Origin of the sequence: Lacrimispora algidixylanolytica (assembly GCF_003609635.1) — a bacterium.
Classification (GTDB): Bacteria; Bacillota; Clostridia; order Lachnospirales; family Lachnospiraceae; genus Lacrimispora; species Lacrimispora algidixylanolytica.
In genome coordinates, this window is sequence record NZ_MCIA01000010.1 from 55303 (window position 1) to 112973 (window position 57671).

The following is a 57671-nucleotide window of genomic DNA, read 5'->3' on the forward strand; positions in this document are numbered from 1 at the left end:
CAATATTTTTACCATAGGAGGTTGTAAGTCTTAGAGAGTAAAGTAAACCAATGGAATTGGCGTTTTCATAAGTACCTTCGATAGGTGAGGTATGTTCTAAATCTACTTCTCCTTTGTCATCTGGCTGAAATATAGCGTAAGAGGAAAATAATTCGCCGGAGCACCAAGGTAATTCCATATGAAAGGTTATTTTTAGATGGCTTAGGGGGCTTAGTTCAGAAATTTTAATATGTATTTTTTCATCTACAAAAGCTTCCTGGTTTTTGATTTCAATCTTCATGTTATTTTCCTTGTATAATGAGTACAAATGGTTTTATCACTATACGTTTCCTTTCTAGAATATGTTCTACATGAACTTAAATAGGCACAGCATATTAGTTGCATTATTTCCGAAAAATTAAAAAACAAATTAGGCAATATATTGACATAAATATCATACAACCACACACCCGTATTGTCAATATATTGTCTAATATTTGAATTGACTTTATGTATAAAAGAGATTGAGGTAGATGTCAATCCATTTAGGAGTATACTTATTACATACAAATGTGGATTGATCAAAAATATAAAAAACATATTGGTAAGAGAGTTGTAAAGCATGCAAAACCATGGAGGTAAGTTGATGCCATTAGAAGAAATGAGTAAATTTTTTGAAAATCGCTTAGAGGGGTATGAGGAGCATATGATTTCCAATGTAATAGGTTACAAAGAAGCATGTGTAAAATTGCCGACTTTAATTTCTAGTCGTTGTGAGCGATTATTGGATCTTGGTTGTGGAACTGGTTTAGAGTTAGAGAATGTATTTAAAGCTTTTTCACATATTCAAGTGACAGGCATTGATCTAACTCAGTCCATGCTGGATAAATTACAGGATAAATACAAAGGTAAATCCCTTCAACTAATTTGTGGAAGCTACTTTGATGTTGAACTGGCAACTGAATCATTTGATTGTGCAATTTCCTTTCAAACCATGCACCATTTCTCTCATGAAGCTAAGATAGGGTTGTATAAAAAAATATGTAATTCTCTAAAGCCTAAGGGTATGTATATTGAGTGCGATTATATGGTGGAAACACAGGAAGAAGAGGATTATTTTTATCGGGAGTACTATCGTTTTATGAAAGACATGGCTGTTTCTAACGAAGAATTTTATCATTACGACACTCCTTGTACCTTGGGCAATCAGATAAAGATGTTAAAGGAGGCAGGTTTTATAAAAGTTGATAAGGTTTTTAAGATGGACCATACTGTCATGATTATTGCTGTTAAATTGGCACCTTTTCTATGATTAATGCAATTAACATGTTTGTATATTTCTTTGGCATCAATGGCCTCCCGCAGAAAATTAAGAGCGGTGACATGGATCTGTATCTTACAAAGCCAGGAAGCCCTTTACTTCGAATGACATTTGAACGAATAAATCCTGGTTCACTTCCTCTTGTGGGTATGAGTGTTTTGATCATTGTTTATGGAGTACATGTGCTGGATGCCCCTATCTTAGGGGGAGCCATAGCAAGCTATATTTTCTGGTTGATATTAATGACCATATTATTTTATGAGATGGAAGTAATCATACGGTCGGTTTGCTTTTTCGTCCTATCCAATGCAAATATAACCAGGATTGAGGAGGCCGGGTTGGAATTGTGTATGAAGATCCCGGGGATTGTCTTTTACGGGGGATATAAATTGCTCTTTTGTTGCATCTTGCCATATGGTATTATGGCTACAATACCAGTTCAATCGCTAATTGGAGAGTTAAGTGTATTGGGAGCTGTATATGGGATTTTTATTACCGCCTTTTTTACAGTTGTTACAAGGGTTGTTTGGAAATGCGGAATTCGGTGTTATAATAGTGCTAGTTCATAAGGGAGAGTGTCTGTTTGACCATTGGAACTTTGATTTTTATGCGGAGAATCCACAGATAAAATCACCTTCTAAAAAATATAGGGATTTGCCAGTTGAAAAAAGGTTGAGATCAGTAAATGTTTTATTTTCCTTTTTGAACCTGGTAGCGGAAAAGAACTATGTTGGAGTTGATTTTTACGATGGAAGTATGATGTATGATTTTGATACTGATACCACGACTATTTGCGACATCGACTTTTTTCGGGAGAAAACAACGATAAATGATATGGGAGAAAATTATTGGGGAAGCAAAAGGTTAAAGGCGCCAGAAGAATACATACTTAATGAGACGATTGATGAGAGGACGAATGTATTTACCTTGGGGGCTATGATATTTCATATTTTCGGAAGTTTTACGGAAGAGGAAATAAAGATACGGTATAAGTGTCGTTGCTTTTTGCCGTGTTCTATCGAACAGTGGGAGTTGGATGAGAAAGCGTATGAGGTATTGCTAAAAGCAGTTGCACTAAAACCAGAGGAACGATATCAGACAGTGAAAGAATTTCAGGAAAAATGGGAGCTTCTTTATAGATAAAACAGATAGGAACTTCTAGATTTTCCTAGCCAATAAATAGTTTTTGTTAACCTTCAAACTGATGTGATAAAACGGCTCAGTTTGGAGGTTATATTTTTAAATAAAAGGGTTAAGTCTCCCCAAAAGACGATCCGAAAATTATTTCGTAAACTTAATGAGGAGCATTACTTGACAACTTTAAAAACAGATTTATAATGAAAGTATAGGCATAAACAATTGGGACAATGACTTGCCCCATGATTAACTACATAGTTTTCAACCGCATGCTGCTTACTTATGGTGTGAAGTATCATTTTCCGTCTTAATGGACAGGCAATCTTTTAAAAACCTGCTCATAAACATAGGGCACCCTCCTCTCTTTCGTCTGACATTCTTATGCCCTTAAAGTTTCTATCTCGTTTATTTTAACCAATCCACATATTCCGTTTCCAACGAAAAATAAAGGTATTACGATTGAGGCTAGTTTGTACTAGTATCTATGATTAGACTTTGCGCCAACGAACCTCAATGTGGAATAAGTTATCTAAAATACAATGAAGAAAGGGGTAAAGAGATGAAAAAGATTGCAAGAAAGGTTTTAAGTGGGGGACTGCTGCTGTTACTGTTATTATTTGTCTTTGTTAATCCGAATCCGGTGAAGGCCTACGGGCCTTCCACCATGTATACAACGCCGGCAGGAGCGCCAGCACCGGGAGTTTTGTATGCCAGGGCCATGCAGACAAGCAGTGGAAAGATGTATGCAACGTTTGAACAATACACCACCGGAGCATCTGCGTTTCCTATTTTTGAAAGCACCAACAACGGTGAGACTTGGGCAAAGGTTGGTGATGTAAAGGATACTCATAAGGGAGTGGGTATGAGATGGGAACCCCAATTATATGAGTTGCCCCAGGCAATCGGCAATATGCCTGCCGGAACCCTCCTTTGTGCTGGGCTTGTACTGCCTTATGACCGTTCCTTCTGCGAAATAGACTTATATAAGAGCAACGATGCGGGAAGAAACTGGACCTATGTAAGTACAATTGCAGAAGGCAAGAAAGCGAATCCTGGAGATGATCCAGTTTGGGAGCCATTTTTAATGGTTGCTAATAACAAGCTTATCTGCTACTACTCAGACGAACGGGATACGGCCCACAGTCAAAAATTAGCGCATCAGACAACAACAGACGGCATTAACTGGAGCAGTGTGGTGAATGACGTTGCACTAACAGCCACAGGACAGAGGCCAGGAATGGCATCAGTGGCCAAAATGCCGAATGGAAATTACATAATGACATACGAAATTATTGGTAATCCTGGGGGTGCATACTATAAAATCTCATCAAATCCAGAAAGCTGGAATCCAACCGATGCAGGAACTTGCTTTGACCCATCGGGAAGTGGACCATATTGTGTTAATTTAAATGGAACCATTATTTTAAGCAGTGGAGGTAATAGCAAGCTGTATACAAACACCAATAATGGGGTTGGAGCTTGGTCGCAGATCAATAGCATTGTTGGAGCATGTTATTCCAGATGTATTGTTCCACTCAGCAACGGACGTTTGTTTGTAATTGGAGCAGGCTGGAATGGTTCTGGATTAAATAGTGTTACCTATGGCGATATGCCTGTTTCCACGACAATAGATACTTTTGTTGCACTTACAAACCGGGCAACTGGGTTATGCATGGATGGATACGGCTCTACCACAAATGGCTCCGACTGCAAACAGTATGCCAAAAATAACAGCAATAATCAGCAATGGGTCCTTGAGCAGTCCGGCAGTTATTATATGATCAGAAACGGTGCCACAGGATTATACTTAGATGGTATGGCCCGTACCGCTAACGGCTCTGTCTGTGGTCAATGGAGTAGCAGCGGAAGTAACAATCAGAAGTGGGTCCGGGAAGCATCAGGTGACTACTTCAAGTTTAAAAATGTTGCAACGGGATTATATCTGGATGGCACGGGTTCAACGACCAATGGGGCTAATTTATACCAGTGGTCAGGCAGTACAAGTAATAATCAACAGTGGTCCATCGCAACCCCTTGATTGCCAGATAAGAAGTTATGATTTTACATAAGTAAATGTATTTATAAAAGGGGAATTCTGAATTTTGGCAAGTAAAGAGTTTCTTATAAATATGTTTCAATCATAGAATCTAAGAGATGATAGGATTAATTATACCTATCGTCTCTTTTTTGTAATGGTCCGTCCCCTGATCTCACCATAACAAAGACTCCTTGTTCCTTAGGAAAGGTCTGTGTTTTATGAGAGATACCCCATTTTATTTGACAAACAAGGACCGTGGAAATATAATAGTGTACAATTACCTGACAGTCATACCATAGAATAGCTTTATATCCATGCAGTTCAGGCACAAATCATGGATTCGGAAGGGAGCAAAACATGAATCATTTAGGAACTGTTGTGTTAGAAACCGAACGTCTTATCTTACGCCCGTTTCGTTTAACGGATGCAGAGGATATGTACAGGAACTGGGCAAGCGATGTTCAAGTGACGAAATTCCTGGGTTGGCCTATTCACGAATCACCAGAAGCATCAAAGACTGTGATTCAAGGTTGGATCGATCGATACGAAGATCCAAGGAGTTATGACTGGTGCATTGAGTATAAGGAAAATCATCAGGCCATTGGCAGCATTGGAGTGGTTTTCTGGAGTGAAAAAATAGATTCCGTTGAAATTGGATACTGTATGTCACAGGAGTATTGGTTTAAAGGAATTATGGCAGAAGCGTTAAAGGAGCTCGTACGCTTTTTCTTTGAGGGCGTAGGCTGTAACCGCATTGAAGCCAGGCATGATCCAAAGAATCCAAATTCCGGTAAGGTCATGAAAAAGGCTGGTTTGCGGTACGAAGGCACCCTCATTGAGGCAGGCAAGAATAACTTGGGAATTTGTGATCTTACTATATATGGAATTACGAGAAAGATGTACGAAGAAAGTCGCATCACCAGATAGGTACATCTAATAAAGAAACTACATATTACAAGAGTTCAGTTGAAATACAACTAGAAACGAAAGGGAATGATCCATGAAGAACCCGCTGAATTATCAGGTGACGGAATACGACTGCGGCCCCACCACATTGTTTAATGCAATGAGCTTTCTTTTTAAACGAGAAGAAGTGCCGCCCGATATTATGAAACACATTATGCTGTTCTGCCTTGATGCTTATAATATAAAAGGTGAGTTTGGGAAAAATGGGACTTCCCGCATGGCCATGATGTTTCTAAGTGACTGGTTCAACCAGTTTGGTAAGGTGAAGAAGTTTCCCATATACAGCGAATATTTAACGGGGAAAGAGGTGTATGTGGGAGAGAACAGCCGGATTATGTACGCTCTTCAGCAGGGGGGTGTTGTGGTAGCTCGGGTTATGTATGGATGCTGGCATTATGTGCTGATTACGGGAGCAGATCAAAAGCAGGTTTATTTATTTGATCCCTATTTTAGAAAGAAGCCATTTCATAAGCCGGAGATTAAGCTCATTGACGATATGCCATGCAGCAGAAATCGAAGTGTTTCCTGGGATATGTTAAACAGTACAGGAAAGGGATTTTATGCCCTGGGCCCCTTGGAGATAAGAGAAGCCACCATATTATTTAACCGAGATACCCAGAAAAAGGCGGCGGATACCATAGAATATTTTATTTAAAGATGCAATGGAAAAAGGAGTTTTGCAGGTCCTATTATAAGGGATTGCAAGGCTCCTTATTTTTGTTTACTATGACCCTGAATATTAGGTATAATAAAGATATTGTTATTTTTAAAATAGTTTGTAACGAACCGGTGGATTTGGGCACTTATTAACGGAAAGGATGAGTGACATGGATTCAATGGATGAAATATATCGCAGGCATTCCAAGATGATATACTATTTTTTGTTATCAAAAGTGAATGACCCAGATCTTGCGGAAGAATTAACTCAGGAGACCTTCTACCAGGCTTTAAAAAGCTTTCATACCTTTGAAGGAAGAAGCAGTGTGTCTACCTGGCTGTGCGGAATCTCAGGCCATGTATACCAAACATGGTGCAGAAAACAGAAATTTACGGTTGAACTAGACTCGGCGGCAGAAGTGGCCCAGGATACGCCATTGGAGAAAACCGTTTTTCTGGAATGGGATAGTAAGGAGATATTAAAGCACCTGCATTCTTTAAAGGATCCCATGAGAGAAGTAATGTATCTAAGGCTCATAGGGAATCTCTCTTTTTTGGACATTGGAGAGATTATGGAGAAAAGTGAAAACTGGGCAAGAGTTAACTTTTACCGTGGGAAAGAGAAAATAATTGAGGAGGTAAGAAAAAATGAGAAATGAGATACCTTGTGAAGTCATAGAAGATTTGCTTCCATTGTATGTAGATAATTTGACTCAGAGTGGAACCAATCAAATCATAAAAGAACATTTAAAAGAATGCGAGAGCTGTCTTATAAAGTATGAAAATATGACAGGCCAGATGGGGAAAGAAGAGCTTAAAGAGGAAGCTCCACAAGCAGAAATAGATTATTTGAAAAAAATCAAGCGTAAAAACCAGAATAAAATTGTCCTTGCTACCCTATCTACGATTTTAATAGGAGCTGCTATCATACTTGCAAAGGTCTTTCTAATTGGATCTCCGATTGGGGATTACCAGACAATAGCGGAGGCAGCAGGTGGAAAACTAAGGATAACAGGGGAAATTAGCGACACAAGCAAGGCCTTTCGCCGTTATGAAATCAAAGACGGAGCGCTGGTGATTTATGGGACCCGTTCTTCGTTCCTAAACCATAGGAGACAATTTACACTGGAGTATGAATTAAACCAGGGTGACATTTTGGTCAATGGAGATCTGGTGAAAGCCGATGGAACCATTATAACAGAAAAGGCCCAAAACCTTTATAAACATAAAAATCCATACGTTGGCGGAATGCCAGGCAATGCAACCTTGGCAGGTATTCTGGAAATATATCCAAACCTGGGAAGCTTCACAAATGAGCTTCAGACATCATATGAGCCATATGGCTGGACGTTGCGTTTTGAACATGAGGTGCTTCCTTCCAACCAGATGAAATTTGACTCCATGATGGAATCCTATGCAACAGTCTTATTGGCATTAATCGACAACTGCGGTGGAATCACCTGGACGTATCAAAGCGGAGATGAGAGCGTAAGTAGAACCTTTACTTTGCATAACGCAAATGAAAGGGTTGAACAGGATGTGAAAACATTTTCAGTCAGTCCCGAAAGAGTCCAAGAGCTTTTAAATTTATTAAATATTAAGTAGGTCAGAGGCATTTATCAACCTCTCAGAAACTGTTTTTTCTTGAAAGAGTAGAGATGAATGGTATAGCATGGATGGAAAAAAGGTATTATAATGATGTTGTGCTATCAATGTCTGAATTCATACGAGGTACAATAGGAAAAAGAAAAACAGCATACATGCGGGAGGTATTTGATGCAGACATTTAAGGAGTTGTATGAAAGTACGGTTAAATCAGTATTGGATGGGGAATCAGCCACACCAGAGGCAGGAGATTACGATCCCTATCACCTGGATTGTCTGTTAAATCCAGAGAAAAATCCCATTGTAATAAGAACTGGGAAATGTACCTGTTCCAAGAAAGAAAAATGTGACTGCCTGGAGCGTTGTCCTTTTGGAGCTTTGAGCATGGGAAAAGATGGAGTTGAAGTGGACCCAGAGTTATGTTTGGGGTGCGATAATTGCATCGAAGGGTGTGCCAAGGAAAAGCTTACTGCTAGTACAGATATCATTCCAGCTCTAAAAGCGGTCAGAGGCGCAAAAGGACTTGTTTATGCCATGATCGCACCGGCATTTTTAGGCCAGTTTACAAAGGACGTGACTCCTGGTAAACTACGAAATGCCTTGAAAGAAGTAGGATTTGATGGAATGCTTGAAGTTGCTTTGTTCGCAGATATTTTGACCTTAAAAGAAGCATTGGAGTTTGACAAAAATATTATTAACGATGGAGATTTTCAATTAACAAGCTGCTGTTGTCCTATGTGGATTGGCATGATTCGTAAGGTATATCATCAGTTGCTTCCTCATGTGCCTGGTTCTGTATCTCCTATGGTAGCTTGTGCCAAGGTTGTGAAAGCGCTTCACCCAGATGCCATGACCATATTTATAGGTCCTTGCCTTGCAAAGAAGGCAGAAGCAAGAGAAAAGGACCTGGTGGGAATTGTTGATTACGTACTTACGTTCCAGGAAATAAAAAATATATTTGATGCTCTGGGAATTGATCCTGCTTCTATGGAAGAAAGCGAAAAAGATCATTCCTCAAAAGCGGGAAGAATTTACGCCAGAAAAGGTGGAGTTAGTGAAGCGGTAGAGCTTACCGTAAAGGCCATCGATCCTCATAAGAAAACAAAGATAGTAACCAAAAAGGCTGACGGAGTTCCAGCCTGCAAAAAAATGATACAAGATATTATGGATGGAAATATCGAAGCTAATTTCTATGAAGGAATGGGCTGCGTCGGTGGCTGCGTCGGTGGTCCAAGGGCAATCCTTGACGTGGAACACGGCACAGAGCTGGTGAATGATTATGGAAATAATGCCACCTATCAGCACCCGGCGGAAAATCCTTATGTGATCGAGCTTTTACACCGATTGAATTTGGATACTATAGAAAGTCTACTGGAAGAGACCGATTTGTTCAGCCGTAATATTACCTGATTATAAAGTTTGAGACAATAAGGTGCCGTAAAATAGCTGATAGATAGCTGCTTTGCGGCACCTTATTTCTTTTCCCATACAGCGTCCAGCTTCTAGATGTTTTATTCCAAGATATTGTTATAAGGACTTATTTGTTCCTTAGCTTTTTCCAGACAGTTTGTAGCCCGGTTATTTTCTTATAGAAATCGTTCCATGTGATATGAGCAGACTATAGAATGTCTTTCTCCATATGATAAAAAATTTGAAAGCCAGCTCTTTTTGTAAAGAGTGACAGATTTTCTTCCTTCACGACCCGGAACCCCATCCGTTCATAAAGCTTTTTCGCCAATGGATTTGTATCCACCACCTCTAAGATAACTTTCTTTTTGCCTGAAAATTTGGCATATTCAAAAGTCTTATTCAAAAGACTTGACCCAATACCAAGACCTCTTGCCTGTTCTGAAACCACCAAAGGATCGATGTGAATCACATCTGGATCAGTCTCGCCGTGGATCAACCGCATAACAAAGTAAGCCAAATATCTCCAAAGAGAAGAAAATCCGGAAAAGGCTGACCGTAAGGATTGGAAGGAGATTGGTGCGTAATACCCGGTTCCTTTTTCCAGTCCAATAAATCCCAATACCCGGTCTCCGCTTAATGCATAAAAACCGCTTTTAAATCTTATGCTTCTGCTAAGTACTTTAACGGCACGCTTTTCATCCTTTGTAAAGACCCATAGCGAATGAAACTTCTTTGGAAATGCCTTAAAAAACAACCTGGCGGTTTCCTTCTTTTGTCTTGGAGTTAAACTGTTTGTAATCGTAAGCGAATTAATGTCCATAGGAATCTCCTTTTTTATTTACATTTAAAAAACCATTTAAAATAGTATCAGTTAGAATTCCGGCAGCATCATTTTTTGCCATATTTCCCGAATGGATCTCTTGCCAAGCCACGAATAGAAGGTTATAGATGGTAGTCAGCATCCACTTCTCCGGAAGAGAATCCTTTAAAAGACCTTGCTTCTTCCAACCCCTGATGGAATCCATAAGGACTTTTTTTAGTGCGGCTTCCCGAAAGGCCACTTCAGGATTTTCATCCACAGAAGCTGCATAAGCCAGAAAATAAATCTTATCTCCAAGAGGAATCAACTTCTGAAATAATTCCATAAAGGAACGGTTAATATCATTTTCATAGAAGGTGATTTCTTCCATGGAAGACTCCACCAATTCAAGGGCGTGAAATGCAATTTCCTCAAGGAGCGCTTCTTTTGAAGAAAAATACCTGTGGAGTGTGGCAATTCCAATCTTTGCGTAGTCTGCGATTTCTTGTAAGGTAGAAGTTGGTTTTAAAGACAATTGTTCCGTGGCAGCTTCTAAAATAACACTGTGTTTGTTGCTCTTACCTTGATTTTGCATGTTAGGTCCTTTGATATTATTATAGTTTAAGTGATAGATAAATGTATCATTAAGTATATAATGATACCAAGTGCATGGGATTGTCAAGTGGTAAATCAAAGTTTATAAAATAATAATATCTACATCAATAGGTTCCGTTCTAGGAAGTTCCATTGTTTTGTAACTTGCATTTCCTCTTGTAAAAATGTAAAATAATAAGGTATGCATGGACAAGATCTGAGATCCAAGGAAAGGAAATGGGTATGACAACAGGCAGAATGAATCAGCTGGTGATAATGGTGAACTTATGCAGCAGCGTAGTGGAAGGAATTGAACACCTCATGTCCAACCAGGAAAATAAGCGTTTGAAGGAGGATACTGTCTCCGGATTAATGACTCTGGTGGGAAACCTAAAGGAGATGAAGGCAGATAAATCCGTGACCCATGAGACCAGATGGATGGCAGAGATTATAAAAAACTGGCTGTTTGTCTATGACCAGGAATTCAAGGACAGACTGTACCGGTGGTATTTTACAACATTGAAAGAAATACGGAACTTAATGGCAGAGGAATTAGAAACTTGTCCAATCTGTTCAGGTAAAGGGGTTCCCCATTACAGTGCCGTACTCTATATGGAAACAGGAGAGCAGGAAGAAACTGTTTCAAAGCCGGTACGAATCTTTATGAAATGTGAAGAGTGCGGAAATTATTATCTTGCAAAAGATGAGAGGAATTTTTTAAAGGAATATAAAGAACATAGTAGGACGAAGGCAGGGTGTGAAAGACTTCTTAAGGATGTCAGTAGTTTTGCCCCAGAAGGCTCTTTGTTGTTTATTGGAGATAAAAAGAGTCAATTATACAAAGAGGCAGAAAAGACAGGATATACCTTAAAGGCAATTACCCTAGAAGAATCTGAGGGTCATAAGGGATATGAGAAATATTCCGTTGTAATCCTGGATCATATTCCAAAGACAAGGGATGTGAGAACCGTCTTAACCCGAGCGGCGGAGAGACTGACGGATGATGGAGTCTTGTGGTTTGACGGGCCAGATTTTGAAAAAACGCTTGCTAGTCTAGAGAAAAAAGGAACTCCTATCTGGAGACGAGAGGCTTCGGAAGTTTGCTTTACGGAAGAAGGAGTGGATATTTTAGCACAATCTTGTGGGCTATCTATTAAATCCTATCGTCGTGTGGGAACGGCCTGGGGGCGTATAGAAGTCATTGCCAAAAAATTAGTCTGAAAGAAGGAATGAGATTTGGGTCATCTGACAACCCGGGATGCTTATTTAAATCTAAGCGACCGAATTAACTGGTTTACACAAGGGGCGCCAGAGTCAGAGACGCTTTATAAAATTCTTCAGGTTTTGTACACGGAAAAGGAAGCCAAATGGGTATCCCTTCTTCCGGTACGTCCATTTACGGCGAAAAAAGCCGCTAAAATCTGGGGAACGACAGAATACCGTGCAGAAAAGTATCTGGTGCATTTATGCGAGAAAGCATTATTAGTGGATTCCTGGCACGATGGAGTACACAAGTTTGTAATGCCACCGCCTATGGCCGGATTCATTGAATTCGCACTGATGAGAACCAGAGGAGACATTGATCAGAAATACTTAAGCCAGCTTTACTATCAATACATGCATGTAGAAGAAGACTTTATCAAAGACCTGTTCTTTGCCACGGAGACAAAGCTTGGACGAGTCTATGTTCAGGAGCCGGTGCTTACCAATGAAAAGACGAACCATATCCTGGATTATGAAAAGGCCACACATATAATCGAAGAGGCTGAGTACATCGGTCTTGGACTTTGTTATTGTCGTCATAAGATGTCCCATGCCGATCACCCCTGTGAAATCGATGCTCCCTGGGATGTATGTCTGACCTTTGACAACGTGGCAAGATCGCTATCGGAACATGGAGACTATACAAAGCTGGTTTCAAAGGCAGAAGCATTAGACGCATTAGAACGTTCTTATGAAAGCAATCTAGTCCAGATCGGGGAAAATGTAAGGGAGCGTCCGGCGTTTATGTGCAATTGCTGCGGCTGTTGCTGTGAAGCATTACAGGCGGCCAGGAGATTTAGTCCGATGCAGCCTGTGGCAACTACTAACTATATCCCTCATATTTCAGCGGAAGGTTGCGTGGGCTGCGGAAAATGTGCCAAAGTATGCCCAGTCCTTGCCATATCTATGGAAGAAAAGGAAGACGGGAAAAAGCGGGCAGTTCTGGATTCGGAGATTTGCCTCGGCTGTGGAGTTTGTGCCAGAAACTGCAACTTTAAGAGTATTGAGATGATGAGAAGGCCAAAGCATATTATTACACCGGTTAACAGTACCCACCGTTTTGTGCTCCAGGCCATTGAAAAGGGAACATTGCAAAATCTGGTATTTGACAATCAGGCATTTGCAAATCACAGGGCAATGGCTGCCTTGTTTGCGGCGATTTTAAAGCTTCCACCTTTGAAGCAGGCACTGGCAAGCAAACAGTTGAAATCCATTTATCTGGATCGGTTATTATCCCATTCGAATAAAAAGCCTTCAAAAGATTAATTAAAAGAAAAAGGAAGCGATAACGTGTTTGATAAAATAACGGAAAATGATATCGGGAAAATGAAGGAAGAAATACGCAACAGAAAGCTGGTGGTCCGTAAGGAAGCTCTAGAGGCGGTAAAAGAGGCAAGAGCCCATGGTGATCTGAGCGAAAACTTTGAATACCATGCGGCTAAAAAGGACAAGAACTTAAATGAGAGCCGAATTCGCTATTTAGAGGGCATGATTAAGACAGCTCAGATCATCACCGAGGATTCTAAGGAAGATGAAATCGGCCTTTACAATACGGTGGATCTATATTTTGAAGACGATGATGAAGTAGAAACTTATAAACTAGTTACCACGGTCCGGGGAAACTCCATAAAAGGGCTGATCAGTTCGGAATCGCCTCTTGGTAGGGCTGTTATGGGCCACAAGGTAGGTGACAGGGTTTTTGTTAAGATCAGTGACAAAGCTGGATATTATGTGGTTGTAAAACGACTAGATAATACGAAAGACGATGGCAGCGATCAGTTAAGAAGCTATTAGCAGCCCAGAGGATACTATCATGATGAAAGATATGACAAAAGGAAACATCCCCAAACAGCTAATCGGGTTTTCCATTCCTCTGGTTCTTGGCAATTTATTTCAGCTCACCTATAATGCAGTGGACTCTATTGTAGTGGGGAAATTTGCAGGTGAAAAAGCTCTGGCAGCAGTGGGAACTGGTAATCCAGTGATGAACATAATGATACTTGGCATTACAGGTATCTGCATCGGAGCTTCCGTTTTAATGAGTGAGTTCTACGGATCAGGAAAATATGACAGGTTAAAGAAAGAGGTTTCCACCATCCTTTTATTTGGCACCTATTTTTCCCTGGCAGTAGCCATTTTGGGGGCTATATTTAGCGGTAGCATCCTTGGGCTTTTGCAGGTGCCAGAAGAGATTATGAAGGATGCAGTCATCTATCTAAGAGTTATATTTCTTGGAATGCCCTTTACCTTTTTTTACAATGCCGTGGCATCAGCTTTAAGGAGTGTTGGAGATTCCAAAACTCCGGTCCGCTTTTTGGCGTTTGCCTCTGTCTTAAATGCAGTACTTGATCTGCTGCTAGTAGGTGTATTTGGCATGAGTGTTTTTGGCGCCGCCCTTTCTACGATTATTGCAGAGGCAGCTTCTGCTGTCCTTTGTATCTGGCATGTTTACCGTAAGGTGCCACTTTTACGGCTTGGCAAACAGGATTTTCGTTTGGACCGAGACTTATTAGGGCTTACGTTGCGACATGGTTCCATTACAGCCTTGCAACAGTCCTGCCAACCCATAGGAAAGCTTTTGATTCAGGGAATGATTAACCCTTTGGGAGTCAGCACCATTGCTGCATTTAATGCGGTAAACCGGGTGGATGATTTCGCATTTACCCCAGAGCAGAGCATTGCCAGTGGAATGATGACCTTTATCGCTCAAAACCGGGGAGCCGGGAATAAGGAGCGAGTAAAGAAAGGGTTCCGTTATGGACTTTTCACCCAGTTTGGTTACTGGGTGATCATTTGTGTTGTGATCTTATTATGTAAAGAGCCTGTCATGAGGCTTTTTGTATCTGAGGGTGACACAGGTTTGGTACCTTTGGGCAGCAAGTATCTGGGGCTGATGGCATTTTTTTATCTGATGCCTGCATTTACAAACGGTCTGCAGGGATTTTTCCGTGGTATGGGAGATATGTCCATTACCCTTATTTCCACGCTGATTCAGATTTCAGTCAGGGTGGTGTTTGTATCCTTACTGGTTCCAGTTATGGGACTGACAGGCGTTGCATTCGCTTGTCTGGCTGGTTGGAGTTGTATGTTACTTGTTGAGGTTCCTTATTATTACTGGTACAAGAAAAGAAGCAAATTACTACAGGAGAAAACAGATGATTAGAAACATTGTATTTGATATGGGAAGAGTGCTTGTTGATTATGAAGGAGATAAAGTCTGCAAACTTTATATCGAAGACGAGGCAGAGCGGAGAGCGGTAACAGCCACGGTTTTTGATTCCCAGGAATGGCTGCTTTTGGATATGGGCCTCCTGTCGGAAGAAGAAGCCCTAAAGAGAATGCAGGCTCGTTTACAAACGGATCACGCCAAAGAGATGGCGGCTCTGTGTTTTCATCAATGGCACGAAGTCAATATGAAGCCAAATGAGGAGATGGGTAATGTTGTAAGGGATCTTAAGAACCAGGGCTATGGAATCTATCTTTGTTCCAATGCTTCTGTTAGGCTTCTCACCTGCTATCAGATGATTCCCGGTATTGAACATTTTGACGGAATTTTGTTTTCCGCAGAGGTGAAATGTATAAAGCCTCAAAAGGAAATGTATGAACACTTCTTTGAGCGGTTCGATTTAAATCCAGAAGAATGCTTCTTTATCGATGACCTACCAATGAACATAGAGGGAGCCAAAGCCTGCAAAATGGACGGATATTGTTTTGCAGACGGAGATATTGGTCGCTTGATGGAAGTTTTGTCCCAGCTAAATGCGTAGCAGGGGCCCAGGTAAAGCTAAGGAGAAATACATATTATGTACCGGATTCAGATAAACCATATGGATTTGGATCAGATCGCAAGGTCTGGTCAATGCTTCCGCTTTGAGAGAAAAGAGGGGCCTTTAGACATCTTTTCCATAGCTGCAGCTGGGAATTATGTAGAAGCAGTAAAAGAAGAAGACAGCTTTTTGTTTTCCTGCGAGGAAGAGGAATTTCACCGTTTTTGGGCTGGATATTTTGATCTGGAAGCCGATTACGGAGGCTATAAAAGCCATGTTGATTCTGAAGATGCCTACTTAAAGGAAGCGGTAAAATGGGGCTGGGGCGTGCGGATCTTAAAACAGGATCTTTGGGAAATCCTCATCACCTTTTTAATCTCTCAAAATAATAACATTACCCGTATCCGAAACAGCGTGAAAAAGCTTTGCTCCCAGTTTGGAGAAGAAAAACAGGGAAAGGGTCTTACTCTATTGGCTGATGGTAGTTTTATGGAAGAGGAACGTATTTATCATACATTCCCCTCCCCCCAAGCCTTAAAAGCGGCTGGTTCTATCGGGCTATCTAGTATGTCCCTTGGTTACCGGGATAAATATATCTTATCCGTAGCGGAATTTGCCAGTGAGCCAGAAGGAAATGCATGGCTGATGGAACTTTTAGAGGCGGATTATAATAAAGCTCATGAGATGCTTTTAAAACAGTATGGCATTGGGAAAAAGGTAGCGGATTGTGTCTGTCTCTTTGGTCTCCATCATGTGGGAGCATTTCCAATCGATACTCATGTAAAGCAGATTTTAGAGAGCCATTATCCTCAGGGGTTCCCCTTGGAGCGGTATCACGGGTATGCAGGAATCCTGCAACAGTATATGTTCTATTATAAATTAAATCATGTGCAGACAAAAGAGTCTGTTCCATCCCTATAAATGCCTGGGCGGCTGTTGCTGCCTGGGCATTTCTGCGTCTTTTGTCGAAATAGTTCATACTTTTTACACACAATCAACAAAACTATATCACACATTTTTCACAATTCCCTTTTAATCTAAAGAAGAGCGCAAAAAGCGAGATAGAACAGGAGGAGAAAGAGTTGATTGAAGTCAGAAACCTGGTTAAGGATTACGGCGGACATCTGGCAGTAGACCATCTAAACTTTACGATTTATGATGGTCAGATCTATGGCTTCTTAGGGCCAAATGGAGCTGGAAAATCCACCACAATGAATATTATGACAGGATACATAGGTGCGACTGAAGGGGATGTGTTAATCAATGGTCACAACATACTAGAAGAACCTGAGGAAGCGAAAAAGTGCATCGGTTACCTTCCAGAACTTCCGCCATTGTATGTGGATATGACCGTAGAGGAACAGCTCATATTTGCTGCAGAATTAAAAAAGATTCCGAAAAAAGAAAGAACACAAGCAGTCTTGGAGGTCATGGAACTTGCTAAGCTTACAGACGTGAAAGGTCGTTTGATTCGAAACTTATCAAAGGGCTATCGGCAAAGAGTGGGGCTTGCCCAGGCAGTAATCGGATTTCCGCCTGTCATCGTATTAGACGAACCCACCGTAGGACTTGATCCCAAACAGATCATAGAAATCCGGGATACCATTAAGGAACTGGGAAAGAACCATACCGTAATTTTAAGCTCCCATATCTTATCCGAGGTCAGTGCGGTATGCGACCATATCATGATCATTGACAAAGGGAAACTGATTGCCAGTGACACTCCAGAGAATTTAGAGCGTCAGATGGCAGTGGCTTCTGGTATGGAACTTCTTATTAAGGCGTCCAGAGAAGAGGTTGAAGCCACGTTGAAAGCCATTTCCCAGGTAGATACGATCGCTGTCTTAGAAAGTGGTGAGGAAGGAATCTGTAAGGCATTAGTAAGTTTTCGAAGTGGTGAGGACGAGGAGGAAGAAGATATACGGGAGCGTATCTTCTTTGCTTTTGCAGATAAGAGATTGCCTATCTTGTCCATGCAGTCTCAAAAGGCTTCTTTGGAGGATGTGTTCCTTGAACTTACAAAAGATGGGGAACCAGCCAGTGTGAAGGATCTTGATGAGCCAGAGGATATCCAGGAAAACATATCAAAGAAGGATGATGCAATTGGGAGTCATACAGATGCGGAACAAGAAGAAGGAGAGGGGGATCAATCAGAATGAGTGCGATCTATCGAAGAGAACTTAAATCCCATTTCCAGTCCATGACGGGATATGTGTTCATAGCCTTTATGGTGCTGTTTATCGGAATTTATTTTATGGCTTATAACATGATGAGCGGCTATCCGTATTTTTCCTATACTCTTTCTGGTATGGTTACCATCATTATGATTGGGATTCCGGTACTTACCATGAGAAGTTTTGCAGATGACAGGAAGACGAAGACGGATCAGCTCCTTTTGACCGCCCCTGTGTCTGTTACCAAGGTGGTTTTAGGAAAATACTTTTCCATGGTCACTGTATTTCTGGTACCAGTCCTTCTTACCAGTGTGTGCCCCCTTATCATTCAGATGAACGGCACGGCACACCTAAAGGCAGATTATGCCTCTATGCTGGCATTCTTTCTTCTTGGCTGTGTTTACATTGCCATTGGTATGTTACTCTCATCTTTGACGGAAAGCCAGATCATTGCGGCTGTCGGGACTTTTGGAGTCATATTACTTCTGTTGTTATGGCCAAATCTGGTGGGATTTTTACCGTCCAGTGCATCCGCATCTGCCATAGGCTTTTTGATTCTATGGACTCTATATGTTAGTATTGTGTACCGTATCACCAGCCATAATCTTCTGGGGATTGGTTTAGAGGCAGCAGGGGTACTTGCGATTGTAGGAATTTTTTTTCTAAAAAGAAATCTTCTTGACCGGGCGCTAGTCAATCTTTTGGAGAAAGTATCCATCACCCAGGTATTCCAAAATTTTGCCAGTCATTACATCTTTGACGCAGGCGGTCTGATTTCTTATATCAGTATTATATTTGTGCTGATATTTTTGACCGTACAGTCCATAGAAAAACGCAGGTGGAGTTAGGAGGATGGAAATGACCAGAAAATTTAAAAAAGGCGGATATACGGCAATTCTTTCCGTCATTGTAATCGCAGCCGTAGTCGTATTGAATATGATTATTGGCCGCCTTCCGGAAAAAGTGCGACAGTGGGACATGAGCAGCAGTCAGATCTATACCCTAGGAAAGACCACAAATGATCTGGTTAAGGGCCTTGATAAGGACGTGACCATTTATGTAGTGGGCGATCCTTCTGCTGTGGATAAAAGGATCACCAGCTTTGTAAAACGCTACGAGGATTTATCCTCTCACGTTAAGGTGGAGACCTTGGATTCCGTTCTTCACCCAGATCAGGTAAGTAAATTAAAGGCAACGGATGACTCTTTATTTGTTAGCTGTGAAGCTAACAACAAAACAGAAGCAGTTCCATTTAGTAGCATTATAAAAATGGATCAAGCTTCCTATTATAGTTCCGGTCAGATAAAGGAAACGGAATTTGACGGAGAAGGTCAGCTTACCAGTGCCATTTCCCATGTGACCAATGATGTGGAAAAAAAGATCTATGTAACGGAAGGTCATAAAGAGGCTACATTTGGAGCAACGGTTTCCGATATGCTGAAGAAATCAAACTTGACGGTAGCTCCTTTAAACCTGCTCACAGGAGGCAGCATTCCAAAAGACTGTGAACTTCTTCTTATGAATGCCCCAGAATCGGATTTGGCCGCTGATGAAAAGAAGATGGTCTCTGATTATTTAAGTGGTGGCGGAAATGTAATGATTCTTGCAGGATATTCAGAAACGGATCGCCCAAATCTAAACGAGATTATCAATGAATTTGGTCTTAATCTGGAAAACGGACTTGCCGCTGATACCAAGAACTTTTATCAGAATAACCCTTATTACATCTTCCCTACCTTTCCTGCTGGAAATGAGCTGACACAGGGAACGGACGCAAAAAGTGCTTCTTTGGTTCTCCAGTCTGGCGCTATGACTCAGTTAACTACGTTGCCTCAGGGCGTGGAAGTCACTCCATTTATGGAAACAAGTGAGGGTGGTATGTTGGTAACGGCTGATAAGCAGACAAAAGGTACGTATCTTTTGGGAGCAGTTGCAAAGAAAACAATGGATTCTGGCGCTTCACGTTTGACAGTCCTTACCACACCATCTTTGATTGATGAGGGCGTAAATACCAGTTTTACTAATTTAAATAACATGAATATTTTCATGAATGCAGTGACTGCAAACTACCCGGATGTCACGAATGTTTCAATCCCTTCCAAGAGCCTTGATGTGGGATATAACACGGTTACCAAAGGTGGCTTATGGGGCGTAATATTTGTCTTAGTAATTCCAGCGTTGACCCTTGGTACTGGCCTAGTTATCTGGCTAAAGCGCAGACGACTGTAAGAGGAGGGGTAAAATGAAGAAGAAAAAAGGTATGATCTACAGTGCCTGTACCCTTATCCTTCTCTGCGCCCTTTATGTAGGGGTAAATTTCTATCTAACTGGTACGGAAAAAAAGGAGAACGAGAAAAAGGAAGCAGATAAAACTTACATGACAGATCTCTCTGATATCCAGGCAGTGTCTTATGATAACAATGGGCAGGAATTATCCTTTACAAAAAAGGACGGAGTCTGGAAATACGACAGCGATGACCGTTTCCCGGTGAAGCAGGTTCAATTAGAGGCTATGGCTTCTACGGCTTCAAAGCTGGAAGCGCTTAGAAAGCTGGAGGGAGCAGATGCCTTAAGTGCCTATGGCCTGGATAAACCCATTCGAAAAGTTGAAGTAACCGCAGGTGATGGAAAAAGATCCGTGATTCTTATTGGAAATGGAACAGAGGATGGGAATTATTATGCGGTTATTCAGGGAGAAAATACGCCTTATTTGATTAGCTCCTCCCTTTTTAGTGAGACAGAAGGTGGACTTAATGAAGTTATGGCATTAGAAGAATTTCCTGCAATTCAAGGGACCGATATCAAGACCATCACCATTACACAAAATGGTACCACCAGTCATTACTTGAAAAAGGTGACTGATAAGGCTGATAAAAGTGATAAGGACGAAACCATTGAATGGTATAAGGACTCTGTTGATTCTGAAAGCAACAAGTTAAAGGAAAATTCCCCCTTAAATGTTCTGGCTGATTCCATAAGCGGTTTGAAGGTGAAGAGCTGTGCCGATTATAAGGCAGAGGAGAGCCAGCTTGGTAGCTATGGGCTGGAGAAACCTTTGGCGGAGATCAATTATACTTATGAAAAGAATGGGAAGGAAGAGACATTTCATCTGTCCATAGGATCGCTCAATCAGGACTCTACTGCTTATTATACAAGGACGGAAGGTTCTTCTTATATTAATGAGATTGATAAGGCTTCCGTGGATAAGTGTTTGAATGTGGATAAGCAGGTGTAGTTGTTTTTATAGATGAAATTATGGGACGGTTATGCAATTGATGCTATGAGATATGATATTGTTAGAAGATGTAGTGGAGTATGTTTTTGAATTGTAAATCATATGTTGCAGATAACTTTATATCTCGGTCATCTAAGAGGAGTAGTGCGAATCATAAGTGAATGTAAAATCACTAAGAGATTCGCACTCTTTTTATTTTATAGGAAAGTTCTACGAACTCCCCTATAAAATAAAAAGCACTCCGTGCAGGATGCACATGACGCTTAAGAGGAAGATGTCACTAAAGTGACAGCGCGTCAGCGCCAGAGTCTGACAAGTCAGACTCTTTCTTGTTTAAAAATATTCAAATGAAAACGAGTGATATAATTATTTGTTTGTTTAGAGGACATTCTATATTATAATAGTAACAAGTTTTTTGGAGATACTTTATGTGATATGGTTATGTTTTACTTTGGGAGCCAAATTCATGTATATCAGGAGGAAATTAGAGTGTCTATTGGATACGCTTGTCAATTAATAGGAGTTCCGGGGACGGAATTATCAAGATGTATTCTGAAGAATGCCAGTGAAGATAAATTAAGAATTCTGATCGAACAAAATCTAAAATCCTTCGATACTATGTTGGACTATAATATAAAACACGACATTCATCTTTTTCGAATCGGTTCTGATATCATTCCTTTCGGCTCTCATCCATCAAATCAACTAATATGGTGGGACGAGTTTGAAGATATATTTTCTGCAATCGGTGATAAGATTAGAAGCAATAAAATCAGAGTATCCATGCATCCCGGACAGTATACGGTGTTAAATTCTCCAGATCAGGCTATCGTTCTAAATGCGATTATGGACCTAGAGTATCATGATCACTTTTTAACAGCTCTTGGTATGGACCAAACCAGTAAGATGGTGCTTCATATCGGAGGAGTCTACGGAGATAAAAAGGAAGCTTCCAAACGGTTTGTAGAGAATTTCAAGAAACTTTCCGATCCCATAAAGAGTCGGCTAATTTTGGAAAATGATGACAAGAGCTATACAGTAAGTGAAGTTCTTGATATCGCCCATCAAACTGGCTCCCCCGTTGTTTTTGATAATCTCCATAATGAGATCAATCCTTCCATACCAAACCTCTCTGAACAAGAATGGATGCTGGAATGCAGAAAAACCTGGAAACTAGAGGACGGTAGACAAAAGATCCATTATTCTCAGCAAGGGAAAAATTCTCCCGTAGGAGGTCATTCAGAAACTGTATTTCTAAATAACTTTGAAAAATTCTATCCGTTTGTTCCGCCCGATACAGATATTATGCTGGAAGTGAAAGATAAAAACCTTTCAGCCATGAAATGCATAAACGCTATTTACCTCAATGCAACCGCAGCCGAGCTTGAACCGGAGTGGGCAAGATATAAGTACTATGTCTTAAGCCATTCTGCAAGAATTTATACGGAGATCAGGCAACTGTTAAAAGACAAAAAGGCTCCTGTTGCAAAAGAATTTTATACTTTGATAGAGACTGCAATGCTTCTAGAGGAGGATATGGGGGCAGAGGTTAATGCGGCAGAACATGTGTGGGGATATATTAGCAAAGACAGTACAGCCCCGGAGAAAAACCGATATCTAAAACTCCTTAGCGGATATCAAAAGAAAGAAAATACCATAACCCCGATTAAAAAGCACCTATTATCCTGTGCAGTAAAAAGAAATTTAGAGTATCTAATAAACTCCTATTATTTTTATATTTAATATTATTTTAGATAACTCCTTAGAATCAGTCTGAAAGCACCAGTCTGATTCCAGGGAGTTTTGTATTTGTAAGAGATGAGAGGCACCCGTATCACACTGAAATTGTGTACGAAAAGCCACAGATAACCATAAGATCACTTACTTAAAAAGGCTTTGCCTGGCTGTTATTTCACCATTTGATGGAGAAGGAGCCGGGCAGAGTCTTTTTCTTTTATAACCCTGATTCATAGGTTCAATTCCATTCTCATATATAAGTTTCCAGTAAAAATATTTGATTTTAGTTGAAAAATATCATTAAATGTTCTATTATGATAAGAATACATCAGCATAGTACAGTGATATAGAGGGAGAAGATGAGATGAATTACAACATTGCAGTGATCCCTGGCGACGGGATCGGGCCTGAAATCATTGGAGAAGCCAAGAAAGTCCTTGATAAAGTAGGAAGTGTATATTGTCATGACTTTCAGTATACAAAGGTTTTGATGGGCGGTATTTCCATCGACACCTACGGCGTTCCATTGACAGACGAAGCGTTAGAAACAGCAAAAAATAGTGATTCCGTTCTCCTTGGCGCAGTCGGTGGAGATGTGGGAAATTCAAAATGGTACGATGTGGCACCGAATCTCAGACCTGAAGCGGGGCTACTATCCATCCGTAAAGGTCTTAATTTATTTGCTAATATCAGACCGGCTTACCTCTATAAAGAACTGGCGGCTGCCTGCCCCTTAAAGGAAGAGATTATTGGAGAAGGCTTTGACATGGTAATCATGAGAGAGCTGACAGGTGGACTTTACTTTGGAGATCGTTTTACAAAAGAGGTAGACGGAGTTATGACAGCCGTAGACACTCTTACTTATAATGAAACAGAAATCAGACGAATTGCAATAAAAGCCTTCGAAATTGCCATGAAGCGGAAAAAACGAGTGATCAGCGTGGATAAAGCCAATGTGCTGGATTCCTCCAGACTTTGGCGTAAGGTAGTGGAAGAGGTGGCTAAGGATTATCCCAAAGTCAGCTTAAGCCATATGTTGGTGGACAATTGTGCCATGCAGTTAGTCATGAATCCAGGACAGTTTGACGTGATTTTGACGGAAAACATGTTTGGAGATATATTATCAGATGAGGCTAGTATGATCACCGGGTCCATCGGAATGCTTTCTTCAGCCAGTATGAATGAAAGTAAATTCGGAATGTATGAACCAAGTCATGGTTCGGCTCCGGATATTGCAGGAAAGAACATCGCAAACCCCATCGCAACCATTCTTTCTGCGGCTATGATGCTTCGTTATTCCTTCGATCTAGATGAAGAAGCGAAAGCAGTGGAAAAAGCAGTGGAATTGGTATTGCAGGAAGGATATCGGACCGCAGATATTTTATCGGAAGGTCAAAATAAAGTATCCACCACAGAGATGGGAGATTTAATTGCAAAACGGATTATAAAATAATTGCCAATCGTTGCCGGAAGGGGAAGAAAACCAGTGGTTTTTGACCTCTCCCGGATTTCCATATCATCAGAAAACGAAAAAGGAGTGTGCAGCAGATGAAGAGTGACTCAGTAAAAAAAGGAATGCAGCAAGCACCTCATCGTTCCCTGTTTCATGCGTTGGGAATGACAGAGGAAGAGATGGAGAAGCCTTTAATTGGAATCGTCAGTTCATATAATGAGATCGTCCCAGGACATATGAACCTGGATAAAATCACCAATGCTGTTAAGATGGGTGTAGCCATGGCAGGTGGTAACCCGGTTATGGTTCCGGCCATTGCAGTCTGCGACGGAATTGCTATGGGACATATCGGTATGAAGTACTCCCTGGCAACCAGAGATTTAGTTGCTGATTCCACCGAATGTCTGGCAACCGCTCACGCTTTTGACGCTCTGGTTATGATCCCCAATTGTGATAAAAATGTTCCCGGACTTTTAATGGCAGCCGCGCGCGTTAATGTACCCACAGTGTTCGTCAGTGGCGGACCAATGTTAGCTGGTCGTGTGCACGGGCACAGAACAAGTCTTTCCAGCATGTTTGAGGCAGTAGGTGCATACTCCGCAGGAAAGATGACAGAAGAGGAAGTAAAGGAATACGAGCAGAGTGCTTGTCCTACTTGCGGCTCCTGTTCTGGAATGTATACAGCAAACAGCATGAATTGTCTGACAGAGGTACTTGGAATGGGACTTCGTGGAAATGGAACCATTCCTGCCGTATATTCCGATCGAATTAAGCTTGCAAAACATGCAGGAATGGCTGTTATGGATATGTTAGAGAAGAATATCCGTCCTAGAGATATTATGAATGAAAGGTCATTTCGCAATGCCCTGGTTATGGATATGGCTCTTGGATGCAGCACTAACAGTATGCTTCATCTCCCAGCCGTTGCGCATGAGGCAGGCGTGGAACTAAACTTAGAAATCGCCAACGAAATCAGCGCAAAAACACCTAACCTTTGCCACCTAGCTCCAGCAGGCCCTACTTATATAGAAGATTTACATGAGGCGGGCGGTATTTATGCGGTTATGAATGAGATCAGCAAGCTTGGTCTTTTAGACTTAGACTGCATGACAGTTACAGGCAAAACCGTAGGAGAGAATATTAAGGGCTGTGTCAACAGAGACCCACAGGTAATCCGTACCGTGGAAAATCCTTACAGCAACACCGGAGGAATCGCTATATTAAAAGGAAACTTAGCTCCTGATTCAGCCGTTGTAAAGCGTTCTGCCGTGGATCCCCAGATGCTTCAGCACGAAGGTCCAGCACGAGTGTTTGACTGCGAAGAGGATGCCATTGAAGCGATTAAGGGCGGAAAAATCGTAGCAGGAGATGTAGTTGTGATCCGTTACGAAGGACCTAAAGGTGGTCCTGGTATGAGAGAGATGTTAAATCCTACTTCAGCCATCGCTGGTATGGGACTTGGTTCTTCCGTAGCCCTTATTACAGACGGACGTTTCAGCGGAGCTTCCAGAGGCGCTTCCATTGGTCATGCTTGTCCGGAAGCCGCAGTGGGAGGACCCATTGCTTTGGTGGAAGAGGGAGATATCATTTCCATTGATATCGACAACTGCAGACTCGATGTGTTGGTATCAGATGAAGAAATGGCAGCCAGAAAAGAAAAATGGCAGCCAAGAAAGCCACAGGTAACCACAGGATATCTGGCCCGTTATGCGGCCATGGCAGCCCCGGCCAGCCGGGGGGCAATTCTTGAATTATAAAGAAAAGGAGCGGCCTATGAAGACATTGACAGGAGCAGAGATTGTAATCGAATGCTTAAAGGAGCAGGGAGTGGATACCATTTTTGGATATCCGGGAGGCTCGATCCTGAATATTTACGATGCCCTTTATAAGCATCAAGATGAGATCAACCACATCCTTACGGCCCATGAGCAGGGAGCGGCCCATGCGGCGGACGGATACTCCAGGGCAACGGGCAAGGTGGGAGTCTGTATGGCTACCTCAGGACCTGGTGCTACGAATCTTGTAACTGGAATTGCAACTGCATATATGGACTCCATTCCAATGGTAGCCATTACCTGTAACGTAGCCCTTCCTCTTCTTGGACGGGATAGTTTTCAGGAAATTGATATTACTGGCGTAACGATGCCAATTACGAAATATAATTTCATTGTGAAGGATATCACAAAGCTGACCGATACCATACGGAGAGCCTTTGTCATCGCACAGACAGGAAGACCCGGCCCCGTTCTTATTGATATTACAAAGGACGTAACAGCAGCAACCTATGATTATGAATATAAGGAGCCAGAGCCGATCATCCGTCAGGAAGATACCATTACAGAGAAAGACTTAGAAACAGCCCTGACCATGATCCGCAAAGCACAGAAGCCTTATATTTTTGTAGGAGGCGGAGCCATCATTGCTGGCGCAGAGGAAGAACTTTTCTCCTTTGCCCATAAGATCCAAGCTCCCGTTGCAGACAGTCTGATGGGAAAGGGTGCCTATGATGGCACCGATGAGCTTTACACCGGAATGGTTGGAATGCACGGGACTAAGACCTCCAATCTGGGAATCACGGAATGCGACCTTTTAGTCGTAATCGGTGCTAGGTTTAGTGACCGTGTGGTAGGAAAGGCATCTAAATTTGCCCGTAATGCAAAGATCCTTCAGTTTGATGTAGATCCCGCAGAGATCAACAAAAACATTAAGACCCATGCAAGCGTGGTAGGAGACGTAAAATCCATTTTACGAAAGTTAAATGCAAGGCTGGATCCAATCAACCATGAAGAATGGGTGGCTCATATTGAACGATTAAAGGATATGTATCCGATGCGATATGAGAAGAGCATTTTAACTGGGCCTTTTATCATCGAAAAGATCTATGAGATAACGGAAGGAACTGCTGTTATCACCACAGAGGTTGGACAGCACCAGATGTGGGCGGCTCAGTTCTATCAATATAAATACCCCAGAAGTTTCCTTACCTCTGGCGGGCTTGGCACCATGGGCTACGGACTTGGCGCCTCCATAGGTGCCAAAATGGGAGTAAAAGATAAGGTTGTTATCAATGTGGCAGGCGATGGTTGTTTTCGTATGAATTTCAACGAGATAGCAACAGCGACCCGATATAATATCCCAATTATCCAGGTTGTTTTAAATAACCATGTACTTGGGATGGTACGCCAGTGGCAAACTTTATTTTATGGAAAGCGGTATTCCCATACCGAATTGAATGATCAGGTAGATTTTGTTAAGATAGCAGAGGGAATGGGAGCAAAGGCTTACCGGGTAACCAGCAAAGAGGAATTTGAGCCAGTACTTCGGGAGGCAATTGCCCTTAACGTTCCTGTTGTTATAGATTGTCATATACATTGCGATGATAAGGTATTCCCCATGGTATCACCGGGGGCGCCAATCGAGGAAGTATTTGACGCAGAAGATTTAAAGATATAGCCAAGGGCTATGAAAAAGAGGAGGAAGAGATATGAGCAGAGTGTTTAATTTTTCCGCAGGACCAGCAGTTCTGCCGGAGGAAGTCTTAAGAGAAGCAGCAGAAGAGATGATGGATTATAAGGGTTCGGGAATGTCCGTTATGGAGATGAGTCATAGATCCAAGACGTATGAGACCATCATCAATGAAGCAGAAGCTGATCTTAGGGAATTACTTAACATTCCGGACAATTACAAGGTTTTATTTTTACAGGGAGGTGCATCCCAGCAGTTTGCCATGGTTCCGATGAACTTATTTAAGAATCGCGTCGGCGATTATATCATCACAGGAATGTGGGCAAAAAAGGCATACCAGGAAGCTTCGCTTTATGGAAAAGCCAATGCAGTTGCATCTAGTTCCGATAAGACCTTTAGTTATATCCCGGATGTTACGGATCTGCCAATCTCAGAGGATGCAGACTACGTATATATTTGTGAGAATAACACCATCTATGGTACAAAATATAAAACCCTTCCTAATACAAAGGGGAAAGATTTGGTTGCTGACCTCTCCTCCTGCTTCTTATCCGAGCCTGTTGACGTTTCCAAATATGGTTTGATCTTTGCTGGAGCCCAGAAGAATGTAGGGCCTGCAGGCGTAGTCATTGCCATTATTCGTGAAGATCTAGTGACAGAAGATGTGTTGCCAGGTACCCCTACCATGCTGCGTTATAAGACACATGTGGATACCGGATCTCTTTATAACACACCACCAGCATATGGCATTTACATCTGCGGTAAGGTATTTAAATGGTTAAAGAATTTAGGCGGTCTGGAAGCGATGAAAGAAATCAACGAGAAAAAGGCAGCCATGTTATATGATTTCCTGGATCAGAGTAAGATGTTTCAGGGAACTGTAGTGAAAGAGGACCGTTCTCTTATGAACGTACCATTTGTTACCGGAGATGAAGAGCTTGATGCGCTCTTTGTGAAGGAATCTAAGGCAGCAGGCTTTGAAAACTTAAAAGGCCACAGAAGTGTAGGCGGAATGCGCGCCAGCATCTATAACGCTATGCCAACAGAAGGCGTAGAGAAATTAGTGGCATTTATGAAGGATTTCGAAGAGAAACATGCCAAATAGGCAAATGGGAAGGAGACCGGGTCATATGAAAACGATTCATTGCTTAAATGAGATATCCCATCTGGGTACGGCATTGCTAACAGAGGAATATACTCTTACAAATGATATAAAAGAAGCTCAGGGCGTACTGCTTCGCAGCGCTTCCATGCATGAGATGGAATTACCAGAAGGCCTTTTAGCGATAGCAAGAGCCGGAGCCGGAGTGAACAACATTCCTCTTGATGCTTGCGCGGCAGAAGGAATCGTGGTATTTAACACACCAGGAGCCAATGCCAACGGAGTCAAGGAGCTGGTGATTGCAGGTTTACTGCTTTCCTCCCGTGATATCACAGGTGGAATTGAATGGTGTAAGGCAAACGCAGATGATGAGGATATTGCTAAATCTGCCGAGAAAGCAAAAAAGGCATTTGCTGGATGTGAGATTAAGGGCAAAAAGCTTGGTGTTATCGGTCTTGGTGCCATTGGTGCAGAAGTTGCCAATGCCTGCTCTTCCCTTGGTATGGAGGTTTATGGATACGATCCTTTCCTCTCTGTCAATTCAGCATGGGGCCTCTCAAGAAATATCAAACATATCACTTCCTTAGATACCATTTATAAAGAATGTGATTACATCACCGTTCACGTACCACTTTTTGATACCACCAAAGGCATGATTAATAAGGCGGCTTTTGACACCATGAAAGACGGTATTGTGATCTTAAACTTTGCAAGAGACATTCTGGTCAATGAAGAAGATATGAAAGAAGCCTTAAAGTCTGGAAAAGTGAAAAAATACGTGACGGATTTCCCAAATGCGACCTCCGCTCATCTAGAAGGAGCTATGGTCATTCCTCATCTTGGAGCTTCGACAGAAGAGTCAGAAGATAACTGTGCTAAGATGGCAGTGGAAGAAATCATGGATTATATCGATAACGGAAACATTCGTAATTCAGTCAACTTCCCAGCTTGTGACATGGGAATCTGTAAGACAGAGAGCCGTATTGCAGTTCTTCATTTGAACATTCCAAACATGATTGGACAGATTACAGGAACTCTTGCAGCAGGAGATGTGAATATTACGGACATGACCAATAAGAGCCGTGAAAAATATGCTTACACCTTAATTGACTTAGAAAAGGCATCCGATGCGATGAGCATCCAGAAGTTAAATGCCATCAAAGGCGTTTTACGGGTGCGGGTAATTAAATAAGGAGAAACTATGGCCATTGTAAAACCATTTCAGTGCGTTAGACCAGATGAAATATCTGCCCATCTGGTGGCAGCTCTTCCTTACGATGTATACAACCGCAAAGAAGCATGTGAGATAACTGCTTCTAATCCAAAGTCTTTCCTTAATATCGATAGACCGGAAACCCAGTTTAGCGATGACGTGGATACGTATGACAGCCGTGTATATGAAAAAGCAAGAGAGTTACTTAACGCCTGGATATCAGACGGAACTTTAATAAAAGACAGCACAAAAGCTTACTATATCTATGAGCTGATCATGGACGGAAGGGGCCAGACCGGAATCGTGGCCTGCTCCTCCATCGATGATTATGCACAGGGAATCATTAAAAAGCATGAGAATACCAGAGAAGAAAAGGAATTGGATCGCATCTGTCATGTAGACCGGACTGATGCCCAGACTGGTCCTATATTCCTGGCTTATCGTTCCAAAGAAGACATCAACGGAATTGTAACCCGAGTGATTGGAACAAAACCTCTGTATGATTTTACGGCTGAAGACGGTGTCAGCCATAAGATATGGCAGGTAACGGATGAGAAAACGGTTGGTGAGATTGAAGAGGCATTTGTTGGAGTTCCAGCTACTTATATTGCGGATGGACACCATAGAGCCGCTTCTGCCGTAAAGGTAGGATTGAAACGCCGGGAAGAAAATCCAGGATATACAGGGGAAGAACCGTTCAACTATTTCCTTTCCGTATTGTTCCCAGATGAACAGCTTATGATTATGCCATACAATCGTGTGGTAAAAGATCTAAACGGTTTTTCTCAGGAAGAATATCTAAAAAAAGTAGAAGAAACCTTTCTTGTGGAAGCCTTGGGAGGAGAAGCTTGTTCTCCAGTTCAAAAAGCAACCTTTGGCATGTACTTAAATAAGAAGTGGTACCGGCTCACCATAAAAGATTCTTTTTTAACAAAGGATCCGGTGAAAGGGCTAGATGTATCCCTTCTTCAAGATCAACTGCTTGATCCCATACTTGGTGTCAAAGACCCGAGAGTGGATAAGCGGGTTGATTTCATTGGAGGAATCCGAGGACTGAAGGAACTGGAAAAACGTTGTTCTGAAGATATGACAGTGGCATTTTCCATGTATCCTACCTCCATTGAAGAGTTGTTTCAGGTAGCGGACGCAGGTCTTTTGATGCCACCGAAATCTACCTGGTTTGAACCAAAGCTGCGCAGTGGGTTGTTTATTCACCCTTTGAGTGCTATTTAGTAAAATATAATGATGAAAAGAATCCTGATCCACTCAGGGTTCTTTTTTTGATCTTGAAAGTAAAAATAATAACCTTTTTTGCAAAATATTTTGATTCAGTAATCCATCCACATAGGATATAATTTAAGTAACTATCAGGATGAAAGGAAGGAAACTGGGATGAAGTATGAACGATTAGGGGAACAGGGGAATTTTATCATGGAAAATCCAGATTTGGTCAGTGGACTGTATTTTCCACTGGCCAATGAAGCTGGGGTCATGAGCAGTGTATCACCAGATCTTTCAGGAGACAGTAAGATGGATCAAAATTCTTTTTTACTACCGCCTGTAAGCTGTGAAAATCTTCACAATGACAGATCATCCAGAAATATATGGTGCAGAATCAATGGAAAAGAGTTATGGTCCTTGACCGGACGCTCTGCCTGGCAACAGGCGAAGAAGTTTTCAAGGTACAAGGAACCGGTGGTTCTAGAGGCAGGATTCATGCATCATAAGATCACCAGAATCTCAGAAGAAAATGGATTAAGAGCAGAAATAAGCAGCGTGGTTCCTGCCACTGGTGAGACCGTGGAGTTAATGAAAATCCAGATTGAAAACATTTCCTCTGAATATAAGAACTTACAAATGATCACAGCCATTCCTATGTATGCCCGGTCTGCGGATAACATCAGAGATCACCGCCATGTGACCGCCCTTTTGCACCGGATCAAAACAACCGATAACGGCGTGATGGTGATTCCCACCATGACCTTTGATGAGCGGGGGCACAAAAGGAATCATCGCTCCTATGGAGTGTTTGGAGGAAATGAAACTCAAAAGCCTATGGGGTATTATCCGGTTCTTGGAGACTTCATTGGCGAAGGGGGTAATTTAGAAACGCCAAGGGCTTTATGGGAAAGCTGTCTAAACGTAAAGAGTGCCAATTATGAGACGGGTGGTTATGAAGCATTAGGCGGCCTTTGTTTTCCAGAATGTAGAGTAGCCCCTCAGGAAACCATTACCTATGTAGTTGCCATGGGGTATGGTAAGTCAGAAGAAGATTTAATGGAAAACTGCTGTGGTTTCCTATCGGAAACAGCCTTTGATCGGTGCTGGGAGAAAACAAAAGAGTACTGGAAGGAAAAGGTGAATATAAGCGTTCAGACCGGGAATTCTGAGTTTAACCACTGGATGAAGTGGGTGAGCTTTCAGCCCATGTTGCGAAGAATCTATGGCTGTTCCTTTTTGCCCCATCACGACTATGGGAAAGGGGGAAGAGGCTGGAGAGATCTTTGGCAGGATTGTCTCGCCCTTCTTATGATGAATCCAGAAGGAGTCCGCCAGATGTTACTGGATAACTTCGGGGGAGTCCGGTTTGATGGAACCAATGCCACCATAATTGGGAGCGGGCAGGGAGAGTTTATCGCAGATAGGAATAACATCACCAGGGTATGGATGGACCATGGAGTATGGCCCTTTTTAACCACAGAATTGTACATACATCAAACTGGGGACCTTGGCATCTTATTAGAGGAGAAATCTTATTTTAAGGATATGCAGGCGTCTAGAGGAGAAGAAAAGGATTCTCAGTGGAGTGAGAATGAAGGAGAAGCCCTAAAGAAGATCAGCAGTCAGATATATTCCGGTACTATTTTAGAGCATTTGCTTATTCAAAACCTCACTTCCTTTTATGATGTAGGAGAGCACAACCATATCCGTATCAGAGGTGCGGACTGGAATGATGCTCTTGATTTAGCCAGTGAGCGAGGGGAGAGTGTGGCTTTTACCACCATGTACGCCTCCAATTTAGAGGGCATTGCAAATCTTCTGATAGAATTAAACAAGCAGGGCGTAGATTCCTTTGAGCTTTCAGAGGAGATCTTTGTTTTACTTGGACAAAGTGTGTTGATTTATAACGATATCGCCAAAAAGACAGAGATACTGGCTGATTATTGCAGGAAATGCATTCACCAGATTTCAGGAGAAAAAGTTGCTATAAGCGGTGAGAAGTTACAGGAAGATCTGCGGGGGAAAGCGGCTTGGATTTACAATCATATCCGGGAAACGGAATGGGTCACCTCCAAAGAAGGTCATGGCTGGTACAATGGATATTATGATAATTCTGGAAACAAAGTGGAGGGAGAGACTGAGACAGGGATTCGAATGATGCTCACCAGCCAGGTATTTCCTTTGATGTCCCAGACGGCAACGGATCTTCAGGTCAAGGAGATTGTAAAATCGGCAAATGCATACCTGTACCGAAGAGAAATTGGAGGATACCGCCTAAACACAGATTTTCATGAAGTGAAGATGGATCTGGGCAGAATGTTTGGATTTGCCTATGGGCATAAGGAAAATGGTGCTGTATTTTCTCACATGGCGGTTATGTTTGGCAATGCTTTATATAGGCGCAACGCATCAAGAGAAGGGTATGGAGCGCTGATTTCCTTATTTGACCATTGCAATGACTTTGAGAAGAGCAAAATCTATCCTGGAATCCCGGAATATATTGATGCCAATGGAAGAGGCGTATATCACTATCTGACAGGTGCGGCAAGCTGGTATCTTGTTACGGTCATCACTCAAATGTTTGGGATCAGAGGATATTACGGGAATCTAGCCTTTTTGCCCCAGCTATTAAACGAGCAGTTTGATGAAGAGAAGCAAGCATCTGCTTCCATGGAGTTCGCAGGAAGACACCTAAAAATCAGATACAAAAATGAAAGACAGTTAGAACCGGACATCTATCAGGTATCAAAAATTACCATAGATGGAGTTCCTTATAAGCCCCAAAACCAAGAGCAGATGATACGAAGAGAAGATATTATCAGCTTGTCAGAACAGCAATTGCATACCATTGAAGTCACTTTAAATTAGAGTGTGTTTGAATACTCATAAGTAAGGAGTAACATATGGGAAAACTTGGTATTGATATCATTAAGATTCAGCAACAGGGGTATACGCCCCTTGTTGCTTATGAAGCATGGAGAGTTGCAGTGCTCCGGTATTGCCTTGATGTAAGGGTGGATCAACTGGTTACCATGCAAAGGCATCTAAAAACAGATGAGGTGTTTGTTTTGATGGAAGGCAATTGCGTATTGTTCACAGGCGGAGATGGAGAGTATCCAGAAGAGATCAAATGGGTGATGATGGAAAAGAACCAGCTTTATAATGTGAAAAAAGGGGTCTGGCACACCCATGCATTGGACGAAGAGGGGAGTGTTCTCATCATTGAAAATGAGGATACTTCAGATGATAATTCCCCAACGGAAGCCTTAAACGATCATCAAATAGATGCGATTAAAAAAGCCAGTCTCTCTTTTGACAATTTCTTCCAGAAATATTAAAATAGAAGTATTATGAATACAGGGGAGAAAGCCATGGCCGGTCTAATTGAATTATGGAACAACATGAGAATTAAAACAAAAATATTAGTAACATACATAACAATACTTTTTATTTCATTTGTAATCACTTTTTCCGTGATATCGGTCATTAACAGCTCCTATACGAAAAATGAGATCATGAGCGCCGGGACCCAGACCGTCAGTGCCTTAAAAGGCAATCTATCCCTGATTTTTGAAAATGTAACCCAGTTTTCAAACCTTCTCTATTTTGACAAAAATGTTCAGGAGGCGCTGAGACATGTGGACACCGCCTCCATTGATCCATCCATCCAAAAGACCATCAAGCAAAGTCTTGTAAATATGATATTATCAGGAGAATACATTTCAAGCGTGATGATCATTGACTCCTATCATAATACCTACAGCTCCTATAAGAAGTCCCCTAAAACCGTATCCGTTGATCAGATTCAAGAGTCAAAGTGGTATCAAACCATTGGGGAGCACAGGGGAAATGGGTTTTTCATGAAGGGAAGTGAAGGAGTCATTGAATTTTATGGCGATACTCCTTACATCACCTATGTCCGGGAAATTCGGGATGTGAATACCTATAAGCCCCTTGCTATCTTACTGGTAACCGTCAATGAAGAAACCATACGCAATTACTTTGATCAGGTCAGTGATGCCCAGAAAAATGATTTCTATATCATTGATGGCAAAGGAGAGTATATTGTACCGCCAAAGAAGGATCTTGGTCACGAAGATAACAGGCTTGTGATCGCCCAGGATATTGGCATTGAAGATTGGAAGCTGGCGGGTCTGTTTCAATTTGATGATATCACAGCTCTGGCCCCATACTACTCCACTGTAATCGTCCTGGTTATCTGTATTAACATTATCTTTGCTTTTTTCTGTTCCATCATGCTGACTCGCTTTATCTTCCATCCCCTTCAAAAAGTAGAAACTCATATGATGCTGGTAGAAAAAGGCCAGTTTGTAGAGATGGAGGTAAACCAGCAGAAAAATGAAATCAATAACTTAAAGAGGGTGTTCAATCACATGACCACTTCCATAAAGAATCTGATTTTAAAGGTAAAGGAAGAAGAACAAATTATAGCAAAGACAGAGTTAAATCTGCTCCAGGCCCAAATCAATCCTCATTTTCTTTATAATACACTGGATGCCGTATCTGCCCTTGCACTTATGGAGGATTATGACAACTGTTTTAAGATGACCCAGGCTTTAGGTAGTTTTTATCGAAACAGCTTAAACAGCGGAATGGATTTTATCAAAGTAAAGGATGAGATAAATTGCATTCAAAGTTATATGACAATTTTAAACATTCGCTATGACAATGAAATCAAGGTAGAAATCGATGTGGAAGAAGAGGTAATGGATTGTGAGATTCTAAAGCTCTTGTTACAACCCTTGGTGGAAAATGCGGTGCACCATGGTATCAAGCCAAAAGATGGGAAAGGGACGGTCTCTATCCGGGTATTTTCGGATGAAGATGAGATCATTTTCATCATATCTGACGATGGGGTTGGTATGTCGGAGGAGAAGATTGCAGAGGTAATGGAAGGAAGGTCTGTAACAGGAAAATCTGGCTTTGGACTCTATAATCTAATGCAGCGAATCACTCTTTATCATGGGATTAAGCAGCCGGTTCTCATTCATAGTGAGACAGGCAATGGAACCGAAGTGGCAGTCAGAGTAAAGCGAATGGATGCAAAGGGGGAAAAATGGGTTGATTAAGGTACTAATTGTAGATGATGAAAAACTGGAACGTGTCTTACTAAGAAAGGGGTTCCCCTGGGAAGACCACGGCTTTGAGGTCATAGGAGAAGCTTCTTCTGGTATGGAGGCGCTGGAATTTATAAAACACAGAAAACCAGAGTTAATTATAACAGACATCAACATGCCTCATATGGATGGACTTAAGCTTGCGGAACAAATATATTCCCTCTATGAAAAGGTGCATGTAATCATCATCACGGGTTACCGGGAATTTGAATATGCAAGACGGGCTGTCAAGCTGGGGGTAGAAGATTTTCTACTAAAGCCGGTTGATATGAATGAGCTTTCCGATATAACCGCCAGAATTAAACAGAAGATAGGAAAGGAAAAGGCCTATGAACAGGAAGTCGAGCTGTTAAAACAGAACGTATCCGCGGACCAGGATATTTTAATGGAAAGCTTTTTTCAAAGGCTGGTGGAGCAGCGGACCAGTGAAGAAGAGGCCCAAAAGAAACTCTATGCCTATGGCTTTGAAGCACTGTTAGATACCTGTTGTTGTCTTAGTGTTCACTTAAAAGAAGAGGGAGCAGAGGGGGAACTTCACAAAAAGGCTATGAACCTTTTTCGAGAACATCAGGCGACCCAGACCATATCATTTCTTCACTATATGAAAAATATCGTGATATTTTGCGTAGGCAAGAGCGTAGAGGAAGGAAAAGAAATTGCCAGCAGGTTCCATCAAAAGCTTCAGGATCATAACATGTATGTCACCATTGGAATCAGTGGCATTCACCATGGATTTAAAGGAATTGAAAATGCATTTGTTGAATCGGAAAATGCCCTTAGTGCGTCAGTTTTACTGGGAGGCAATCGGGTAATCACATATGAAGAATACCTGCGTGTCATGGAAAAAAATCCTGGTAAGTTGGTGTTTGACTGGGATGAGTTCCTTTTTTCTCTGACCAATGGAATCTCAGAGCGGGTGTGGGAAGGGATTGAAGATTATGTAAATGGCATCAGAAATTCCAAAGTGACGGAACTCGAATATCTCAGGCTGATGACCATGGACTTGATTTCCAAGGCAGGGAGCACTCTTAATAAATATGGGGAAAGTCTGGAACAATTGATTGGGGAAGATGTGCTTTATGAGCAGATACGAGGAATTCAGACCGTAGAGGAATGTCGAAAGTTTCTAAAAGATTGTATGGATCTCATCCTTCATTTCCACAACGGTAAAAAGACAAAGCAAGGCAGTAAAGCAGTGAGTGGAGCGCTTTCCTATATTAATCATAATTTCTGTGACCCCAACCTATCCTTAAAGACGGCCGCAGCAATGGTTTATTCCAATGAAAGCTATTTAAGTAGGGTATTTAAAAAAGAGGTGGGACTAAGCCTCATTGAATATGTGATGAAAAAGCGGATTGAAGAGAGTATTCTCCTCCTTAATACCACAGATTTAAAGGTCTATGAGATTGCGGAAAAGGTGGGGTTTCGGGACTCTCATTATTTTAGTATCTGCTTTAAAAAGCATGTGGGAGTCACCGTAAAGGAATTTAAGCAAAGGTAGTAAAATTTCTAACCTATTGAGTCAAAATATTAAATTGAGTCAGGGGCCAGTTTTCCGTATACTGTTATTAGCATATTGTTTCATGAAAATCCAGGAGGAGGAGCAAGTAATGAAGAAAAGAATGTTAAAAGGGGTATCAGCCGTCATGCTGTCTGCAGCTTTAGTCGTTTCAATGGCTGGGTGTGCAGGCAAAAGCAGTACAGCGCCCGCAGGGGGAACGGGAAATGATAAAGTGGTGTTAAATGTATGGCACCAGTGGTCCAATGACACCAATGAATTAAAAAAGAAATATGACGAAGCCGTAGCAGCTTACATAAAAGACAATCCAAATGTTGAGATCAATACGCAGACTTTGGATACAGAGGCATATAAAACTAAGATTTCAGCAGAGTTTGCAGGAGATGCAAAAGGAATCGATTTGTTTTACTACTGGGGGGCAGGAACCGCCAGAAAGATGGTAAATGCAGATAAATTACTTCCTCTTGATTCTTATCTCACCGATGAGGTAAAGGGAAAATTACTGGAAGGATCAACTGCCGCTTTTGAATACAATGGAAGTACCTATTCTCTTCCTATGTTTTCCTGGTATATGACCTTATATTGCAACAAGGCATTATTTGAGCAAGCAGGAGCAGAACTTCCTGAGACTTATGACCAGTTAGTTACCGCTGTCGATAAGCTTTCAAAGCTTGATGGAGTAACTCCTCTGGCATCTGGAGCAAAAGATGGCTGGAATGCAGCCTTTATCTATCAGGCATTGGCATTAAGGTCTGTAGGTTCGGAAAATATTAACAAGATGTTGTCAGGAAAGGCTCCTTTTGAAGGAGATGGATATAAAGATGCGGCTGATAAAGTCGCGGAATTATACAAGAAGGGAGCATTTGGTGCCAATCCATTGGAGCAAAGTAACGACGATGCCAATGCTGCCTTTGGAAGCGGAAAAGCGGCTATGAGACTTATGGGAAGCTGGTATGCAAACAGTATTTATTCCGATAAAACCGTTACCATCAAGCCTGAAGATGTCGTGGCTATGAAAATCCCTATGATTTCTGGAAAAGGAAATGCAGGCGATTATTGTGGCGGATTCGTAGAGTCCTTCTGGGTCAACAAAAGCACAAAGAATCCAGATCAGGCCGCTAAGTTTGCTATCTACATCAATGAAAAGATGGGAGAAGCAGCCTATGCATCAGGAACTGGTTTTAGCGGTTGGAAGACAGAGGTTGATGATAAGGGCTTAAATCCGCTGTTCGTACAGATCAAGGGTCTTCTTTCTCAGGGAACCACAGCCGTTCTTGCCTGGGATACTTCCTTAGATGCAGAGCCAGCCACCATTCATAATGAGCAAGTTCAGACATTATTCGCACCCAATGCGGATACTGGTGAATTCATCAAAGAACATGAGGCGGCTATTAACAAGTAAGTAAGAGCAAGGGGGTATCGCTTACGAATTGAGGCGATACCCTTTTTATGCCAAAAGGAGGTCTTATATGAACAACATGTTGGGAAAAAAAGGTAACGTAGCCTGCTTTGTGCTGCCTGCTCTCATTTTATTTGTCAGTTTCAGTATCATACCCCTAATCGTTTCCGGAATCTATAGCTTCTTTCAGTACGATGGCATCGGTAAGATGACGTTTATTGGTTTGGGAAATTACATCCGGATGTTTGCGGAGGACCGTTACTTTGTAAAATCGGTCACCAATTCCCTGCTTTTAGTTGGTGCCTCCTTGTTAATTCAGCTTCCCATTTCTCTTACTCTAGCCATGGTTCTGGCTCGTGGGGTAAAGGGGGAACAGTTTTTCAGGACGGTCTACTTTCTACCAGTGGTCATATCCAGTATGGTAATTGGTCAGTTATGGATGAAGATGTTTAACAGCGATTACGGGCTGTTAAATAATGTAATCCGTGGGTTAGGATATTCTGATTTTAACTATTCCTGGCTTTCCAATCCTAAAACTGCCTTTCTATCTACAGTGGTTCCAGCCGTATGGCAATATATTGGTTACCATATGTTGATTTTCTATGCAGGAATCAAATCCATCCCTCAGGACTATTATGAGGCGGCTCAGATTGACGGTGCCAGTAAGTGGCAGGTAAACTTAAAAATTACCTTTCCTCTGTTGGCTCCGGTCATTAAGACCTGCGTCATTTTTTCCATTACTGGTTCCTTAAGAGCCTTTGATCTCATCTATGTCATGACTGGTGGCGGACCAAACCATGCCAGTGAGGTTCCGGCAACTCTTATGTACAACAACTTATTTCGCAAAGGGCTCTACGGATATGGAAGTGCCCAGGCATTTTTTATCGTTGTAGAATGCTTAATATTCACGTTTATCGTAAGTCGACTATTTAAAAAGGCAGAAGAAAATGCTTCAGCCATATAAAAGGGGGAAGATGAGATGAAAATCAGAAAACATATTAAGTTTTTAGTACTAAGCCTGATTGCAGTGACCCAGATATTCCCTTTATACTGGCTGATCACTTTTTCCCTAAAGACCAACGGGGAAATCTTTGGAGAAAATATATTAGGACTCCCAAGAACCTGGAGGTGGGAAAATTACCAGGCAGCCTTGACTCAGACCAGCCTGATAAAATATTTCTTAAATTCAGTGTTCTATTCCCTGGTCACTGTGGTTGTGGCGGGTCTGTTATCTGCCATGGCGGCATATGCCATTGCCAGAATGAAATGGAAGCTTAAGTCTGTGGTATTTGGAGTATTTGCCCTTGGCATCATGATCCCGGCCCAGGCAGCTTTGCTGCCCATGTTCCAGCTTCTTGATAAAACTGGATTAAAAGGCGGATATCTTGGCTTATTAATTCCTTACATTTCAGGAGCCATTCCCATGAGTATCCTGATCTTAACCGGATTTTACAGGAGCATTCCAATGGAACTTGAGGAAGCTGCCTGCATCGATGGCTGCGGGATCTTTCGTTGCTTTGCAACGATTATCCTCCCCATTATAAAACCAGCGCTTGCAACGGCCTCTGTCTTTACCTTTCTAGGGACCTGGAATGAACTGATGCTAGCCAATACCTTTGTTGACAGCGAACGTTACCGGACCCTACCCGTAGGTATCATGTCATTTGCAGGCCAATATTCTACAGACTGGGGCCTGATTGGAGCTGGTATGGTGATTGCCACACTGCCCACCATAGCCATTTACTTTATGTTAAGCAATCAGATTCAGGATAGTCTGGTAGCGGGAGCGGTGAAAGGATAAGAAGGATATGTTTGATGATAAAGGGAGATTCATAATAGAAGATTATAACCGGAAAACCACGTTCTCCAGTTTTTTGCCAGGAATCAGCGGAATCCACGGGATTCCTCTTTGGAGCTTTTACGTCAATCGAGGGCAGGCCATGGCAAGCTTTGGAGTGGAAAATAAAAACAATTCCATTTTAGAATTCTATCCAGCTCACCAATCATACCAGTTTGTGAGGAACATGGGATTTCGTACCTTTCTTAAAATAGGAGAGCAGGTATATGAGCCTTTTCGCTCCGATTTTGTAAAGACACGCATGTATGTGGGGATGAATGAACTGGAGTTGGAAGAAATCAATGACCATATAGGCTTAAAAATCAATATCACGTACGTGACCCTTCCGGATGAACCGTTGGCTGGTCTGGTTAGAAGAGTGAATGTTGAAAATATATCAAACCGACCTATGGACTTAGAAATCATAGATGGTTTGCCAGGAATGATTCCCTACGGGATCGGTTTAAAAGCCATGAAAGATATGGCTCAAACCATGAAAGCATGGATGCAGGTGGAGGATCAGGAGAAACGGCTGCCTTACTACCGAGTGCGTTACAGTACCGGGGATAACGCCATGGTATCTAAGGTGGAAAAAGGCAATTTCTTTCTTTCCTTATCAGAATCAGGCGACCTACTTCCTGTTATCGTTGACCCGGAAGTGGTTTTTGAGCATGATACTTCCTTTGAATTGCCTCTTGGACTTCAAACGTTCAGCCTAAACGAATTATTAAAGAAAAAGCAAATTACTCAAAATCAGGTTCCTTCTGGGTTTTCCTGTCTCCAGGAAGTTCTTTCTGCAGGCCAAAGTGTGGGTTGGAACAGTGTGATTGGTCAGGTAGCATCAAAGAGCATCCTAAATACATATGCGGAACAGCTTCTTGATAAGAGCTACTTTGACAAAAAGTATGGGGAATCGGTTGAGAAGACAAGAGAGCTTGGAGCGTATATAAATACGAAAACCTTGAGTCCTGTCTTCGATGCATATTGCAGGCAGACCTACGTGGATAATGTATTACGTGGCGGCTTTCCAATAAAACTTGGAGCAGATTCTGTCTTTTACATCTATTCCAGAAAGCACGGAGATATCGAACGGGATTACAATGATTTCTCCATGCTTCCAGAGTATTATTCTCAGGGGAATGGAAATTACAGGGATCTATGTCAGAATCGGAGAAGTGATGTCTTATTTACCCCTTATGTAAAGGATTATAACATTAAGTTATTTTATAATCTGATTCAACTAGATGGTTACAATCCCCTGGTTGTTCGGCAGGTCACATATCAGATGAATCAGCTTCATCAGGTTTTAGAGTTGGTTAAAGAAGATAGCCAAATATCAATGAAAGAATTTTTCGAGAAAGAATTTTCCCCAGGAAGCTTATATACCTTTTTGGAGCAGCAAACGATCAATCTGAATTGCAGTAAGGAGAACCTTTTGCATAGGGCTATTAAATGTAGCACCCCTAAGTTCCCCGCTGATTTTACAGAAGGCTACTGGACGGATCACTGGACTTATAATCTGGATTTGATTGAATCCTACCTTTCCGTTTATCCAGAAAAGGAAGAGGAGCTTCTATATCTGGATAAAGAATATACCTTTTATGAGTCCAGGGCAGTGGTCAATCCTCGTCACAAGCGATATGTGGAGACAAATTTGGGTGTCAGGCAGTATCATGCTCTTGATGAAGAGCGAAAGAAGGAAGTATCGATTGATGTGGTGCATACGAATTATGGAACCGGAAGTGTGTATCAGACCAGCTTGATGATGAAGCTTATACTTTTGGCAGCCAATAAAGTTGCCTCTCTTGACATGATGGGATATGGAATTGAGATGGAGGGAGGAAAGCCTGGCTGGTATGATGCGTTAAATGGTCTGCCAGGACTATTTGGTTCCTCCGTGGCAGAAACCTTTGAGTTATACCGCCTGCTCTTATTCATCCAAAGTGCCAACAACCGCTACCATACCCCTGTTGCAGTGCCTATGGAGCTATATGAGTTCATGCAAGGTCTTTCTAATACCTTTGACTATTATAAGAAGGATGAAAAGGTAGGAAAAAGCAAGCTGTGGGTGTGGAATGAGTGCAACTGTCAGAAAGAGTTCTATAGGGAACGTACGGTATTTGGTATTAAAGGGGAAGAAGTGGTGTTGTCGGACCAGGAATTAGAAGGAATGCTACAGTACTGGATCTCTTATGTAGAAGATGGCATATATGATATCTGCACAGGGACGGAAAGAATTCCTACCTATTTTTCCTATTCTTTTGACCGCTATGAGACAGAGGACGGTCATATTATTCCAAAGAATTTAAAGGTGGTTTCTATGCCTTTATTCTTAGAGGGATATGTCCGGTATTTGAAGCTGCCAGTTTCCAGAGAAATAAAAATAAACTTATACCATAATCTAAAGAAGTCTGGGCTTTATGATTCCAAGCTTAAGATGTACAAAGTCAATGAGTCATTGGAAGAGGCATCCTTTGAAATTGGAAGGGCTAAGGCATTTTCCCCTGGGTGGCTGGAGAATGAATCCATCTGGCTTCACATGGAATATAAATACCTGTTGGAGTTACTTCGATTAAAACTATATCAGGAATTTTTCGATGATTTACACAATGCCTGCATTCCCTTCTTATCAGAAGAAATGTATGGGAGAAGTCTCTTGGAAAACTCATCCTTCCTGGCAAGCAGTGCAAATGCAGATGAGAAAATCCATGGAAAAGGTTTTGTAGCCAGGTTAAGTGGTTCAACCGCCGAATTCTTGCAGATATGGCAGATTATGATGTTCGGAGAACGGCCATTTCGTCTGGTGGAGGGTCAGCTTCGATGCTATTTTGAGCCTGCGATCCCTAAATATCTAGTTCCAGATGGCAAACAAGTGGAAGCTAGATTTTTAGGAAAAACGGATGTATCTTATCACTTTGCTCAAAGAAAAGATATCATACCAGGTTCTTACCAGATTAAGAAGATAAGACTGGAATTTCTTAATGGGCAAGTCAAAGAGATAAAGGAGTCATGGATCTCCGGTTCTGATGCAGAAAAGCTAAGGGCTGGTGAGGTGAAATCCGTTGTAGTGGAACTGGAATAACTGTTTAAGACCTGCTTTTAATCTTCTTTTTTCTCCGGTGTGAGTTGTCTAGATCGATACGTTTCATAGACCTCAAGAAGCTGAGGGCGTTTTACCACCCCAATTTTTTGAAAAATATTATGGATGTGGGTTTTTGCCGTACCAAGGGAGATATATAAATCATCGCTTATTTCCTGGTTGGTCTTATCATCCAGAAGTACCTTAAGGATCTCCCGTTCCCGTGAAGTCAAATGATAGTTTTCCCCAAAATGATATAATAAGCTATCTTCAATATCAGAAGGGAACGTTTCTTTGACGCAGTTGGTAACGCTGGAAACAATGCGGTTGTTTTTTAGGAGTATCTTCAAATAGTATGTAATATAAGCCGCAGTGAAGCCAGCATACACAAGATAAAGAATATCGGAGGTAGTACTTCGGTTATTCATATTAATATAAAATCTTGAGTAAGTATCAAAATTAAAAATAACAATGGTATCTTCAATAACGATCAAAATATTAAAAATAATGGTGAGGAAGAAAAGTCTTTTACACCATAGATAAAAGGAATCCTGAAATTCTTCAGGGTTCTTTTTTATTGTTAAAAAGCTAGTGATTCCTAAATACAAGTTATAGGCCTGGCTTGGTAGAAAATAGAGCCATATTTTCCAGGCAGAGTTTTTTAGAGCAGGAACAAAAAGCATAAAGACCACATAAAGAGTTAAAATCACATAATCAATCTTTTTAATTTTCCGGTTCAACAGCCTTTTAAAAATGGTTAAGTAACCAAGGGACACGATCATATAAATTAAGGTTTTATGAGTTGGAACAATCATGAAAATCTTATTATACACATCTGCAAAGTTTTCAAACATTTCTGAGAGGAATATCACGATATCATCCATTAAAATTGCGGAAAAGATAATACCAGTCCACAATAATTTCTTCTCTCTTTCCCAATAAAAGAGTAAAAATGACATCCATATTATGCCTGAGTAAATCATGATTAAGGCCAGATTATAAATGAAAATCAAATTCTTTCCCATGAGAACCTCCTGTCTGTTTTTGTCGGTTTTTAGATATAACCAGTATAGCAGTATCTAAGTTTTTTACAACCTTCAAAATTCCTCTAAATCTACAATCTGTAGTGTAAAATGCACAAAAGTTTAGATGAGTTTATGGAAAAATAGTAATAAAGTGATATAAAGTTCAACCTCTCGGTGCATTCTCAACTCGCCAAGAAACTGCTATTTTCGTCTTGTGAGTACCGATTCAGGTGTTCAACGCAAAAACGAAAAGGAGGTTTACCGGTGGCAGAAAAAATTGTACTGGCATTAGGAGGCAATGCACTCCAGTCAGGAGGGGAAGCTGCAACGGCAGAAGGCCAGCTTACTGTAATACATAAAACCTGCGAGTACATCGCCCAATTAAATCAGCAGGGATACGAAATGGCAATTGTACATGGAAACGGGCCGCAGGTAGGAAGAATCGTACTCGCCAGTGAAACTGCAAAAGATGTAACCCCTGCCATGCCCTTTGATGTATGCGGGGCGATGTCCCAGGGTTATATCGGATATCACCTGCAGCAAGGATTAAAATATGCCCTCAATAAGAGGAATGAGAGTTTTCCTGTGGTGACCATATTAACCCAGGTGGTGGTGGATAAAAAAGATCCCGGATTTAAGAATCCCACAAAGCCTATCGGTCCATTTTACTCCAAGGAGGAAGCTATGGAGCTTGAACGGGAAAAGGGATATGTGATGAAGGAGGATTCCGGGCGGGGGTACCGGAGAGTCGTTGCATCACCACTTCCTCAAAGGATCGTGGAAATTGAAGCAGTAAAGGAATTGTGGCCTAAAGCAATCGTCATCACCTGTGGGGGCGGCGGAATTCCGGTCACGGAAAATCCTACAGGCTGTTTAAATGGAACGGCAGCAGTCATAGATAAGGATTTTGCAGCCGAGCTTTTAGCGGAACAGGTGGGTGCAGACATTCTCATGATCTTAACAGAGGTGGAGAAAGTAGCAATTAATTATAACAAACCAGATCAGAAGAACCTGGATCATCTCAGTCTCAAAGAGGCTCATGAGTATTGTGAGCAAGGTCAGTTTGCACCTGGAAGCATGCTTCCAAAGGTTCAGGCAGCTATGAAATTTGTTAGAGCCAATCCATCGAAAAGGGCCATTATTACATCTCTTGATAAGGCACTGGAAGCATTGGACGGAAAAACCGGTACTGTATTTACATTTAACAATTAAAGAACTTATAGGAGGATTTGCCATGAAAGCAAACGGAATTACTCATTTCATCGACACGAACGAATTCACCAAGGAAGAGCTGTTAGACATTATTAATTTATCTCTGGCAATTAAAAAAAGTATTAAATTAGGCTACAATCCACCTCTGCTAAAAGGAAAGACACTGGGCATGATCTTTCAGCAGTCTTCCACACGGACCCGTGTATCCTTTGAAACGGCGATGGAACAGCTTGGCGGTCATGCCCAGTATTTAGGACCAGGTATGATTCAGCTTGGAGGTCATGAGACTGTAGGGGATACAGGAAGGGTGCTTTCCCAGATGATCGACGTAGTGATGGCCAGAGTAATCGAGCATAAATCAGTTGTGGAACTGGCAAAGGCGTGCACCATTCCAGTGCTCAATGGCATGAGCGATTTTAACCACCCGACTCAGGAAATTGGAGATTTGTGTACCATTGTTGAGCACCTTCCAAGGGGAAAGAAGCTTGAGGAATGTAAGGTAGTCTTTGTAGGTGACGGAACCCAGGTATGTGCTTCTCTTGGATTTATTACAACAAAGCTTGGCATGCATTTCGTTCATTATGGACCAAAGAATAATCAGCTTTTAGAAGAGCACAAAACCATTCTGGAAGAAAACTGCAAGATTTCCGGCGGAACATGGGAAGTAACCGACAACCGGGAGAGCGTAAGAGGAGCAGACTTTATCTATACTGATGTCTGGTACGGATTGTATGAAAATGAAACTCCAAAAGAAGAGCGAGTGGAAACCTTTAAGGATTATCAGGTCAACAGAGATTTGATGTCTCTGGGTAATATCGGCTGTAAATTCATGCATTGCCTGCCTGCCACAAGGGGAGAGGATGTAACGGATGAGGTTATTGACAGCGAAAGCTCCATTGCCTTCTTTGAGGCAGGCAACCGGCTGACTGCCATGAGAGGACTTCTTGTTTACTTTACCCAGTATCAGAGAGAACAGGCAAAAAGTGAGCTTTCTATTGCGGCTGCTAAGGAAGAACTGGAAACTTTCATGAATGATAGACATATCAGATAGGGGGCCAGATCATGTCAGATGCGCCAAAGAAAAAGTTTCGGTTAATTGATGCCATTATGGCAGTAATATGTGTTGTATTTGTGGCGGAGGCAGCAGGTCCAGTAGCGGCTATCGGCAATTCCCAGTATTTTTGGTGGCTGTTCCTTTTGATCACGTTTCTGCTTCCCTACGGCTTAATCTCATCTGAATTAGGGACAACCTATGAAGGAGATGGGGGATTGTACGACTGGGTGTCAAAAGCATTCGGTAAAAAATGGGGAGGAAGAGTCTCCTGGTACTATTGGATTAATTTTCCTCTGTGGATGGCTTCTTTGGCGCTTATGTTCCCCAAGGTAATCGGTCTATTAGCAGGGATGGAGCTTGGATTATTTCCATCGCTTTTCATAGAACTTGCCTTTGTTTGGATTGTTGTTTTTATCAGCTTTTTCTCCGTTTGTGACAGCTCTTGGATATTAAATGGCGCCGCAATCATAAAAATCTTAATTGCATTGTCCCTTGGAGGACTTGGAATATACGGAGCCATCCATCACGGAGTCGCCAACGAGTATACTTTATCCTCAATGCTTCCAAGTTTTGATTTAAACAGCTTATCCTACATATCGGTAATCTTATTTAATTGTCTTGGATTTGAAGTGGTATGTACGTTTGCCGGTGATATGGAGAATCCCAAAAAACAGATTCCCCAAGCCATAGTAGCAGGTGGATTGGTAATTGCAGCTATCTATATCTTTATGGCATTTGGCATAGGGGTTGCCATACCAGCAGACCAGATCAGCACCAGCACCGGTTTAATAGCCAGTGTCCAGCTTTTGACCGGAACTACCAGAGGCATTATCGTGGTTATCATTTCCATTGGGTTTTTACTGACCTTGTTTGGAAATATGATTTCCTGGTCTTTGGGGGTCAACAATGTAGCGGCCTACGCTGCGGAAAATGGGGACATGCCAGAGGTATTTAAGATAAAAAGCAAAAAAAATGGCATGCCTGTAGGCGTCTCTTTGATGAATGGATTGGTAGCAAGCCTTGTACTTATTATAGCTCCATTCATTCCAAACCAGGATTTGTTTTGGAGCTTCTTTGCTTTGAATTTGGTCATGTTTTTACTTTCCTATCTTCCTGTTTTCCCTGCTTTTTTAAAGCTGAGAAAGATAGATCCGGAAACAGAACGGCCATTTAAGGTTCCAGGAAGTCCAGCATTTTTGAGGGTATTAGCAGGGATTCCTATGATACTCATTGTGATTGCATTGATCTTTACAGCAGTGCCATTAAGATTCGATCCAGAAAGCCTGGCAGGGATTCTTCCCATTACAATTGGGGCAATTATATTCATTTTATTAGGCGAGCTAATTGTAAATAAAAAACGAAAATAGTAAGAAAGAAGGGGTAAATTATGGCTATAAGATTAAATGATACCACACCAAAGCAGGATGGGTACCGCATGCCTGCAGAATTTGAAGAACAGGAACGAATTTGGATGCTGTGGCCGGAAAGGTCTGATAACTGGAGAGATGGAGCAAAACCCGCTCAAAAAGTGTTTGCAAACGTGGCAAAGGCAATCAGACGGTTTGAGCCAGTGACGGTATGCGTTTCTCCTGCACAGTTTTCAAACTGCCGTGCCCATCTGCCAGAGGATATCCGGGTGGTGGAAATAACAAGCAACGATTCCTGGATCAGGGACTGTGGTCCTACCTTTGTAATTAATGATATGGGAGGAATCAGAGGGTGTGACTGGACCTTTAATGCCTGGGGAGGCCTGGTAGACGGACTGTATTTCCCATGGGATCAGGATGACCTTGTGGCACAGAAGGTTTGTGAGTTAGAAGAGATTCCATCCTACCGCACCGAAGGTTTTGTTTTAGAAGGCGGCTCCTTCCACGTAGATGGGGAGGGAACTGTGATCACCACAGAGATGTGCCTGTTAAGCGAAGGCAGAAATCCCCTGATGACAAAGGAAGAAATTGAAGATATGTTACAGGAGTACCTAAACTGTGAGAAGGTCATCTGGATTCGGGATGGAATCGATCCAGATGAAACCAATGGGCATATTGATGATGTGGTTCAATATGTGAGGCCGGGGGAAGTAGCCTGTATCTGGACCGAAGATGAGAGCAATCCGTTTTATGAGGAGGCACAGGCAGCATATCAGACATTAACTGAGGTGGTGGATGCCAAAGGGCGAAAACTGAACGTACATAAGCTTTGCCTTACCAAACATCCAGTGCTTCTCCATGGAGCAGATTCCATTGATATGGTGGAAGGAACCATTCCAAGAAAGGACGGAGAGATATCCATTGCTTCCTATATGAATTTTCTTGTGGTAAATGGAGGAGTCATCGTACCTCAATATGGAGATGAAAACGATTCGCTTGCAATGAGTCAAATTCAGGAAATGTATCCGGAACGGAAGGTTGTAGGGGTACGCACAGAGGAAATTGCATACGGCGGAGGAAATATTCACTGCATCACCCAACAGCAGCCAAAAGTAAAATAATATATAAGGGATTAAGGCAGTTCGCCTTAATCCCTTTTTATAGCCATTATTCTTTTTCTTCTGCTACCGGTTCCGGTGGCACAAAGTGCTCTGGAATTCCTGGATCTTTCATATCATAGATTCGGTCATATTCCTTGGTATCCTGGTTTTTCAAAGTTTCCGAACGGTTCATGGAGAGGAATTTAGCAAGTTCATAGCAACTCACCCAAATTTCATTATTTCCATCTTTCTGAGATTCGTCAAATATAAGCTGTAGCCCGAAATGAAGGTGGGATTCGTTGATGTTATTTGTATTTTCATTCCGGCTGTAACCAGTGCGTCCTAAATATCCAATTACATCTCCAGCAGTAACGATGCTTCCTTGCTTTAATGATTTATGATAAGGATAATTTTTCCGTAAATGAGCGTAATAATAATATCGTTTCCCGTCAAAGCTTCGGATGCCAAGGCGCCAGCCTCCGTATCGGTTCCAGCCAATGGCCTCCACATAACCGCTTTCAACAGCAATTACAGGTGTTCCCACCTGGCCCATTAAATCATGGCCCAGATGCTGCCGCTTAAAGCCGTAAGATCTAGCAACTCCAAAGTCGTCAAAATCATTATAGGGATATCCCTTCGCAATGGGAGAGTACCCTTTTAGTCCATATTTTTTTACCCATACCTTATCCGGGTCAACAGATCCGTCAGGCAAAAGGGCAGGAGTGGCATACAAGGGAGCGTTAGCAGAAGGGATTTCAATTTCATAAGTACCAACTAAACCATCTAAGACAGCTCCGTAGGCATTTCTGTAATAAGGATAATATTTCATTTTCTCAGTCAATTCTTCCATCGTTTTACCAGCTAAGAGCTGTTCAGCCAGTGCATCTAGGTCCTTGGTGGAGTACTTGGAAAAATCCCCACCGTACTTAACGCCAAGGTAGGCCAAAAGATCCACCCAGTTTAGATGGGGTTCCGACTGGAAGGTGCTGACGTCATAACGGAAGGCCTCTTGCATGGCTCTAGCCGTAACGTTAAAGTCCACCCATTTGATATATTTCTTCGGCTCTGAGGCTGTGGATTTCCCTTCTTGATTGACAACCGGTAAAGAGAAACGGCCTACAGGGGAGATTAAGAAAAGAGAAACTAAAAAAAAGGTCAGAATCATAACTTCTATGTAGATGATCATGTGATGTTTTCTTATCTGGGAATAGGTTAAGAATTTTTTGAATGGGTTCATAAATGTTCTCCTTGTCATTCCATAAAAGGTGCAAGTGAAAAGGGAAAGCAGCTTTTAAGGCTTTCCCATATAAGATATGCGCAAAATGGAGAAAATATGACGAGAAACAAAACCCATGGTTCCAGTTGGTTTTAAGGAGGGTTCATGTTATAATGTTAATATGAAAAAATTCGAAACCGGAAAAAAGAATGATAAATATTAACGATTTTAAGTGCTGGAAAGAGAGGTTTAAACATGAATAATTTTGAATATTGTGTACCCACAAGAGTGCTGTTTGGCCGTGATACCCACAAGCAGGTGGGAACGGTCATTAAAGAATACGGATTTAAAAAAGTTCTGGTTCATTATGGCGGCGGTAGTGTGAAAAAAAGCGGACTTCTTGATCAGGTAACGGATTCCTTAAAGGAACAGGGAATTGAGTTTGTATTGTTTGGCGGCGTAAAACCAAATCCCACACTTTCACTGGCAAAGGAAGGAATGGAGCTTTGCAGACAGGAAGGCATTGATTTTATTCTGGCTGTAGGGGGAGGAAGCGTTCTGGATTCTGCTAAGTGCATTGCAGACGGCACCTTAAATCCCGAAATAGATCCCTGGAAGTACTTTATAAAGGAGGCTTCACCTGATAAAGCTCTCCCTCATGGAAATATACTGACTCTTTCTGCTTCTGGAAGTGAGACTAGTTTGTCCTGTGTTATCACCAATGAAGATGGCAATTATAAACGGGGCTTTAATAGTAAAACTCACCGTCCTTTATTCGCTATTTTAAATCCGGAGCTGACCTTTTCTGTGAATAAGTTCCAGACCGGATGCGGAAGTGTAGATATTATGATGCACACCCTGGAACGTTACTTAGGCGGGAATACCAAGGATACCCCTTTAACAGACCGAATTGCAGAAGGACTCTTAACCTCAGTGATGGAGGCGGGAGCAATCGTAGATAAAGATCCTAAAAATTATGAGGCGAGAGCCACTTTAATGTGGGCAGGAAGTTTGTCTCATAATGACCTTACTGGCCTTGGCAGAGAGTTTATGATGCAGGTCCATCAGTTAGAGCATGAATTGTCTGGTTTATATCCCTGCATTGCCCATGGTGCAGGTTTATCTGCTCTTTTTTGTTCTTGGTCCAGATATGTATGTGAGAAAGATCCTATGAGATTTGCCCAACTTGCAGTCCGGGTGATGAAGGTTGAGATGGATTTTGAGGAACCACTAAAAACAGCTTTAAAGGGAATTGACCGTTTAGAAGAATTCTTTCAAAGCATTAAAATGCCAGTCCGCTTAAGCGAGCTTGACGATGCAGTGCGGGAAGAGGATTTTGAAGTGATGGCAGAAAAGTGTTCGTTTAACGGAACCAGAAGTTTACCTGGAATCCGTACCCTTGGGAAACAGGAGATGATAGACGTATACCGAATGGCATACTAAAGACAGATTGCAGAAGGGGGCCAAAAGCCCCCTTGTTTTTATGTAATAGGAAATGCATCCTATTACATAAAAAGATAAAATCGCTGCTGCATTCATTTATTTATTTATTTATTTATTTATTTATAGCAACCCATTTTGCAGATGTTGGTTACGTAAGGTTTTGCTTTATCCTTATCCTTGCAAAAGGGTTTGAAAATAGATACCATGGTAATCGCGTTCTGAGGTGGTCTTGTCATGAATGTGGAATTGCAAATAAAGCGAAAATTGATTCCATTGACTTCCTGAGTGGATACCAGATAGGGCTTATAGGTGGTACCTCTTAATTCACAGGTAGCTTCATGAAAGATCACCAGGTCTTGACAATTTACATCACGGTAAAAGGTAAAGTTGCCCGGGCAGCTCATACGAAGAAACTCCTTTGCGTGTTCTATTGTTATATCATATGCACAGCCGGGGACGAGAGCCACAGGGCGTGGCTTCTTTATAGAGTAAGAGGAATAATTTCCCGGTCGCTTGGTATTAAAAGTTCGCCTTTAAACCAAGGTGTTCCTTCCTCTAAATAGCGTTTTTTACGATTTGGAAGGTCAGAGTCTTCCGTATGCCAGAGAATTAGATGTTCTGCATTCATTTCCTGAGCCAGTTCACAGGCATCTTTTACTGTGCTATGATGCTTTTCGTAAGGCTTAAACCGCTCTCTTTCCTCATAGAGGCAAAAGGTCTCGTGTAAGAGCCAGCTGCAGTTTTTTGCATAGGAATGACAAGAGGAATTAAGTGGCTCGTCCCCACAAAAGGTCAATGTTTTGCCATTTGAGAGAGTGGTGGTAAATCCATACTGTTCTGCTTTGTTAGAGTGAATATCAAAAAAGGTCACTTCATTTCCAAGAATTGTTCTAGTTTCCTTATCGTTCACTCCAGTGAGATGGATTCTCTTTCCGATCAGTTCATAAAATTTCCCTTGAAGAGTTAGTCTACAAAGAGTATCAATCACAGAAACTAGCCGTTTGTGGCAATAGATCATAAAATCTCCATCATAAGTATCTGCTCTCATTTTGGCTCCAATGATACGAACCATCCAAACCACACCAAGAATGTGGTCGGTATGCTCGTGGCTGACAAAGAGATGATGGATTTGAGAAAGGTCCACATTCATATCATCTAAAATTCCAAGGATTCCGTTGCCACCACCGGCATCCACCATAAAGAATTCCTCTTCTTTTTTAATTGCAAAGCAGGTATTATAGCATTTAGTCACTGCAGCATTGCCTGTACCGAAAATATATAATTGCTCCATCTTTTGCTCCTTTTTTACACGGGGGTTTTCTGTTTTCGTAAAATATGGTACTATATGATTCATACAAATGCAACTATGTTTCAGGAGGAAAGTGTAATATGAGAGATTTGGCATATCTGAAACTGATGTCTAGGGAGTATCCGACGATAAAAGCGGCATCGAGTGAGATCATAAACTTAATGGCAATTCAAGGTCTGCCTAAGGGAACGGAGTATTTTTTCAGTGATTTACATGGAGAGCATGAGGCTTTTATCCATTTGTTAAGAAGCGCGTCGGGAATCATACGAGAAAAAATTACGGAAACATTTAGTCATATTATGCCAGAGAAAGAAGAAGTTGAGCTGGCAAACCTGATTTATTATCCAGAAAAGGTGCTCAATCAGTTAGAGTGTTTGGAAACGGCAGATGATGAGTGGCAGAGAGTTACCATTTACCGACTGGTACAGATTTGTAAAGTGGTATCTTCCAAATATACAAGATCCAAGGTGAGAAAGAAGATGCCTAAGGAATTTGCTTATATTATCGATGAACTCCTTCATGTAGATTATAATGATGATAATAAACGTGTATACTATAGTGAAATCATACGTTCCATTATTGATATAGAGGTGGGGGACAAGTTTATCGTGGCCCTTTGTGAGCTGATTAAAAATTTAACCATTGACAGCTTGCATATCATTGGAGATATTTACGATCGTGGTCCAAGAGCCGATATGATTATGAAGGAACTGCTTCATTTCCATGATGTGGATATCCAGTGGGGAAATCATGATATTTCCTGGATGGGAGCAGCGACTGGTAATCTTGCTTGTATCTGTAATGTGATTCGGATTGCGATTAGCTATAACAGCTTTGATGTGCTAGAGGATGGATACGGAATTAATTTAAGACCATTATCCATGTTTGCAGCCAGAGTCTATAAGGACGATCCCTGTGAACGATTCCTTCCACAAACGCTTGATGAAAATATATATGATGCTGTGGACCCAGGGCTTGCGGCAAAGATGCATAAGGCAATCACTGTCATCCAGTTTAAAGTGGAGGGGCAGATTATAAAGCGTCACCCGGAATATGAAATGAATGACAGAGTCCTCATGGAAGCCATAGATTTTAAGCGTGGCATAATTACCATAGAAGGAAAAGAGCATTCGTTGGTTGATACCTTCCTTCCAACTGTGGATCCAGACCATCCATTGGAACTGAATGCAGGAGAAGAAGAACTACTTCGTGTCCTTCAACTGTCCTTTCTTCATAACGGACTTCTTCATAAGCATGTACGTTTCCTCTATTCACATGGAAGCATGTACAAATGCTGTAATTCCAATCTTCTCTACCATGGCTGTATCCCAATGAAAGAAGATGGGGGTTTTGAAGAGCTGATGTTAGATGGAAAATCCTACTGTGGAAGGGCACTTATGGATTGTTTGGATCAAAAGGTTCAAAATGCCTATTTCATGCCAGAGGATTCAAAAGAAGGAGCCGATGCCAGAGATTTTATGTGGTATCTATGGTGTGGTGCCAAATCACCTGTTTATGGCAAAGGAAAGATGACTACGTTTGAGCATTACTTCCTTGACGATCCACAAACCTATAAGGAGCCAATGAATCCATATTATCGTTTGAGTGTGAAAGAGGAGTATTGCGATAAGATTTTAGAGGAATTCGGGCTTTCAAAAGAAGGGTCTCATATTATCAACGGTCACGTTCCGGTTAAGATTAAAGAAGGGGAATCCCCGGTGAAAGCTGGAGGAAAGTTATTCTTAATCGATGGTGGTCTTTCGAAAGCGTATCAGGCTAAGACCGGGATCGCCGGCTATACCTTGATCTATAATTCCAATCATCTGGCTTTAGCCGAACATAAGCCATTTAATCCAGAAGAGGAGAGCACGCCTAAGGTATCGGTAGTAGAATATGTAAAAAACCGTGTTATGGTAGCAGATACAGATAAGGGCGTGGAACTTGCCGGACGGATATCCGATTTAAAAGAACTGGTAGCCGCATATCGGGAAGGTATCTTAAAAGAAAATGTAGAATAGGCTTTTGGAATGAAATTTTTAATAATTATTTCAGATAAGGTTTATTTACGAAGCTTCCGCCAGATGGTACAATGGTCAGAGTGATTTACTTATAAGAAGGAGGCTCAGATGAGCAAACAGGAATTTTTACAGCGCCTTAGGGATACATTAACTGGTGAGGTCCCTGGAAACGTGATTGAGGATAATATCAGATTTTATGATGAATATATCAGTACAGAAGTAAGAAATGGTTCAACGGAAGATGAGGTAATCTCATCCATCGGAGATCCTAGGCTGATTGCCAAAACTATCATGGAAGCCAGTGAGAATGCATCTGCCTCAGGAAAAACTTATTATGAATCTTACTCAGGAAGCACACGGAGCGAATATGACAACCAGGAAGATACTGGACGTGGTATGCATTACATTGATTTGAGTAAATGGTACTGGAAGGCACTAGCCATCGGGGCTGTGATTCTTTTGTTTTTCCTTACAGCTACCATACTAACTGGTATTTTTAGCCTCTTGATGCCGCTTTTTGGACCATTGCTTATGGTTCTTTTAATCTTCTGGTTTTTAAGAGGAATGAGGCGATGATGTCAATTATTGTTAACATTTCCATATAAATATTACAAAAGTGTAACGGCAGTTGCGGCGCGAAGACGTCACAACTGCCGTTTTTTCTTGACAAAATCGAGAAATAATTATATAATCCGAATGTAACAATTTTGTAATATTTGTTTTGAAACTTTTTCTGAGTCAAGAAAAAGAAAACAGGAGAATCAATATGAGAAATAAAATGTGGAAGGCGTTTGGGCTCTTAGGGCTTCTTGCAGGACTTGGTTTGGTTACACCAGCTAAGACGTATGGAGCAGAAATTGCAGTGGAAACCAGCACGACACTTTATGCGAAGATGGATGTGCCTGTTTCAGTTTTAAATACTGCCAATCCCTCAGGAAGTATTCTTTCCAGTGCAGAGGAAGGAAAGACGTATGAGGTCATAGAAGCTCCAAAGGATGGTTGGGTTAGAATCAAGGTATCTCAAGGGGAAGGCTACATAAAAAGCAGCTCAGCTACCCTGATAGAAAAGGCCCAGGAAAAGGTGGACAAGTCAGCCTTAAAGCGCCAGGAGGTAGTTGATTACGCACTTCAGTTCGTAGGAAACCGCTATGTGTATGGCGGTGTGAATCCCAATACCGGAGTGGATTGTTCTGGTTTTACCAAATATGTACTTGGGAAGGCGGGCGGTGTTACAGTAAGCCGTGATTCCAGATCCCAGTCCTCAGATGGTAAGATCGTAAGCTACCAAAATGCCCGTGCCGGAGATCTGGTATTTTATGGTAAAAGTGGGTCGATTAACCACGTTGCCCTATATATGGGAGACGGCAAAGTGGTCCACGCTTCTACAGAAAAGACAGGAATTATCGTGACAAACGTCATGTATCGCAAGCCTGTTAAATTTGTTAGTGTTTTAAACTAAAATATTAAGAGTTTTAGTGCAGTTTTAAATAATACTTGACGAAAAGATAAAATATATGTATAATAACCGTAATGAATTTAATACTTATGTAACATTTGAAAACCAAAAAGTGAAAACAGGAGCAAATTTCCCGATGATGAAAAAAACATGGAAAACGTTAGGCCTTATGGCTTTTTGCAGCGCAATTGTAATTGCTAGACCTTCAGATGTAAGAGCAGATGAGACATCCGGTCCAGGACTTAGTTATGGTAACTATTTAGTAACTGTTGATTCAGACAAAGTAACAATTAGTAAAGATGAAGAAGGTCAAGAAACTTTGATGACCGCAACCAAAGGCAATTCCTTTCAGGTAATGGAAGA

At 41.6% G+C, this 57671-nt stretch carries 50 protein-coding genes (2 of these 50 only partly in view); 43 read left to right on the forward strand and 7 right to left on the reverse strand.

What is annotated here, in order from left to right:
- On the reverse strand, positions 1 to 280 hold the beginning of the coding sequence (locus tag BET01_RS08455) for an acyl-CoA thioesterase/bile acid-CoA:amino acid N-acyltransferase family protein (RefSeq protein WP_120196363.1). The gene continues 998 nt to the left of window position 1, outside the view; only the first 280 of its 1278 coding nucleotides appear in the window; it begins with the start codon at positions 278 to 280; its stop codon lies beyond the left edge, outside the window.
- 345 nt (positions 281 to 625) lie between these two features.
- Here BET01_RS08455 and BET01_RS08460 point away from each other — a divergent pair, with 345 nt between their 5' ends.
- The 9 genes from BET01_RS08460 (at position 626) to BET01_RS08500 (ending at position 9113) form a co-directional block, all read left to right on the forward strand.
- Positions 626 to 1291 carry a class I SAM-dependent methyltransferase gene (locus tag BET01_RS08460; protein ID WP_120196364.1) on the forward strand — a complete coding sequence of 222 codons (666 nt, stop codon included), beginning with the start codon at positions 626 to 628 and terminating at the stop codon, positions 1289 to 1291.
- Between the two features lie 14 nt (positions 1292 to 1305).
- Positions 1306 to 1869 carry an ABC-2 family transporter protein gene (locus BET01_RS08465; protein WP_243117162.1) on the forward strand — a complete coding sequence of 188 codons (564 nt, stop codon included), beginning with the start codon at positions 1306 to 1308 and terminating at the stop codon, positions 1867 to 1869.
- A complete protein-coding gene (locus tag BET01_RS08470) occupies positions 1781 to 2443 on the forward strand; it encodes a hypothetical protein (protein WP_147422799.1) in 663 nt (220 codons plus the stop codon). Before BET01_RS08465 ends, BET01_RS08470 begins: the two co-directional genes overlap by 89 nt.
- A 553-nt stretch (positions 2444 to 2996) precedes the next feature.
- A complete protein-coding gene (locus BET01_RS08475; protein ID WP_158585007.1) occupies positions 2997 to 4475 on the forward strand; it encodes an RICIN domain-containing protein in 1479 nt (492 codons plus the stop codon).
- A 357-nt stretch (positions 4476 to 4832) separates the two neighbouring features.
- Positions 4833 to 5402, forward strand: coding sequence for a GNAT family N-acetyltransferase (locus BET01_RS08480; RefSeq protein ID WP_120196368.1), 570 nt, complete (start codon positions 4833 to 4835; stop codon positions 5400 to 5402).
- A 73-nt stretch (positions 5403 to 5475) separates the two neighbouring features.
- Entirely contained in the window at positions 5476 to 6096 is a 621-nt protein-coding gene (locus tag BET01_RS08485) for a peptidase C39 (RefSeq protein ID WP_120196369.1), read from the forward strand.
- A 172-nt stretch (positions 6097 to 6268) separates the two neighbouring features.
- The gene (locus BET01_RS08490) at positions 6269 to 6757 is read left to right on the forward strand and encodes an RNA polymerase sigma factor (protein WP_120196370.1); all 489 of its coding nucleotides are present in this window, start codon (positions 6269 to 6271) and stop codon (positions 6755 to 6757) included.
- Positions 6747 to 7703, forward strand: coding sequence for a DUF4825 domain-containing protein (locus BET01_RS08495; RefSeq protein ID WP_120196415.1), 957 nt, complete (start codon positions 6747 to 6749; stop codon positions 7701 to 7703). Before BET01_RS08490 ends, BET01_RS08495 begins: the two co-directional genes overlap by 11 nt.
- A 171-nt stretch (positions 7704 to 7874) precedes the next feature.
- Entirely contained in the window at positions 7875 to 9113 is a 1239-nt protein-coding gene (locus BET01_RS08500) for a [Fe-Fe] hydrogenase large subunit C-terminal domain-containing protein (RefSeq protein WP_120196371.1), read from the forward strand.
- A gap of 208 nt (positions 9114 to 9321) precedes the next feature.
- Here BET01_RS08500 and BET01_RS08505 read toward each other — a convergent pair whose 3' ends face one another.
- Positions 9322 to 9933, reverse strand: coding sequence for a GNAT family N-acetyltransferase (locus tag BET01_RS08505; RefSeq protein ID WP_120196372.1), 612 nt, complete (start codon positions 9931 to 9933; stop codon positions 9322 to 9324).
- On the reverse strand, positions 9923 to 10507 hold the full coding sequence (locus tag BET01_RS08510) for a TetR/AcrR family transcriptional regulator (RefSeq protein WP_120196373.1): 585 nt from the start codon (positions 10505 to 10507) through the stop codon (positions 9923 to 9925). Before BET01_RS08510 ends, BET01_RS08505 begins: the two co-directional genes overlap by 11 nt.
- A gap of 242 nt (positions 10508 to 10749) precedes the next feature.
- Here BET01_RS08510 and BET01_RS08515 point away from each other — a divergent pair, with 242 nt between their 5' ends.
- From BET01_RS08515 to BET01_RS08635, 25 genes are all read left to right on the forward strand, one after another.
- On the forward strand, positions 10750 to 11727 hold the full coding sequence (locus BET01_RS08515; RefSeq protein ID WP_147422800.1) for a hypothetical protein: 978 nt from the start codon (positions 10750 to 10752) through the stop codon (positions 11725 to 11727).
- A gap of 15 nt (positions 11728 to 11742) precedes the next feature.
- On the forward strand, positions 11743 to 13035 hold the full coding sequence (locus tag BET01_RS08520) for a 4Fe-4S dicluster domain-containing protein (protein WP_120196375.1): 1293 nt from the start codon (positions 11743 to 11745) through the stop codon (positions 13033 to 13035).
- 24 nt (positions 13036 to 13059) lie between these two features.
- Positions 13060 to 13563 carry a GreA/GreB family elongation factor gene (locus BET01_RS08525; RefSeq protein ID WP_120196376.1) on the forward strand — a complete coding sequence of 168 codons (504 nt, stop codon included), beginning with the start codon at positions 13060 to 13062 and terminating at the stop codon, positions 13561 to 13563.
- Positions 13564 to 13582: 19 nt separating this feature from the next.
- The gene (locus BET01_RS08530; protein WP_330512611.1) at positions 13583 to 14932 is read left to right on the forward strand and encodes an MATE family efflux transporter; all 1350 of its coding nucleotides are present in this window, start codon (positions 13583 to 13585) and stop codon (positions 14930 to 14932) included.
- The gene (locus BET01_RS08535; RefSeq protein WP_120196378.1) at positions 14925 to 15536 is read left to right on the forward strand and encodes an HAD family hydrolase; all 612 of its coding nucleotides are present in this window, start codon (positions 14925 to 14927) and stop codon (positions 15534 to 15536) included. Before BET01_RS08530 ends, BET01_RS08535 begins: the two co-directional genes overlap by 8 nt.
- A gap of 36 nt (positions 15537 to 15572) precedes the next feature.
- A complete protein-coding gene (locus BET01_RS08540) occupies positions 15573 to 16457 on the forward strand; it encodes a DNA glycosylase (protein ID WP_120196379.1) in 885 nt (294 codons plus the stop codon).
- Positions 16458 to 16618: 161 nt separating this feature from the next.
- The gene (locus BET01_RS08545) at positions 16619 to 17695 is read left to right on the forward strand and encodes an ABC transporter ATP-binding protein (RefSeq protein WP_120196380.1); all 1077 of its coding nucleotides are present in this window, start codon (positions 16619 to 16621) and stop codon (positions 17693 to 17695) included.
- On the forward strand, positions 17692 to 18558 hold the full coding sequence (locus BET01_RS08550) for an ABC transporter permease (protein WP_120196381.1): 867 nt from the start codon (positions 17692 to 17694) through the stop codon (positions 18556 to 18558). The genes BET01_RS08545 and BET01_RS08550 overlap by 4 nt, the downstream gene beginning before the upstream one ends.
- A 10-nt stretch (positions 18559 to 18568) precedes the next feature.
- On the forward strand, positions 18569 to 19939 hold the full coding sequence (locus BET01_RS08555; RefSeq protein WP_120196382.1) for a GldG family protein: 1371 nt from the start codon (positions 18569 to 18571) through the stop codon (positions 19937 to 19939).
- 13 nt (positions 19940 to 19952) lie between these two features.
- Complete coding sequence (locus BET01_RS08560; RefSeq protein ID WP_120196383.1) at positions 19953 to 20945, forward strand: DUF4340 domain-containing protein; 993 nt, start codon at positions 19953 to 19955, stop codon at positions 20943 to 20945.
- A gap of 489 nt (positions 20946 to 21434) precedes the next feature.
- The gene (uvsE, locus tag BET01_RS08565) at positions 21435 to 22688 is read left to right on the forward strand and encodes a UV DNA damage repair endonuclease UvsE (protein WP_120196384.1); all 1254 of its coding nucleotides are present in this window, start codon (positions 21435 to 21437) and stop codon (positions 22686 to 22688) included.
- Positions 22689 to 23046: 358 nt separating this feature from the next.
- On the forward strand, positions 23047 to 24135 hold the full coding sequence (leuB, locus tag BET01_RS08570; RefSeq protein WP_120196385.1) for a 3-isopropylmalate dehydrogenase: 1089 nt from the start codon (positions 23047 to 23049) through the stop codon (positions 24133 to 24135).
- A 95-nt stretch (positions 24136 to 24230) separates the two neighbouring features.
- Positions 24231 to 25892: a dihydroxy-acid dehydratase gene (gene ilvD / locus BET01_RS08575; RefSeq protein WP_120196386.1), complete on the forward strand. Its 1662-nt coding sequence runs from the start codon at positions 24231 to 24233 to the stop codon at positions 25890 to 25892.
- A gap of 16 nt (positions 25893 to 25908) precedes the next feature.
- Positions 25909 to 27588 (forward strand): biosynthetic-type acetolactate synthase large subunit, encoded by a 1680-nt coding sequence (gene ilvB, locus BET01_RS08580; RefSeq protein ID WP_120196416.1) that lies wholly within the window; start codon positions 25909 to 25911, stop codon positions 27586 to 27588.
- A 31-nt stretch (positions 27589 to 27619) separates the two neighbouring features.
- A complete protein-coding gene (serC, locus tag BET01_RS08585; protein WP_120196387.1) occupies positions 27620 to 28705 on the forward strand; it encodes a 3-phosphoserine/phosphohydroxythreonine transaminase in 1086 nt (361 codons plus the stop codon).
- 25 nt (positions 28706 to 28730) lie between these two features.
- Entirely contained in the window at positions 28731 to 29894 is a 1164-nt protein-coding gene (locus BET01_RS08590) for a phosphoglycerate dehydrogenase (RefSeq protein ID WP_120196388.1), read from the forward strand.
- Between the two features lie 9 nt (positions 29895 to 29903).
- Positions 29904 to 31148, forward strand: coding sequence for a DUF1015 domain-containing protein (locus BET01_RS08595; RefSeq protein ID WP_120196389.1), 1245 nt, complete (start codon positions 29904 to 29906; stop codon positions 31146 to 31148).
- Between the two features lie 159 nt (positions 31149 to 31307).
- On the forward strand, positions 31308 to 34004 hold the full coding sequence (locus BET01_RS08600; RefSeq protein ID WP_120196390.1) for a GH36-type glycosyl hydrolase domain-containing protein: 2697 nt from the start codon (positions 31308 to 31310) through the stop codon (positions 34002 to 34004).
- A gap of 35 nt (positions 34005 to 34039) precedes the next feature.
- On the forward strand, positions 34040 to 34474 hold the full coding sequence (locus BET01_RS08605) for a cupin domain-containing protein (protein ID WP_120196391.1): 435 nt from the start codon (positions 34040 to 34042) through the stop codon (positions 34472 to 34474).
- 33 nt (positions 34475 to 34507) lie between these two features.
- Positions 34508 to 36226, forward strand: coding sequence for a sensor histidine kinase (locus tag BET01_RS08610; RefSeq protein WP_158585008.1), 1719 nt, complete (start codon positions 34508 to 34510; stop codon positions 36224 to 36226).
- Complete coding sequence (locus BET01_RS08615; protein ID WP_158585009.1) at positions 36219 to 37775, forward strand: response regulator; 1557 nt, start codon at positions 36219 to 36221, stop codon at positions 37773 to 37775. The genes BET01_RS08610 and BET01_RS08615 overlap by 8 nt, the downstream gene beginning before the upstream one ends.
- 109 nt (positions 37776 to 37884) lie before the next feature.
- Positions 37885 to 39195, forward strand: a complete 1311-nt coding sequence (locus BET01_RS08620; protein WP_120196394.1) for an ABC transporter substrate-binding protein — start codon at positions 37885 to 37887, stop codon at positions 39193 to 39195.
- A gap of 67 nt (positions 39196 to 39262) precedes the next feature.
- Positions 39263 to 40156: a carbohydrate ABC transporter permease gene (locus BET01_RS08625; RefSeq protein WP_120196395.1), complete on the forward strand. Its 894-nt coding sequence runs from the start codon at positions 39263 to 39265 to the stop codon at positions 40154 to 40156.
- A gap of 15 nt (positions 40157 to 40171) precedes the next feature.
- Positions 40172 to 40993, forward strand: coding sequence for a carbohydrate ABC transporter permease (locus BET01_RS08630; RefSeq protein WP_120196396.1), 822 nt, complete (start codon positions 40172 to 40174; stop codon positions 40991 to 40993).
- A 7-nt stretch (positions 40994 to 41000) separates the two neighbouring features.
- On the forward strand, positions 41001 to 44111 hold the full coding sequence (locus BET01_RS08635) for a hypothetical protein (protein ID WP_120196397.1): 3111 nt from the start codon (positions 41001 to 41003) through the stop codon (positions 44109 to 44111).
- Positions 44112 to 44128: 17 nt separating this feature from the next.
- On the opposite strand, the gene BET01_RS08640 is transcribed toward BET01_RS08635, so the two are convergent.
- Entirely contained in the window at positions 44129 to 45133 is a 1005-nt protein-coding gene (locus BET01_RS08640) for a helix-turn-helix domain-containing protein (protein ID WP_120196398.1), read from the reverse strand.
- 264 nt (positions 45134 to 45397) lie between these two features.
- On the opposite strand from BET01_RS08640, the gene arcC reads away from it, so the two are divergent.
- From arcC to aguA, 4 genes are read left to right on the forward strand one after another with little or no spacing between them, the layout of a single operon-like run.
- Positions 45398 to 46345, forward strand: a complete 948-nt coding sequence (gene arcC / locus BET01_RS08645) for a carbamate kinase (protein WP_120196399.1) — start codon at positions 45398 to 45400, stop codon at positions 46343 to 46345.
- A gap of 22 nt (positions 46346 to 46367) precedes the next feature.
- A complete protein-coding gene (ptcA, locus tag BET01_RS08650) occupies positions 46368 to 47396 on the forward strand; it encodes a putrescine carbamoyltransferase (RefSeq protein WP_120196400.1) in 1029 nt (342 codons plus the stop codon).
- Between the two features lie 11 nt (positions 47397 to 47407).
- Positions 47408 to 48766, forward strand: coding sequence for an APC family permease (locus BET01_RS08655; RefSeq protein WP_120196401.1), 1359 nt, complete (start codon positions 47408 to 47410; stop codon positions 48764 to 48766).
- Positions 48767 to 48786: 20 nt separating this feature from the next.
- The gene (gene aguA / locus BET01_RS08660; protein ID WP_120196402.1) at positions 48787 to 49887 is read left to right on the forward strand and encodes an agmatine deiminase; all 1101 of its coding nucleotides are present in this window, start codon (positions 48787 to 48789) and stop codon (positions 49885 to 49887) included.
- 46 nt (positions 49888 to 49933) lie between these two features.
- Here the strand turns inward: aguA and BET01_RS08665 are convergent, their stop codons facing one another.
- Complete coding sequence (locus BET01_RS08665; RefSeq protein ID WP_120196403.1) at positions 49934 to 51103, reverse strand: M23 family metallopeptidase; 1170 nt, start codon at positions 51101 to 51103, stop codon at positions 49934 to 49936.
- 234 nt (positions 51104 to 51337) lie between these two features.
- Here BET01_RS08665 and BET01_RS08670 point away from each other — a divergent pair, with 234 nt between their 5' ends.
- Complete coding sequence (locus tag BET01_RS08670) at positions 51338 to 52525, forward strand: iron-containing alcohol dehydrogenase (protein WP_120196404.1); 1188 nt, start codon at positions 51338 to 51340, stop codon at positions 52523 to 52525.
- Positions 52526 to 52641: 116 nt separating this feature from the next.
- On the opposite strand, the gene BET01_RS08675 is transcribed toward BET01_RS08670, so the two are convergent.
- Positions 52642 to 52929, reverse strand: a complete 288-nt coding sequence (locus BET01_RS08675) for a hypothetical protein (RefSeq protein WP_120196405.1) — start codon at positions 52927 to 52929, stop codon at positions 52642 to 52644.
- Positions 52930 to 53006: 77 nt separating this feature from the next.
- Positions 53007 to 53816, reverse strand: a complete 810-nt coding sequence (locus BET01_RS08680; RefSeq protein WP_120196406.1) for an MBL fold metallo-hydrolase — start codon at positions 53814 to 53816, stop codon at positions 53007 to 53009.
- Positions 53817 to 53914: 98 nt separating this feature from the next.
- Between BET01_RS08680 and BET01_RS08685 the strand changes: the two genes are divergently transcribed.
- From BET01_RS08685 to BET01_RS08700, 4 genes are all read left to right on the forward strand, one after another.
- Positions 53915 to 55852 carry a fructose-1,6-bisphosphatase gene (locus BET01_RS08685; protein ID WP_120196407.1) on the forward strand — a complete coding sequence of 646 codons (1938 nt, stop codon included), beginning with the start codon at positions 53915 to 53917 and terminating at the stop codon, positions 55850 to 55852.
- Positions 55853 to 55960: 108 nt separating this feature from the next.
- On the forward strand, positions 55961 to 56428 hold the full coding sequence (locus BET01_RS08690) for a DUF1700 domain-containing protein (RefSeq protein WP_120196408.1): 468 nt from the start codon (positions 55961 to 55963) through the stop codon (positions 56426 to 56428).
- Between the two features lie 190 nt (positions 56429 to 56618).
- The gene (locus BET01_RS08695; RefSeq protein ID WP_120196409.1) at positions 56619 to 57311 is read left to right on the forward strand and encodes a C40 family peptidase; all 693 of its coding nucleotides are present in this window, start codon (positions 56619 to 56621) and stop codon (positions 57309 to 57311) included.
- Between the two features lie 133 nt (positions 57312 to 57444).
- Positions 57445 to 57671: the 5' portion of a C40 family peptidase gene (locus BET01_RS08700; protein WP_120196417.1), read on the forward strand. The gene runs 505 nt beyond the window's last position; only the first 227 of its 732 coding nucleotides appear in the window; its start codon is at positions 57445 to 57447; its stop codon lies off the right edge, out of view.

Excerpts from the sequence above, each read along its gene's own strand:
- BET01_RS08470 (WP_147422799.1), top strand. The coding sequence starts at position 1,781 with ATGGGATTTTTATTACCGCCTTTTTTACAGTTGTTACAAGGGTTGTTT.
- BET01_RS08555 (WP_120196382.1), top strand. The coding sequence starts at position 18,569 with ATGACCAGAAAATTTAAAAAAGGCGGATATACGGCAATTCTTTCCGTC.
- BET01_RS08620 (WP_120196394.1), top strand. The coding sequence starts at position 37,885 with ATGAAGAAAAGAATGTTAAAAGGGGTATCAGCCGTCATGCTGTCTGCA.
- BET01_RS08680 (WP_120196406.1), bottom strand. The coding sequence starts at position 53,816 with ATGGAGCAATTATATATTTTCGGTACAGGCAATGCTGCAGTGACTAAA.
- BET01_RS08490 (WP_120196370.1), top strand. The coding sequence starts at position 6,269 with ATGGATTCAATGGATGAAATATATCGCAGGCATTCCAAGATGATATAC.
- BET01_RS08695 (WP_120196409.1), top strand. The coding sequence starts at position 56,619 with ATGAGAAATAAAATGTGGAAGGCGTTTGGGCTCTTAGGGCTTCTTGCA.
- BET01_RS08630 (WP_120196396.1), top strand. The coding sequence starts at position 40,172 with ATGAAAATCAGAAAACATATTAAGTTTTTAGTACTAAGCCTGATTGCA.
- aguA (WP_120196402.1), top strand. The coding sequence starts at position 48,787 with ATGGCTATAAGATTAAATGATACCACACCAAAGCAGGATGGGTACCGC.
- ilvB (WP_120196416.1), top strand. The coding sequence starts at position 25,909 with ATGAAGACATTGACAGGAGCAGAGATTGTAATCGAATGCTTAAAGGAG.
- BET01_RS08535 (WP_120196378.1), top strand. The coding sequence starts at position 14,925 with ATGATTAGAAACATTGTATTTGATATGGGAAGAGTGCTTGTTGATTAT.
- BET01_RS08540 (WP_120196379.1), top strand. The coding sequence starts at position 15,573 with ATGTACCGGATTCAGATAAACCATATGGATTTGGATCAGATCGCAAGG.
- BET01_RS08690 (WP_120196408.1), top strand. The coding sequence starts at position 55,961 with ATGAGCAAACAGGAATTTTTACAGCGCCTTAGGGATACATTAACTGGT.
- ptcA (WP_120196400.1), top strand. The coding sequence starts at position 46,368 with ATGAAAGCAAACGGAATTACTCATTTCATCGACACGAACGAATTCACC.
- serC (WP_120196387.1), top strand. The coding sequence starts at position 27,620 with ATGAGCAGAGTGTTTAATTTTTCCGCAGGACCAGCAGTTCTGCCGGAG.
- BET01_RS08550 (WP_120196381.1), top strand. The coding sequence starts at position 17,692 with ATGAGTGCGATCTATCGAAGAGAACTTAAATCCCATTTCCAGTCCATG.
- BET01_RS08590 (WP_120196388.1), top strand. The coding sequence starts at position 28,731 with ATGAAAACGATTCATTGCTTAAATGAGATATCCCATCTGGGTACGGCA.
- leuB (WP_120196385.1), top strand. The coding sequence starts at position 23,047 with ATGAATTACAACATTGCAGTGATCCCTGGCGACGGGATCGGGCCTGAA.
- BET01_RS08510 (WP_120196373.1), bottom strand. The coding sequence starts at position 10,507 with ATGCAAAATCAAGGTAAGAGCAACAAACACAGTGTTATTTTAGAAGCT.
- BET01_RS08515 (WP_147422800.1), top strand. The coding sequence starts at position 10,750 with ATGACAACAGGCAGAATGAATCAGCTGGTGATAATGGTGAACTTATGC.
- BET01_RS08625 (WP_120196395.1), top strand. The coding sequence starts at position 39,263 with ATGAACAACATGTTGGGAAAAAAAGGTAACGTAGCCTGCTTTGTGCTG.
- BET01_RS08465 (WP_243117162.1), top strand. The coding sequence starts at position 1,306 with ATGTTTGTATATTTCTTTGGCATCAATGGCCTCCCGCAGAAAATTAAG.
- BET01_RS08560 (WP_120196383.1), top strand. The coding sequence starts at position 19,953 with ATGAAGAAGAAAAAAGGTATGATCTACAGTGCCTGTACCCTTATCCTT.
- BET01_RS08485 (WP_120196369.1), top strand. The coding sequence starts at position 5,476 with ATGAAGAACCCGCTGAATTATCAGGTGACGGAATACGACTGCGGCCCC.
- BET01_RS08610 (WP_158585008.1), top strand. The coding sequence starts at position 34,508 with ATGGCCGGTCTAATTGAATTATGGAACAACATGAGAATTAAAACAAAA.
- BET01_RS08475 (WP_158585007.1), top strand. The coding sequence starts at position 2,997 with ATGAAAAAGATTGCAAGAAAGGTTTTAAGTGGGGGACTGCTGCTGTTA.
- BET01_RS08480 (WP_120196368.1), top strand. The coding sequence starts at position 4,833 with ATGAATCATTTAGGAACTGTTGTGTTAGAAACCGAACGTCTTATCTTA.
- BET01_RS08505 (WP_120196372.1), bottom strand. The coding sequence starts at position 9,933 with ATGGACATTAATTCGCTTACGATTACAAACAGTTTAACTCCAAGACAA.
- BET01_RS08595 (WP_120196389.1), top strand. The coding sequence starts at position 29,904 with ATGGCCATTGTAAAACCATTTCAGTGCGTTAGACCAGATGAAATATCT.
- BET01_RS08665 (WP_120196403.1), bottom strand. The coding sequence starts at position 51,103 with ATGAACCCATTCAAAAAATTCTTAACCTATTCCCAGATAAGAAAACAT.
- BET01_RS08460 (WP_120196364.1), top strand. The coding sequence starts at position 626 with ATGCCATTAGAAGAAATGAGTAAATTTTTTGAAAATCGCTTAGAGGGG.
- BET01_RS08500 (WP_120196371.1), top strand. The coding sequence starts at position 7,875 with ATGCAGACATTTAAGGAGTTGTATGAAAGTACGGTTAAATCAGTATTG.
- BET01_RS08600 (WP_120196390.1), top strand. The coding sequence starts at position 31,308 with ATGAAGTATGAACGATTAGGGGAACAGGGGAATTTTATCATGGAAAAT.
- BET01_RS08530 (WP_330512611.1), top strand. The coding sequence starts at position 13,583 with ATGATGAAAGATATGACAAAAGGAAACATCCCCAAACAGCTAATCGGG.
- BET01_RS08495 (WP_120196415.1), top strand. The coding sequence starts at position 6,747 with ATGAGAAATGAGATACCTTGTGAAGTCATAGAAGATTTGCTTCCATTG.
- BET01_RS08655 (WP_120196401.1), top strand. The coding sequence starts at position 47,408 with ATGTCAGATGCGCCAAAGAAAAAGTTTCGGTTAATTGATGCCATTATG.
- BET01_RS08685 (WP_120196407.1), top strand. The coding sequence starts at position 53,915 with ATGAGAGATTTGGCATATCTGAAACTGATGTCTAGGGAGTATCCGACG.
- BET01_RS08640 (WP_120196398.1), bottom strand. The coding sequence starts at position 45,133 with ATGGGAAAGAATTTGATTTTCATTTATAATCTGGCCTTAATCATGATT.
- BET01_RS08605 (WP_120196391.1), top strand. The coding sequence starts at position 34,040 with ATGGGAAAACTTGGTATTGATATCATTAAGATTCAGCAACAGGGGTAT.
- BET01_RS08675 (WP_120196405.1), bottom strand. The coding sequence starts at position 52,929 with ATGAGCTGCCCGGGCAACTTTACCTTTTACCGTGATGTAAATTGTCAA.
- ilvD (WP_120196386.1), top strand. The coding sequence starts at position 24,231 with ATGAAGAGTGACTCAGTAAAAAAAGGAATGCAGCAAGCACCTCATCGT.
- BET01_RS08670 (WP_120196404.1), top strand. The coding sequence starts at position 51,338 with ATGAATAATTTTGAATATTGTGTACCCACAAGAGTGCTGTTTGGCCGT.
- BET01_RS08635 (WP_120196397.1), top strand. The coding sequence starts at position 41,001 with ATGTTTGATGATAAAGGGAGATTCATAATAGAAGATTATAACCGGAAA.